The organism is Sphingobacterium sp. xlx-96 (assembly GCF_011007365.1).
Taxonomy (GTDB): Bacteria; Bacteroidota; Bacteroidia; order Sphingobacteriales; family Sphingobacteriaceae; genus Sphingobacterium; species Sphingobacterium luzhongxinii.
The window spans coordinates 1-57,671 of record NZ_WFKM01000011.1 but is presented as its reverse complement, the minus strand read 5'-3'; the positions used below and the strand labels follow the sequence as shown (position 1 = coordinate 57,671).

The window sequence follows — 57,671 nt, the reverse complement described above, 5'->3', positions numbered from 1 at the left end:
GGACTGCAGATTGCAAACGATAAATTAGCTAAACAGCGTATACTACAACCAATAAAAAAAGTGAATTAAATTTCACTTAGTGTTATTAATACACTATATTTGTGACATCATAATTTAGGTTTATAATTGGTTATTAAAGGTTTTCATTCTCCCCGTTTGAAAACCTTTATTTTAACAACTACATCTAGAATAATTTGGATTGATTTAGATTTTTAAAATTATACTGTTTAATACAATTTGTGGTATTCATAGCGTTGGGACACTACAAAATAAAGACGAGGGCGATTCTCCGCTTTCGTCTTTTTCGTATGTTAATAGGTTGTTTTTACTTTCGTCTCAACAATGCCCGATTGTATTCGTAATTCATCCGCGCTATATTTAACACCGATACCCCCTGTGGGCATTCAACTTCACAAGCTTCGGTATTCGAACAATGTCCAAACTCTTCTCTATCCATCTGTTTGACCATCCGAAGGACACGCTCCTGTCGCTCTTCCTTACCTTGCGGCAACAGAGCCAAATGGTTTATTTTAGCGGAGGTAAACAATGCGGCACTTCCGTTCTTACAAGTTGCCACGCAGGCTCCGCAACCGATGCAAGCTGCTGCATCAAAAGCTTCCTCGGTGACTTGATGCGTTACCGGTAGCGCGTGCGCATCGGGCGCTTGTCCTGTATTTATAGAAACAAACCCTCCACTTGAAATAATGCGATCAAACGAAGTTCGATCCACCCTTAAGTCTCTTTTTACAGGAAAGGCGGCTGATCTGAAAGGTTCTATAACGATAGTGTCATTCTCTTTAAATGAGCGGAGATGTAATTGGCAAGTTGTTGTATTCTTCAATGGACCGTGCGCGATACCATTGATCATCACTCCACACTGTCCACATATTCCCTCTCTACAATCGTGATCAAATTCAACCGGGTCTTCCCCTCTCAAAACCAGCTCTTCATTAAGTGTATCCAGCATTTCTAAAAATGACATGTGCGGATTTAAATTTTTCAAAACATAATCCACCAATCGTCCTGTAGATTCCCGATCCTTTTGTCGCCAAACTTTAAGATTTAATATCATATGTATCTATTTTTTTAAACAACCATTAGAAACTTATCTCCGATCAATCGTAAGGTTCTATAAACTATCCTTCTCCTATTTGTAACTACGGACTATAGGTTTTACCACTTCAAAACTAAGTTCCTCCTTGTGCAGTACGGGGTCTCTATCCGCTCCAGTCCATTCCCATGCCGATATAAATTGAAATTCCTGATCATTACGCATAGCTTCCCCCTCGGGCGTCTGATATTCTTCGCGAAAATGGGCGCCACATGATTCATTCCGGGTCAATGCATCAAAACACATCAATTCTCCTATTTCCAGATAATCGGCTACACGACCGGCTTTTTCCAATTCACTGTTCATTGTTTCTGCCGTTCCAGACACTTTTACATTTCTATAAAAGTCCTCGCGCAACTTGCGAATTTCCGTGATTGCCCAGTTCAAGCCCTCTGCATTACGCGCTAAACCGCAATAATCATACAGGATCTTTCCCAACGTTTTATGATAATAATCAACCGTTTTATTGCCATTAATAGCTACAAGACGCTTAAGATTACGCTCTACGTCGGATTGAATCCTTTCAAATTCTGGATGATATACGTCAATCTTCCCAGTATGTATATCTCCCGAAAGATAATTAGCTATGGTATAAGGCGCAATAAAATAGCCATCCACCGAAGCCTGAAGTAACGAATTGGCCCCCAACCTGTTAGCGCCATGATCAGCAAAATTAGCCTCACCAAGAGCAAAAAGCCCCGGTATAGTGGTCATCAACTCATAGTCAACCCACAATCCACCCATCGAGAAATGGGCAGATGGAGAAATCATCATAGGCTCTTCATAAGCGTCAAAGCCTGTTATTTTAAGGTACATGTCAAATAGATTACCATACTTCTCCTCGATCTTCTCTCGTCCCTGTTCGCGAATAGCCTTTGCAAAGTCCAGGTACACGGCATTTTTCAAGGGTCCGATCCCAAATCCAGCGTCAATACGTTCCTTTGCTGCCCGCGAAGAAATATCGCGAGGGGCAAGATTTCCGAATGCGGGATATCTTCTTTCCAAATAGTAATCTCTTTCTTCCTCGGGAATATCATTCGGGCTCCTGGTTTCATCCTCTTTCGTAGGAACCCAAATCCGGCCATCGTTACGTAACGATTCGGACATCAACGTCAATTTCGATTGATAATCGCCCGATTGGGGCAGCGATGTAGGATGTATCTGTATCCAACTGGGGCTCGCCATGAGCGCGCCCTTTTTGTGGGCACGCCAGATAGCCGAACCATTACAGCCCATAGCCAGTGTAGATAGATAATATATCTTTCCATACCCTCCGGTAGCCAGTACCACGGTATGAGCCGCGTGCCTTTCCAGCTCACCTGTATCCAGATTTCGTACAATAATACCCCTAGCCTTTCCATCAATTAGAACCAGATCCAACATTTCATGCCGTGAATAGAGCTTCACAGCTCCCTTTCCAACTTGCCGCATTAATGCTTGATACGCCCCTAACAACAACTGCTGCCCCGTCTGTCCCCGGGCATAAAACGTACGGCTCACCTGCACACCTCCGAAAGATCTATTATTCAAATAACCACCATATTCCCTACCAAAGGGTACTCCCTGGGCTACCGCTTGATCAATCAAATTTAGCGAACACTCGGCCATACGATATACATTAGCTTCCCGCGCTCTAAAGTCTCCCCCCTTTAAAGTATCGACAAACATCCGATATACGCTGTCACCATCATTTTTATAGTTTTTAGCAGCATTTACGCCTCCTTGCGCGGCCACAGAATGTGCCCGCCTTGGGCTATCCTGAAAGCAGAAAGCTTTGACCTGGTAACCCATCTCAGCCAATGAAGCAGCTATCGAACTTCCTGCCAAGCCGGTTCCCACGACAATCACATCTAATTTCTTGCGATTCGCTGGATTGACCAGCTTTGCCTTCTTCTTAAAATTATCCCATTTATGTTCCAATGCCCCCTCGGGAATTTTTGCATCTAAGTTCATAAGCTTTGATCTTAAGTTTAACTCTTAGTGATATATATATAAATGGGCATCATCGCAAAACCCACACAAATTAAAACGGCATAGATCTCCCCCGCTATCTTGAGCCATCGCATGTATTTTGGATGAAACAATCCCAGTGTTCTAAAAGCGCTATGTAAGCCGTGAATAAGATGATAGCAAAGTGCAATCATCGACAGCACATAGATAACCACATACCACCACTCCTGAAAGGTAGTCACTACCAACAGGTAAAGATCCCGATGACCATTGCTATCTAAGGGTAGTTCCCCAAACTTATATACATACCAGAAATTTTTGAAGTGAATAACGAGAAAAATTAATACAATCGAACCGAGTATCCCCATATTACGGCTATACCACTTGCTTGCTCGACCTCTCTCATCTTTTTGATATCGTTTTGATGATTTATTGTTCTTCATCGTCACGATCAAAGCATCGGCAACATGCAGGATAATACTCAGATATAAGACATAGGAAACAATTTTTATCAATGCATTACCCGACAAAAAATTAGAATACCAGTTGAACTGAAGGCGTGCCTCCTCTTCGGGCATAAATAACTGTAAATTACCCAACAGGTGTATTGTTAAAAAGAAAGCTAAAAATAGTCCAGTCAGGCACAGCAGCATTTTACGAGATAGTGTTGTCAACATCGCAGTATAATTTTAATAATAACCAATTACTTTCATCCATAACCCACCCACAACCATGTAGATAATCAAAAGTAGAATACCTATCTCTAATCCTCTTAACCACCAAGCCTTGAGCTCTACGTAACCACTACCAAAATACACAGGAGCAGGTCCATGCCCGTAGTGTGTCAAGACACCGTAGATAGAGCCCATAAAACCAAGCATCATAGCCAATAGCATCGGCGGGATTCCTAGAGAAATACCCACACCCAGCAAGGCAGCATACATAGCGGCTACGTGTGCGGTCGCACTCGCAAATATGTAATGGCTGAAAAAATAAACCAGAATAATCACCGGAAATGCTACCATCCAATTCAAGCCACCTATCTGTACTTTAACGATATCACTGAACCATGCAATAAATCCTAACTCATTGAGCGAGCTCGCCATCATTACCAGTACCGCAAACCACACTATCGTATCCCAGGCCCCTTTCTCTGCTTTCACATCTTCCCATGTCAATACAGAGGTCAAAAGTAGTAACGTCAGGCCGATAAACGCCGTAGTTGTCGCATCAATAGATAATGACGCTCCAAAAATCCACAAAGCCAATAAAATAAAAAATGCTAACAACATCAACCATTCGTTAACTTTAATAGGTCCCATTTCATTCAGCTTCTCTGTCGCCATTTTTGCTGCGCCACCCGTTTTTTTTAACTCTGGTGGATAGAGTTTATAAAGTACCAGCGGAACAATAAAAAAAGCTGCTAGCCCAGGGATAAATCCAGCGATTGCCCATGACATCCAGGAAATATCAACGCCCAGATTCGCAGCAAATTTCTGACACATCGGATTGCTCGCAGTCCCGGTTAAAAACATAGATGAGGTAATGAGGTTCATGTAATAGCTATTGAGCGTCAAAAAAGAACCTAACTTCCTGTGGGTAGTCGGATCCTCCGGTACAGAGCCAAAACTCATAGCCATGGATTTCATGATCGGATAGATGATACCTCCTCCACGAGCCGTATTGCTGGGGATAGCTGGGGCCAGACACATATCTGCCAATCCCAGCCCATAGGCTAGCCCCAAAGAGCTCTTACCAAAAATCTTGATAAAAAGAAAAGCGATGCGGTTACCTAGTCCCGTTTTAATAAAACCCCTAGCGATAAAAAAAGAAATACCAATCAGCCAAATCACCTTATCACCAAAGCCACTCAACGACTTGACGATAGAGCCACTGGCATCGCCAGGAGCAAGAACCTGTGTCAACGCCGTAAAGCCAATCGCCATCATACACATCGTTCCCATCGGTGCGGCTTTTAATATAATACCGAGGATAGTAGCCGCGAATATGGCAAATAAGTGCCACGCCTCAGGACTCACACCGTCTGGCGTGGGTATAAACCATAGTGCTAAAGCAATTAAAAAAGTAATACCTATCTTTTTAATACTAATTTCTTTCATATGCGTATGATTATTTCACAATCCGCCAGCTGGCGTATCCCTTTGATTTTCAATTAAAGTCTACTCTGTACCTGTACAATAAATAAGTTGCCGTTATAGGTCGTTGTATTTGATAGCTGTGTCTTATATCGATCCATTTGCATCCCTATCTGTATGCGTGCACCATAATCTTTTAAGAACTCCAATCCCAACATCGGTGTGATGGTCTGTCTCGGGTTCGAATTTTGGCTAAAATTTCGGTCCAGGTATTCATAACGGCACGAAGCTTCGATAGACGATAGATTCTTATGCTTGATTTCATAACGAAGGTTAGGTAGGAAATAAACGCCACGCACTAAAAATTCATTAATGCTCATAGGCCTCTCTCCATCAGGTAAAGCTGTATACATTGCATGATTGGACGCTTGTTTGCCCTCCAGTTGCAAATCAAGAGACCACTTTGGCGCCAAGGCTACGTTGGCCACGATATCTGCTCCCCAAGCGTATACATTCTTTCTAGCCACCTCTCCTACACCACCGTTGAGCCCAATATTCAATGCGTACTTCTTGGATAACCCAAATACCATCCTAGTCATATACTGTTTGCCGTTATCATTGTCGGAAACTTGATTTTTACCGTTCCCATTGACTGCAGATATCGCGTACTGAAAGGGTAACTTTCCGAGATGAAACGTCCCTCCAATTGATGCACCAATCTGGAAGCTAGTCCACCCCAGCTTGCCGAATTCGAAGTACTGATTAGACCAATCCAAGGACTTTATGATATCTACGGGATATGTTTCCTCAATTCCAAACCAGGGTCTGAACTGCCCCACTGTAACAGCAATTTGAGGACTAAATGTATATTTCAAATAAGCATTTTCCAATACACGAGCCTTAGGATCATTTTTAAAGTCTGCCAGATTAACAAGTGCGATGACTTCAGTTCGCTTACTTATTTTAGCTTGTACCTGTGCACGCATATATTTGAGTAAAAATGAATTGCTTGTTCCGGAATGATCCTCATGGTGCAGACCAGAAACATCAACATCATCATTTGCACTGACAACATATCTCGCTTGGAATAAGCCTTTAAACTTAAATGAAGGGTATTTTTCGGACGTTTTTCCCCAAGTGCTATCTGGCACCTGACTATAGTTTAAACCAGGCATAGCGCAGAAAACCACAAACAGAAAAGCAAGGTAAATGTATGTTCTTTTCATAAGGTAATACACGATTACATTTGTCTAATATCAGTTGGCTATAGTCTATACAAATTGTAGTGCCCATTTGTTTTGAATTAAAACATTAACGAAAAAACCATCGCAAAATGCAATGGTTTTAAACGATAAGTTATACGATTTTTACCTTCCGAAGGCAAAAAGCCGTTCTAAAGGGTGGATTCTATTCTTCAACCAGAGAGATAACATTTCCATGCCGACAATTGAAAACGTGATCCCATTCCCCCCAAAACCCAATACGAAGTAAGTGTCTTTAAAATCCTTATGTGTCCCAATATAGGGCAACCCATCCTTGGTCTCTCCAAATGTTCCGGTCCAGGAAAAATCTGTGTAAAATGTACGCTCAGGGAACAATTGGCCGAAGCTCCTATGTAGCCGATCGGCTTTTTTATTCAACAACGCGTCCCGTCGAACCGGGTCTTGAAACTCCTCATCCCCGCCACCAATCAACATTCGGCCATCATCTGTACAGCGCATATAGAGATAGGGCTCATCCGTAGTCCATATCAATAGATCTTTCACCTTCTTACAGGCAGCCTCATCTATTTCAGATACTATAGCATAGGTGCTTAATAAATCAACAAATTTTTCTTTAATCAAGCCTTGACTTTCATAACCGGTACAGTACACCACTTTTTCCGTCCTAATCATAGCACCTGTATTTAATTTACATCTACTTTGCTTTTTACCAGAAGACACCGCTAAAAGTTGGGTCTTATCGAATATACGTAACCCACGATTTTGATTGTAAACCAACAGTTCATGCAGGAGGCAAAATGCGTCAACACTAGCTCCCTGGGCAGAAAGAATACCACCATACCCCATTTTTAAACCGAAGCGCTGCGTTATTGCTTCCATATCTAACCACGAAACCTCAAAGCCTGCTTCGGCTCTTGCATCCAGCTCTTTTCTTAATCGAACAACATCCTTTTTCCTTGTCGCTAGGTAGAGTGATTCCTTCTTAACAAAGCCCGCTTTTGATTTAATCTCAACAGCAATTTCGCCTAATCTATCGATGGCAGACGAGCAGGCTTTATAACTCGCTTCGGCTTTTTCTCTACCAATCATCTCGCTGAGCCGATGCAAAGGCACATCGATCTCGTATTGAAGCATTGAGGTAGTCGCCGACGAACTTCCGTTGCCGATCTCGCGCTTGTCAATTAACACCGTATTGTATCCGTCGGAAATACATTGGTGAGCTATCAATGCACCCGTAATCCCCCCACCCACGATAAGCACATCGCATTCAATATCTTCTCTTAGCGAGGGGTAAGAATACATCAAACCGTTCTTTACTAGCCAGAAAGGTTCCGAAGATTTTAAATCCATACAGTAAGAAGCTTAAACCCTAGGATCTTTTTTAAAAAACACAAAATAGATAATGGCCAACACGACTACAGCAATTACAATCGCCCAGATGATCCCCTGCCCCGCTGGCTTGTCATCGGGTTCATTTTTGACTACTTCCGGTATTCCATTCTCGTGCTCTGGTATAACGTTTTTTTCCATGACTAAAACATTTTTTAGTTGTGATATTACTTGTTGAACAGCTTTAAGCTATTTTAGTTTGCATTTAGTCCCTTCTTTTTTTATCTAGTAACTGCAACATACTTATTGCGGTTTTTCTTGTTTACACCCTAGTGTTTATACCCTATTTTGAATATCTTCCCAACTATATTTCCATACGACTGTCCTCTAGAGTAAAAAATATAAAGACATGAAAAACGTACATCAAGAAACAGCAGGTTTGCTAAATCAGTTGATAGAGATCAACAACGATCGTATTGAAGGCTATGAAAAAGCCATTTCATTACTTCCTACGGACGGCAACTACGGTTTGCAAGCTACATTCGAAAAATACAGAGATCAATCGATCCAATTTAAAAATGACTTAATTCCTCTTGTATTTCGGGAAGGCGATAAACCAACAGATGAAACTAAAACCAGCGGTAAATTATTCAGGACTTGGATGGAAATAAAATCCGCAATAGCCCCTTATACAGCAAAAGCAATATTAGAAAGCTGTGAGCGTGGCGAAGATGAATTTAAGAAAGTTTATCGTGACGTTATTGAACAATCGCAGCTAGCTCCGTTAAATATGCTATCCATCATTCAGAGTCAAGCCAACCTACAATTACAAGCCCATGACCATATTCGAGATTTGCGCGACAATATGAATTCGTAGATTGAAAGAGGAATGCCATCTCGATGTGATGGCATTCCTCTTTCAATCTACGAGCCTATTTATAACTGCATATTTTATTAATGAAGCGGAATTTTTAACCCCTGCTTTTTCAATGAGATTCTGCCGATGCCCTTCAACCGTTCGTTTACTTAAAAATAGCTTGTCCGCTATTTCTACGTTTGTGTATCCTTCACTAATCAGTTGCAATACCTCTAGTTCTCTTTCGCTCAATTCCACATCAGTCGTGGAGGTATCTTTTTCATAACTCGCAAAACCAGACTCCTGTGCCATCACCCGTTCGAGTAAAAGCATAGCCAGCTCTTCACAAAGGTAACGCCCGCCATTAGAAATATGGTTAATAGCAAATAAGAGTTCATCATAACTTACATTCTTGACCAAATAACCCTTTGCACCCTTTTCAAACGCCTGCGATACGTTCTGCGTATTGTTCAACATGGATAATACGATAACTTTCACGTTTGGATACTGTTCGACCAATTTTTCAATAAGCTGAATACCATCCATTCCCGGCATATTGATATCCGTAATAATAATATCCGGAATAACATTCTGCTCCAAATAAGCAATCGCTTCTTGGCCGTTATTGGCTTCGGCGATCACTTGTACATTCTCTTGTGTGTCTAATAATAACTTAATTCCATTACGTACCACCAGGTGGTCCTCTACTAAAATTATCTTAATCATATAATGACGTTAATTATACATGGTTATTTTTAACTGACTGTTTTCTAAAACTCGATTTACCTCCATAGCACCATCGTATAGTGCAATACGGTTACGGACATTATGTAACAGGGCTTCCGGATAGTGATGGACACTACTATTCAATGCGCTTCTGGATTCACTCAAATTAATATTTATTTTATTTCCCTTTACAGCGATTGTAAGCGAAGCTTCATAGGGCAATACATTTTCTTTCCAACTCTGCAATAAAGACTGCACTACCCGATAGCAGCAAAACTGAAACTCCGGAGACTTATCTTTAATACGGGGATCGATCTTATAACGAAGGTCATATCCTAATCGCTTTACAGCAAATACCATATCTTCCATAGCGGGTAAAAATCCCATATTTACAAATACATTGGGCAATAGATCGTTCGAAAGTTCAGTGATCTTACGTATGGTATCGTTTAGCCGCTTTTTTAAAACCGTTATTTCACTTTCATAACCGTGCGTGAGTATAAAATTCTGCATGCTTACCCGCAATGCATAGAGCTCTTGCGCGATATCGTCTCGTAGAGTCAAGCCGATCTGCGCTAACTCTGCTTCGTACATGTCAAAAAAGGAACGATACAGCGTATCAAAGTTGTCCGTGGTGAGCGTCGCAAAACTATCTACCTCATCCAAAAGAACCACACTATACCCGACCTCTTCCTTACTTATATTTACTTTTTTAGAGTACAGGCTTACCCAGCCCTTTCCCTTCCCACCTTTAGAAAGTTGCATGTAAGATAGCACGGAAAGATAGTCTGGACTGGAATTCTTAAAAAAATGGCTTAGCCGTACTTTCTCCTTAGTACTAAAAAACTTAAAAAGGGAAAAGCCAGTCATGTCATGCCCATCTGCATGTCCTACCCTGTCTGCTAGCTGTCTATCTGCTTCAATAATCTCGTACGCATTATTCAGCAGCATCCTTCCCCAAGCGCCGTGTGGAAATACCTCTTTTATGACAAAAACCTCATTCGGCGAATGATTGAGCATTAATTTCGACCGTTCGAAAAGTTCCTGTTCTTCTTGCTTTTTATTTATTGCCATCCAATTATTAAAATTACACGATTCGTAATAAAATGATAAAAATGTTGAGGTATCACCGTTTTGAAGCAAAAATCAAACCCATTCTCTCCTGTTTAATACCCATTATACACTTTTTTTTTGCGGTTTATACGTGCTCGAAATTATTTCCACCTAAACTGCTGTGTACAAATACGGTTTTTATATGCCGCTCACCTGTAAAAATATAGCGCACTAAACATAGGCTCCTTAAAATCATAAAAACAAACAAGGAGTTAATAAACAGCAACTTATAACAAATTGAGGTTCTTTAAAAAGTCTACAGGTATTTCTACCCGATAGCCTCAGTACCCTACCACCGGTCCAATTAAAGACCATAATTCTGCACCATATTTGATGTAATCCAATAAACAAGACAACAAGTACAACTTAAAAGATATCGATATGAGAACAGCAGAATTAAACTTAACAATTTTAGAGAACAGTCCTATCCTTAATAGCATCGCTCAGAAGTTTACCAGCGATCCATACGAAAAAGAAGAACTTGTTCAGGAAACATTTATCCGTTCGCTGAATTCATTAGAGAAATTCATTCACAATCCTAAATTGGTAGCTTGGCTATATACGATAATGAAAAATATCTATATTAATAAATACCGTAGACAAGTCAAATTTAGAGCTATAGAATCCGATCTTCAAAGCGTTCCTCACTTTGAAAGCAAGTCATTTAATAGAGGGGAGTCAAAATTCGTGATGGAAGATATCCAAGGTGCACTCTCCAAATTACCGGAGTCCAATTACAAGGCATTTACGATGTTTGTGGAAGGCTACAAATACAATGAGATAGCTGATTATCTACAGGTTCCCGAGGGTACCGTGAAGACAAGGATACATATTGCACGCAAAATGCTCAAAGAAGATTTAAAAGGTTACACCGCTTAATAAACGCTTTCTGTTGAATATTAAGAGTGCCTCTCTCCAGGTTGAAGAGAGGCACTCTTATATTATATAGTGACCCTTCCCCCTGTTACAGGTACCGTAGCGCCCGAAACATAGGAAGCTGCCTCCGAAGCCAAAAACACATATACCGGCGCTATTTCTACCGGTTGCCCAGGTCTGCCTATAGGTGTATTGTCTCCAAACTTTTCGTGATCCGGGATCGTACTGGGTATCAACGGCGTCCAGACCGGGCCGGGAGCCACTGCATTGACACGTATCCCTGAGCCATCTTCTAAAAATAGTTGTGCCAAACTCGCTGTAAAATTTTGGATAGCTCCTTTTGTAGCCGCATAGGGCAATAAGCTGGGGTTGGGATCATAAGCATTTACAGAAGTTGTGTTTATAATGCAACTTCCAGGGCGCATATGTTTTTTAGCGGCTTTGACCAGATAAAACATAGCACTCATATTCGTTTCAAAAGTTTTATTCCACTCTGCGGCGGTAATCTCTTCCACCGTTTTATAGGTCATTTGATAGGCTGCGTTGTTTATCAACACATCGATTTTACCAAAGCGATCCACACAGGAATTAATAATAGTATTACAATGCTCTTCCGATCGGATGTCTCCACGTATCAAGGTACAGGATCTTCCCGCTTGTTCCACCCATTTTTTTGTGTCGTTTGCATCTTCATCCTCTATTTCATCCTTATAGGATATCACAATGTCTGCTCCCTCCCGAGCCATAGCTATAGCGACGGCCTTTCCTATACCCGAGTCACCACCTGTAATAATTACCGTCCTATCGGCCAATAAATCCTTGCCCTGATATTGCTCTTCCCCATGATCAGGCCTGGGGTGCATCTTTGAAGTGATACCAGGTACAGGCTGAGGCTGCCTTTCAAAAGGAGGTTTAGCAAATTTATCGATCGGGTTATTCTGTTCTGTGTTCATAATTAAATGTGTTTAATCTATTCCAAAAAAGTTATCTATGAACAAAACACGCCCCAAATAGTTACACCCAAATATACGTATGGGTATTTACCCCCAGTAGCTGCCCGTAGTAAATACCTCTTTCGAGGTTAATTGGCCTACACGGTAAACTTTAGCATTCTTTATGACGTTTTTATAATAACACAACATATTAAACATCTAAAATTTATGCTCATGAAAACATTAGACACTTCCTTATTTCAACAACTTATCGATGAAGAAGCCTCCAGCTGCCTTACGATATACATTCCTGTAGGCAGAGAAGTAGCCGATGTTAATAGCAATATTCTTAAGCTTAAAAATCTAATCAAAGAGATAAAATCCGTAAACAGCGAAAATGCTGAAGTATCTTCACTCTTGGCCACTGTAGAAAAGAAAACGGAGGATACCGAGCTCTTCAAAGGACACGAAGGCTGTATCGGCTTTTTCCTATCTTCAAGCGGTCTTTTCGAGATTGTTTATCTACCTGCGTGTAGCGATGCTTTTTATCAGGTCGATGAGGTTTTTTACATAGTGCCTTTGATAGATCTTATTCCAAAACTTACGCCTTACCATGTGCTGGCGTTAGGCAAAAATTCGGTCCGGATGTATCAAGGCGATTATTATGGCCTAGAGGAGATTGTACTCGCTCCAGAGATTCCACGTACGATGCAAGAAGCGCTGGGCTATGACCTTACAGACAATCACCTGCACGCCGCTGCCGGAGGTTCGGCCACCTTACATGGGTATATGGAGATAACCGATGAAAAAGAAATCGATAACGAGCGTTTTTTCAGAATGGTAGATACTGCTGTATACGAATATTACAGTAAACCCTACGATCTCCCCTTATATCTGGCTACGATCTCGGAAAATCTACATCTTTTCAAAAAGATATCCAAAAATCCGAAGTTGCAACAGGAACATATCGAACTATCCGCCACTACTGCTTCAAATTCCGAATTGCTTCAATCCGTAAGACGGATTATAGAAGATCAACAATCTCACGAATCAGCGCATATTATTCAACTGTTCAAAAGGGCCAAAGCTGAGAATCTAGCAACAGATCAGCTAAGACAAGTGGCTAAGCAGGTAATGGACGCTCGGGTGGAGCACCTACTATTGGGCAAGAGCAGAAAAATATACGGTGATATATTCTTGGATGAACGCGCCGTCAAACCTGATCCACAAAGTAATATAGACATCTTAAACCGGTTAGCCATATTGGCTCATAAAACCAGCGCTAAGACACACATTATACATCCTGGAGAATTCCTATTGACAGAAGGAGCTGCTAGTGTAGCACGCTACTAATACCTGATCATAGCTATTCTTACACTCATATAGGTCAACGACCTATTACCTTACCTTTTATGCAAAAAAAAAGAACTATAATTATTTCCAATCGATTACCTGTACGTATTGAAAAACGTGCCGATGAATTACACTTTATCCCGAGCGAAGGCGGCTTAGCTACCGGCTTAGGGTCTTACTACAAGACTGGTAGTAATGTATGGGTGGGCTGGCCAGGCTACATCCCTGAAAATGAAAACGAAGAACAATTGATTCGCATGGAGCTTGCCAAAATGAATCTTATTCCCGTTTTTCTTACTGCGGAAGATCTCGAAGGATACTACGAGGGCTTTTCCAATGAGATACTATGGCCTATCTGTCACTACCGTTTATCCTATGCCGTCTTTGACAAATCCTATTGGTTAGCGTATCAGAAAGTAAATCAGCACTTCTGTAATATCGTATTAAAGCAAAATATTACTTCCAAGGACGAATTGTGGGTACACGATTATCAGCTCATGCTCCTGCCACAGTTACTCCGGCAGCAACGGAGTGATTTGACGATAGGTTATTTCCAGCACATCCCCTTTCCGGCAGATGAGATCTTTCGTTGTATCCCTTGGCGCAATGAACTTTTAAAAGGTCTGTTAGGTGCAGATCTAATAGCCTTCCATACCTATCATGATGCCCAGCACTTTCTCAACTCCTGCTTGAATATCTTAGGCCTTTCGCCCAAAAACAATAGTGTCCGCTGTCGCGATCGCCGTGTACACGTCGAAGTGTTCCCGATGGGTATAGATTTCGATAAATTTGAAGCATTGTCCCGCTCCGAGGTTGTTTTGGCCAAAGCTGAGGTGCTTAAAGAGCAATACCAAAAGCGTAAATTAATATTATCTATCGACCGTTTAGATTATAGTAAAGGTATTTTAGAGCGCTTATCTGCCTACGAAAGTCTGCTACAGCAATACCCCGAGCTGCGCAATAAGGTCGTCTTATATATGCTCGTCGTTCCTTCCCGGGACAATGTAACACAGTATAAACTCCTTCGGGACGAGATAGACCGCATGGTCGGGCACATCAACGCGGTGTATGGTTCGGACGACTGGACGCCTATTACCTACTTCTACAATTCATTGCCTGTCGAAGATCTCTCGGCACTCTATGTGGCGGCAGACATCTGCTTGGTGACCTCTCTTCGGGACGGCATGAATCTGGTGTGTAAAGAATACATTGCCAGCAAAGCACAGGATTACAACGGTGTACTTATTTTAAGTGAATTTGCGGGTGCCGCCAAAGAACTGCCCGAGACCATACAGATCAACCCTAATGCCATAGAGGACATTATGCAAGCGATGCACCTTGCTATTTACATGCCCAAGTTGGAGCGGCAGCAACGTATGCGAAGCAATGTATCTATGGTCAAAAAATTCAACATTTCGCATTGGGTAAAATTGTTTTTCGCCAGATTGCACGAAGTGAAAAGCGAACAAGAAGCATCGGCTAGCCGCAAGATGCAGGGGGCTACACTCCAGAAGTTGACCGATAAGTTTCAACAAGCCCAACGGCGTCTATTTTTTCTAGACTATGATGGTACGCTGGTCGGATTTAAGAACGATGCCAGTGCTGCTAAGCCCACGGCGCAGGTGATGGAGTTACTAGCAAGCCTTCAGAGCGATGAGGCCAACCAGATCACCATAATTAGCGGTCGGCCGCATACCGATCTCAAGAAATGGTTTGGAGATACCAGTTACTACCTGATCGCTGAACACGGGGCGTGGAGTAATGTACCGGATGGTCTATGGCGTGACAAACCCAGTATGCCTACCACTTGGAAGACTCCGGTAAGACGTATCATGGCCAAATTTACAGACCGGACCCCGGGCTCTACTATTGAGGAAAAAAACTACTCTTTGGCATGGCATTACCGTAAGGTACACACCGGATTGGGTATGATGCGTGCCCAGGAACTTGCGGATGCGCTCCGACACCTTCTACCGCAATATGACCTGCAGCTGCTCATGGGAGACAAGGTAATTGAAGTCAAAATAAATAGTTTGAACAAAGGAAAATCCGCTTTAGAAGTAGTAGCTCATTATAGGCCCGATTTCATCTTTGCTATTGGCGACGATTCTACCGACGAGGATATGTTTTACGAACTGCCCGATTCGGCAGTGACCGTCAAAGTAGGTAATAAACAGACCTTAGCGCGTTACTACGTCGAAAACCAGGAAGAAGTGATCAAGCTATTGCAGCAATTGACGCCACAGCCGACAGAAGTATTAAATAACCAATAAATGACACCAATGACAAGACAAAAACATCTTTATAATAGTGGAATAATTGGAAACTGTGCCTATATCGCCCATGTGGGCAAAGACAGCAATATCAATTGGCTTTGCTGGCCTTCTTTCGAAGATTCCTTTGTGTTCGGTACGTTGCTGGACGAACACCAGGGAGGGCGATTTAGCATCACACCACCCAGCGGCATTATCCATTCCAGTCAATACTATGTAGAAAATACCAATATACTCTGTACCACCATCGAGAGCGCCGAGGGAAGTTATCGGATTACCGACTATGCACCACGGTTCGAGCAGTACGAGCGCTATTACAAACCACTCATGCTGATCCGCAAGATAGAGCCTATCTCCGGGCATCCCAAGGTACGTGTAGTCTGCGATCCCAAATATCATTACGGAAAATCGTCATTTCAGAAAAACAGAGGTAGCAATCACATCCAGTTTGAATGTGGCGATGTCAAGATGCGTCTGGTTACAAATATGCCGACCAGCCATTTCTTCGACGATGTGGCCTATTTGATCAACAAACCGGTGTATCTTATCCTCACGTTTGGCAATCCTTTTGAAGCACCTATAGAACGCACGGCCGAAGAGTTTTTGAGCCGTACACGTCAGTACTGGCACCGCTGGGTAAAGAATGCATCCATTCCGTCCTTTTATCAAAAGGAAGTGATACGATCGGCTCTGGCTTTAAAGCTACATCAGTATGAAGACACCGGAGCTATCATTGCAGCCAGTACCACCAGCCTTCCCGAACATCCCGGTGCAGGGCGCAATTGGGACTACCGCTTCTGCTGGGTGCGCGACAGTTATTACGTACTGACTGCGTTAAGTCATATCGGTCATTTCGAAGAAATGGAAAAATACGCTTCTTACATTGCCAATATCACCCAGTCGGATGCAGGACGATTGCAACCCTTGTACGGCATCCTGGGTCAATCCAACTTAGAGGAAAAAACGCTAGACTTTCTTAACGGCTATATGGGCAATAAGCCGATCCGTATCGGCAATCAAGCCTCCGAACATATACAGAACGATGTCTATGGACAGGCTATGATCGCTTTACTTCCACTTTTTACCGATTACCGTTTTCGCCATCAAAACACGGGCTTTGCTGCCCAGTGGACGCGCTTCGTCCTCCAGAAAATGGAACTTACCATCGATGAAAAAGATGCCGGTATCTGGGAGTTCCGTAACATGGAAAAAAGGCATTGTTATTCCAATCTATTTCAATGGGCCGGTGCTACTGCGGCGTTAAAAATAGCCCGCCAGTACGGCCTCGAGGATATATCTATTCAAGCCAATAGTATACGTGAGCGTGCCATCGAGCATATAGAGAGCTGCTACGATGATCAACGGAAGGTATATACCAATGCACAGGACAACACAGATCTGGATGCCTCTACCCTACAGTTGATCATGATGGGGTACTTAGACCCTAACTCGCCCAAAGCGAAAGACCACCTGCTCCAACTGGAAAAAGTACTGAAGGGAGAGCATGGTCTATTTTACCGCTACCTGCATAAGGACGATTTTGGTCGTCCCAAATCTACATTTTTGGTATGTGCCTTTTGGTATGTAGAGGCATTGGCTTGTGTAGGTCGATTGGAGGAGGCTCAAGAAGTCTTTAAGCAGCTCCTCTCCTTTGGCAATCACCTCATGCTGTTCAGCGAAGATGTAGACGACCAGGACGGGAGCCAGTGGGGCAATTTCCCACAGGCTTATAGTCATGTTGGTCTTGTCAATGCAGCCTACCGCATCGCCATCAAATTAGATAATCCGACATTCTTTGACAGCCTATACGAATAATACGTTTTGTACGGATCAACTGGGGTAAATACCTGTTGCAAATCCGTAGATTCCGGTAGCAAATAGGTAGTCTACACCGCATTTTCGGTCTGTTTTTTGAAGTAGTATACCCAAACAACTCAACATACTATCATGAATATACAAGATTTGAAAATTACAGCAGGCCAAATGAGAAGCTTGATTATTGCGATGATCAATGTGGATAGTCACGATTCAAAAACAAAATCGAAAAGTATGGCAAAGGATCATGGAAAACAGATAAAAGACGACGCCAAGTATGAGGCATTACGTCGAGATGGAGCTAGCAAGGAAAAAGCGGCCCGTATAGCCAATTCGCCCAATGCCAGTAAAAAGGGCGGAAAAAGCAGTCCTATGGACGAACGTACAAAAGTGCAACTGTTGGACGAAGCGAAAAAAATCGGAATAACAGGCCGGCATGATATGACCAAAAGCGAATTGATTAACGCTATTCGCAACCACTAATCATGCCAGCAACAGATCGTATAATACCGGATTCAGAAGCCTTGCTTGAAGCAGGGCTTCGTTATGTTTCGTGCAAAGGAAAAGGCTATCAACGGGTTCGTCATGGAAAGCATTTTAAATACCTCGATCAAAACGGTAACCCCATCCAGAATCCCCAAACCTTAGCCCGTATACAGGCACTGGTGATACCTCCAGCATGGGAGCAGGTATGGATATGCGCTACTGCCAATGGGCATATTCAAGCTACGGGGATCGACGCACGCCTTCGCAAGCAGTATCTGTACCATCCCGCTTGGAGCCAACTGCGTAAAAAGGACAAATTCAGCGCGCTTTATATATTTGGCCAGCGGCTGTCCCGATTGCAAAAGCATATCCTGAACGATCTTTCCTCACGACAACTTTCCAAAGAGCGCATTTGCGCATTGGCGCTAGCCGTGATGAGTAAGACCTACTTCAGAATTGGCAACGCAGCCTACGAAAAGGAGAACAAATCCTACGGTCTCACCACACTGCGCAACCGGCATGTAGACATCAGCACCACCAAAGTCTTTTTTAAATTTATCGGTAAAAAAGGGATACCCCAACAAAGCTACCTGACCGAGAAGTCTTTGGTGCGTTTGCTTGCGAAAGTTAAGGAAATCCCGGGACAACGTCTTTTTCAATACTATGATCAAGACGGGCAGGCCACCCCTTTGGATTCAGGGACGCTAAATGCCTATCTCAAAGCGGCTACCCACGCCGACATCACCTGCAAGACATTCCGTACCTGGTACGGATGTATCCTTACACTTCATTACTTGGGCAAATCAGAGATCCCTACGAGCGCTACGGCACGTAAACAGCAGCTGTTGGCCGTTATCGATCAGGTGGCACAGCAATTAGGCAATACCCGATCGATCACGCGCAGCCATTACATCCATCCCTATATCCAGGAAAGTTACCTACAGGGAGACTTGGATAATTGGATAAAGCGGGTTTCGGCCACCCCCGAACGCCCTTCCACGGATGCGTTATACAAAAGAAAACTTATGCAACTTATCCGATCCGCCAGTTACAACGGATAGTCTTCTACGCCAACCGCCGTATCTCCTTTTATACTATCCTTACTGACTGTATCGGGAGTACCATACCTTACCTCATCATTCGGGTTGAGATTGTACCTCGTTTTATCCGATTCCGTTACGGGACCCGGACCTCCTGTTTTTTCCTTTTTAGATGGCCCACAGGCCGTGAGCAAAATTGCGGTAATACCCACTCCAAAAAAATAAATCGCTTTCATACGCTTTGCTGTTTTTGTTTTCTTTAGTTGAACAGGCCAATTGCTTATTTGTTAAAATTACACCTCAATTAACGTAATAATACCCGATTAGATCGTTTAAATACGTATATCATTACAAAAAATCAATTCATGCCTGATTTTTGAGATATTCTGGAAAAGATTGAGATATGTTTGTTATACTTTTTACTTCCGTATTTTTATTTACCGTTTTTGTCCTCATGTATAGCGCCAAACCTCTACAGAATAGAAGGAACAAATAACATCAAGCCTATTAATATAATATTTATCAACAGAATACGTTAACTTTAGTAAGGTTCTAAGAATAAACTATAGGGATTCTACTTTATGAAAAATACCAACGGACAGATTGTAGAGGCTTCCTTACAGAGCTTTGGCAATTTGATCATAACCGATGCCAGTTTAACTATTATTGCCGTCAGTGAATCCGTAAGTTTATTCACCAAATCCAACCTGCGCCATCTTCTGGGGCAACCTTTGGAAGATTTCTTTAAATCCCTCTGGAATGGCGATTGCCTTAAATTTCTACACACGGTACAGGCCGTGCTGGAAAAAAGAAAGCCAAGTCAGGTATTCTCTAAACGGATAAACTACAACCGCTATTATTTCAAACTCAGTCTTAGTAAAGGCAGGGTCTATATCGAATGGGAAGAGCAGTACCGCAAGAATATTTCAGTCTCCCGTATGAATGAGCTGGGCTTTCTTTTTGACGAGATCTATACCAACAATTGGAATTTTCTATGCAAGGCGTTGCAAAAGCTCATCAAATTCGAACGGGTATTTGTTCTTCAGGTTCAAGAGACCGGTCATAGTAAGGTTATTGCAGAGCATCAAAAGACTTCCAAAGCAAGTTTTATCGGTAAAGAGTTTGCCGAAACTTTTCTACCAGAGGAAACCCTCCCCTATTACAAAAGCCTGTCCTACCGCTACGTACCGCATTTAGAGGAGGCTCATCAAAAACTATACAGTCTCGATCCCGAGATAAACTTATTATGTAGCAAGCTTGCTCCTCCTCCCCGATTACATCAAATTTATCTTAAGACATTAGGTGTATCATCGGCCCTGTTTTTTCCACTTTATCTGGAGGATGAATTCTGGGGCTTAGTCATCGTACAGCACTCAAAGCCCAAGAAAGTGGATTTGCAGCAACACAAACGCTGTACTTTTATCGTAGAAAGCGCCATGAATAAATTTGAAAATCTCTTCAAACAAGATCTGATCGAACACAATCAACAGCTTATAACCGCCGACAATATCCTAAAACAATCCTTAGCCAGCAACAAGACGATCAATTGTGCCTTGGTGCAACATATGGATCTCCTGTGCGAGATGCCGATTACCGCTCCTTTTCCACCCTCCATGTTATATTACTTACACTCCTTTTAAACCAAATACGTTTTTATGTGTTCGTTGATCGTTAGCTATTTGTTTTTTAAACGATAAATCACAAGATCATGAAAGAGAAAATGCAAGAATGTATCGAGAAATGCTTAGCCTGTGCGAGCGCCTGTATGCAATGTGCCTCTGCCTGCCTTAATGAGTCCGAAATCGAAATGTTGCGCGAGTGTATTCTATTGGACTTCGAGTGTGCCACCGTCTGTAAAGCGACTGCGGAGTTGATGCAACTGGACAGCAATAACAGTCATGCATTGTGCGAATTATGTGCAAATATCTGCACCGCCTGTGCCGAAGAATGTGAGCAGCATGCGGCTCATGGTATGGAACATTGCCGTGAATGCGCCCGCCTATGTCGCGAATGCGCGGAGATCTGCATGTCGATGAGTGCAGTGGCGTAGCACCTGCTTAGCGACCGCACCGAAAGGGAAGTATTTATACGGATAGTGCAGATTTAATACGGCATTTTATATTTTCGCGGTTTTTCCAACAACATAGTCGCGCATTTCCTGTTCTTTATAGTAGAAACGAAAAACAACGTCACTATGAATATCGCCATTATCGGAACATACCCACCTAGGCAGTGCGGTATCGCTACTTTTACCCAGGATTTATTCAAATCCTTACACCAAGACCCTACTTTAGCCCCGGCTATTATAGCCATCTCGGATGGTAGCGAAGATTTCTTTCCTTCCGAAGTATACATCAGCATTGAAAAAAACAAAATAGCCAGCTATCTACAGGCGGCCAAACAGATCAATGCGGCTTTTGATGCAGTGATCATCCAACACGAATACGGCATATTCGGTGGTGAGCGTGGAGACTATATATTGGATTTCGTACGTGCCCTATCGTTGCCTGTAGTTACCAATTTTCATACGGTACTCCAACGCCCTAGCGATGCGGAGCTCCGTGTGCTTCAACAGCTTTCAGCCTACAGCCATAGTGTTACCGTTATGACCGATACGGCCGTAGAGATGCTCCAGCAGATCTACAGTATTCCTGCACGAAAAATAGAACTCATCCCTCATGGTGTACCTCATTTTCCCTACCGTCAAAGCGAGGCCAAACAAGAACTTGGTCTCACGGGCAAGAAAGTCATGCTCAGCTTTGGCTTTTTGGGTCCCAGTAAGGGGTTCGAGACCGCTATTGAAGCCGTAGCCGCTGTACCTCACGATGATTTTGTTTATATTATTTTAGGTAGTACACATCCCAATATATTGCGAGAAGCGGGCGAATCCTACCGCGAATACTTACAGGCAAAAGCACGGGAATTGGGTATTGCCGATAGGGTGCACTTTATAAACGAGTTTGCTTCCGAAAAGCTCCTTACTCAGTACCTTAGCGCGTGCGACATTTATGTCACCCCCTACCCGAACGAGAATCAGATCAGCAGCGGTACGCTTTCCTTCGCGATCGGTGCAGGTGCCGCCGTGGTATCTACGCCATACTGGTATGCCAAGGATCTCTTAAAAGACGACCGAGGGCTATTGTTCGACTTTAAAGACAGCAATGCCCTTAGCTTGATTATCCGTGCTCTTTTAGAGGAGCCACAACTATTGGCAAAGTACCGGTACAATGCTGCGCGTTACGGCGCATCCATGAGCTGGAGCAACGTAGGCAAGCTACAGTCCAAACTTCTCCAACGTATAGTTACAAAAGATGCACCAGTATCGATGACATTACCCCGCAGCAGTGCACAGCACACTATCAACAATCTGTTACGTACCTCTACTCATAAATTGTCCTCTTAAGTAATAAGCGATGAAACAAGAAGTAAATACAGTCGACTCACTTTTCGAATTTGGGGTCTTACAAGAGATTATCCCGGAGCTTCCAGCTTTTGATCTCGCTCATATCCGACGGATGACCAATCAGGTATCTATCGTGCAGCATGCAACCTACAGCATACCTAATTACAGACACGGTTATTGCCTAGATGACACCGCTCGGGCCTTATTATTGACCACCTTGTCCACTCAGGCGCATCCGTCCGGCGAATTTAAAGATCTGGCTTATACCTATCTTGCTTACATCCACTATATGCAGAGAGACTGCGGCAGATTCCGCAATCTCCTTTCCTTTGATCATCAATTTTTAGATGAGTATGGGACAGAAGATAGCTACGGGCGTACCTTATGGGCCTTAGGCCACTTTCTCCGCTATACCCAGGATCCTGAACTGGTCTTCCTGGCTGAAGAGATACTGCACAAGGCCCTGCCCCACTGTGTTGCCCTAAAATCCGTGAGGGCGGTTAGTTACACGCTTTTAGGGTTACAGCACTACCATGCTTCCAATCGCTCGGACGATAAGATCTTACTCTATATAAAACAACTCAACTATTATTTATTGGACGAATACAAGGGCAGTCACAGCCCCGATTGGAATTGGTACGAACAGATACTTGCCTACGATAATGCGGTCATTCCGCTAGCGGTGTTACGTAGCGGCATACTCCTGAAGCAAGAGTCCATGATTACGATAGGTCGAGAGACAGCTTCATTCCTCGACAGCCTGCTATTCGAAAAAGGCTATCTTTCCACCATTGGTAATGAAAGCTGGTATGTACGGGGCAGTAAACGTAGCATATTTGCACAACAACCGATAGAGGTGCCGTCCAGCATACTCCTGTACAAAGAACTTTTCGGATTATCCGGCGACAGCACTTACAAACAGCGTATGATCCAATGTCTACAATGGTTTTTCGGTAAAAATGAGCTCGGGATACCCTTGTACGACGCTGTCACCAAAGGATGTTGCGATGGCTTAGAACGGTTCGGGCTAAATCTCAATCAAGGTGCTGAGAGTAGCATTAGCTTTTGGCAGGCCTATCTGTATGTTTGTTATGGTCTAGACGATTAGCGGTTAACAATCCGTAAGTGCATCCAACAAGTCGTCTAGACAGATCGTAGCATAGGTCGAAGCATGATCGGACATGGCGTACGGAATCACCAGATGACCGTTGTGTATGAGTTGCCCACAGGAATATACCACATTAGGGACGTACCCTTCGCGTTCGTCCGTATTGGGATAGAGCAAAGGCTCATTGAGTTTTCCTACTATTTTGGTCGGATCCTCCAGGTCCAAAAGAATTGCTCCTAAGGTATATTCCCGCATAGGGCCTACGCTGTGGGTCAGTACCAACCAGCCTTTGGATGTCTCTATGGGCGACCCGCAATTGCCTAACTGTACATACTCCCAAGGGAATTCGGGCTCCTTGAGCAATGTTACTTCCTGATGCCAGTTGATCAGATCTTCCGAAAAAGCGATATAATTGCTTTCACCATCCACCCTACAGAGCATCGCGTATTTCCCTTGTATTTTTCGTGGGAATAGTGCCGCTCCCTTATTGGCGATCTTACCATTGATGGGCTGCACCTTAAAATTCACAAAATCCTTTGTGGAGAGCAACTTTGGCAATATAGTCAGTCCATCATAGGCCGTATATGTTGCGTAATATACCGGCTTACCTCCTTCGCTGACAAATCGTACAAAACGCGCATCTTCGATACCGTTTTTTTCCGTATCCGAAATCGGAAAAATAACCCGTTCGGATAATGAAGTATCCAAGGAATATGTCATTTCATAATGCGAAGAGGCTAACCACAGAATATGTGTCATTAGGGTCTGTCCTTCGATATCCAGCTTATTTTCCTGTTGGATTTCTGTCACATACTGGCGTAGCTCTTCATAGGTAAAACTGGCGGCCATCTTATCCGTAATTCTATCCAGCATTTCCTTTTCCGGATCATGGATCTGCAACAGCTTCTCCAAAAAGTCAGCTTTCTGATAACGGTGACTCTTTACCTGCTTGGGTTTCTCCAATAACTTGCCGACTTCATCCACGTGAATGTTTAAATGACGATCGATTATGGCCGATCTGAATACGATAGAAGATACATGGCCTTCACCAGTAGCCCTAAAGCTCAGGATAATGCGTTTTTCTCCATCTCTCAACTGGGTCTGATCTGGAGATTCTACAATAGAAGGGTTGAAAAATGCCGCTGCCTCTACCGAATATTCCATCGTAAAATAGGCTCCGATCAATAAACGCTCCTGCTGCGAATACTCGCGATCACGCAGTTCCTGATCCAGTAGTCTCGCTTCGGTACGTTTAAAGTTACGCTCCCAGATGTCAAGGACGCTGCGATGCCTTTTAGAAAAATTACGCAGGAGCTGGTTGAGCATATCCGTCTTTTGCTCTCTGGAACTCTTAAGAATACGGTATACAATTTTGGTGGTACGCTCCACGCTGAGGTTGAAATAACGCGCAAGCACCCTTTTCGAATCGGGTTTGAAGAATATATTTTTACGGACTACCTGTAAGGACATGATATAAGATTTTTAAACTATAACCATCCTTTACCGTATTTAGTTTTCACTTTTTTCTTTTGCCTGTACCGTCAGCCATTTGGACAGATCAGAGAGTATACCGTTACAGGTTTTTACAATTATCTCAGCGGCGTTTCCGTTATATTTTCTTTTATAAATGACAGTATTGTCTTCCAGACCAAAAGCATAGTATACGGTACCTATCGGACGCTTCTGTTTAGGATTCTCCGTCTCATAAGCAAGTCCCGTTACGCTGACATACACCTGCGCCTGTGGAAATTGTGCCCGCAGTCCATCTAGGATCCTCAAAGTAGCGACAGCCGATTCTGCACAGTACTTTTCCAACTTTGCTGCAGGCACCGCCAGCAAGCTCTTTTTTACGGTATCCTCGTAACATACGATCGATCCTAAAAAATAGTCGCCACTGTGTACCTCCATCGCGTAGACACTGCTTAAAAAGCCCGCTGTCATACTTTCTACACATGCCAGCTTCCATTTATAGGCGGTCAATAGCTTTCCGCATGCGTGTAAAGCCTGTTCATCAATAACTATATTCATAGAAGTATTCATTTAATACGTATAACAGCCGAGATACCTAAAGAGTTGTATCGCAAAGGAGGTCTATCCATCGATAGGTACATTTGCTTAACTCGCGCTTCATATTCAGGTATTTTGCCTCCTCTTTTCAGTATTTAATCCAGCAACCAAAGCATTCTCCGAGCGTTCATACAGCAAACATTTAATACTAGAAAACATGAAAGAGCAAGCAAATGAAGTTACCATGCGACCAGGTCTCATCGTAGCGATTAGTTTAGTGGGCAATAATCCAGGCATGCCAGGCGAGGATAATGATGCGCCTTATTCTTCTCAAAAAACAGAAGAATCTACGGGACTCTCTCCAGACCGGGAAGGTGTGGAGAACCTCCCTCCTGAGCAACCCGATGTAGATCCATTAGAACGGGAAACCCCGGAGATCGATGAGATGGAGGAAAATGAACCGAGCGAACAGCCCGAAATGGATCCTATGGAAGCACCCGTGCCCGATATTGATGAGATAGAACCCGACACCGACCGTGAGATCGATACCGATTATCTGGATCCGGACCAAGATCGGGACAATATCGATCGGGATCCTACGATACAGCCTGGTACCGATCCGATGAAAGAAGACAACTCTCAGATTATCTAAATGTAAGAGACCATCGAGCAGCAGCTTGATGGTCTAATTATAAACATCGAAGTCGACAACACTTCCATTTCAAAAAGCCTTTATGCTTATGCTCCTCCTACCAATTAAGCGCGTTACCAAACGAATAAATCATCTGGTAACCACGCTAAACAACAAATAAACTTAACACTGTCTATATATTTGATGGTTTATTGGCCCGACTCATTGCTAATTCGGTCAATAACATATCCGTTTCTTTTTCTTCTGCCAAAGTTTGCCCCAGAAGCTCCTTCGCCTCCTCATGTTGCATAAGATCTGCGAAGGTCGCCAGACTACCGTAGCTCGCTATCTCATAATGTTCCACTTTTTGCGCAGCAACGATCAATGCTGCATCGATCACTTCGGGACTATCCTGAAAATCTTCGATGATCTCTTCTGCTTCCGCAAGCAAGCCTTCCATCGCCTTACATTTTTTTCCGCGCGGTGCTAGCCCAAGCGTCGAAAAAATACTTTTTAAACGTTCGATCTGTCCTTCTGTCTGTCCATAATGCGTTTCAAATGCACCTCTCAGTTTTTCGCTGTTGGCGGCGTTTGCCATTTTCTTTAATCCCGTGAGCAATTGGCGCTCGGCTCCAAGAATGTCTTTCAACTCATCGACAAACAATTCGTGCAAATGCGCATTGGGCATATTAGATTCTTTCATTTGTGCCATAATATCTCTTTTTTGTTGATTAATACGATTAAAACATTCCAATACTGGCTTGGTTGACAATATCTTTAATTTGGGTATTTATTCTTATGGCCCCCGTAAATACACCCTAAAAGTCGCTGTTTCCAAACGCTTTTGGTTGCGGCTTGTTCCCCAAGCAGTACAACTCTTAAATCCTTAGCTATGGAAATACTAATCGGCATCGCTGCAGGCATACTGACCTCCATATCGATGTTGCCCCAGTTGATCAAAGTCCTAAAAGAAAAAGACACACAGACCTTGTCACCTGTTATGATCGTTGTATTATTACTAGGCGTCTCCTTATGGGTGGTGTACGGGCTTATGAAAACCGAATGGCCGATTATATTATCCAATGCATTCTCTGTATTGGTCAATGCAACGCTGCTGGTTTATTATTTTATTTTTAGAGAATAGCTTAAAGCGGCTTTGGAAAACGGATCAATTCAATTAGTGTTCTAGCCGCTGGCGCAGCAGACAAGGGATTCTGTCCCGTAATCAGGTTTTCGTCCAATACCACATGGGGCATAAAAGGTACGACCGCATGACTAAAGTCTGCTCCATTTTCCACAAGCCTGGTTTCGAGTTCATACGGGATATTATCTTTGCGCATCACGATCGACTCTTCCATATTGGTAAATGAGGTAAGGCGCCGTGCATTGAGATATCCAGGCCTACACGCCTCCATGGCAAATAAAGCTGCAGGTCCATGACATATCGCAGCTATCGGCTTTTCCTGATCGACAAATTCGCATAGTATGCGCCCCACATGTGGGTGCCGGGCGAGATCCCATAGCGGGCCATGCCCACCAGCGATAAAGACAGCATCAAAGGCAGAAGCCTTTACATTTTCCATCGGGAGGGTATTCTCAAAGGATTGTTGAGCGGTTTCGTCCGCTAAGAACCGCCTATTGGAGGCTGTAATATGTTCGGTAAGCTTACTCATGGGGTCCACAGGAGGCGCTCCGCCCAGTGGACTGCACATCGTCACTTCAAAGCCCGCATCCAACAGTTCGTAATAAGGGTCGGTCATCTCCCCTAACCACACTCCTGTCTTATCCGTGGTGCTATCCATCCGATCGTGTGAGGTTAGCATCATTAACACCTTATTTCGCTGTTCCATTTTAAGAAAATTAATTATTGTTCCAACAAAGAAGGCGAAGCTTTGTTTTAGACAATCACTCCGCCATCTCCTATAAAAGGATAAACTACATCATCGGCACGATAGGTGTCGGTGGCAGACTATCGATGCTGTCTTTTCGCGTAGTATCTATGGGCGTATCGTAGTTATTATCCGGCATACGCTCATGCTGATCTGCTCCATCTGTGTTATTTCTATTGCCGCATGCTGCTGTTCCTAAAACAACAAGCATTATTGTACTAAATAAGATCTGCTTCATATCTATTGTGTTTAAAGTTTGCTATTTAAATCAAGCAGTGCCCGAACGGTGTAAAAGTGGGCACTGCTAATTGTGCACAGCTATGTGTCACTTCCCCAAGAGAACGTGTTTAGGGATTTCTTTTATTTTTGGTGGGTTCCAATGGTCTATCCGTCGGGTCATTCGGCATATCGTTGATCTGCTCTTCCTGCGGATCTACACCTGCCTCTGCATCGCCATCGTGCTTCACATCCACATCCTCTAGCACCTTTCCTTTACTACTTAACCTGACCTTTTTCTTCTTTTCCATTTCATTCCCCACCAGCTTATTCTCGTCTTTTGTCGCCATAGTGATTAGCTTTTATTTTTATTTACAGGAGGTACCATAGGAGGAATTGCATTTTCCACAGGTTTCACAGGTTTGGACATATCTGTCTTCAATTCCTGTGCTTGTCCCAGATGAGCCTTTAAAGAAGGCAAGGTGTCTGCTATCCAGGTTTTCAAGCTCTCGTCCGTGATCGTACTACTACCGTGTGTTTCTTCATACATAGCGATCGCCTCCTCGTGCGATGCTATTGCAGCATCTTTAAAAGCTTGGTCATAGGCAATGCTGTCCGTACCTTCTAAGGTACCCAATAGTCCTTTGTGTGTGGTACCCAGCTCCGTAGATACGGTCCAGCCTTTTGATTCGGCATACTTTTGCAAATCGCTGGCTACTTTTTGGTGATCTTCGACCAACATCTGCGAATAAGCCTTGATCGATTCATTCGAGGAGCGTTCTGCCGCTTGTTGCGCCAGCGCTGTTTCATATTGGTTGGCCATGATAGCTTTGTTTACAAAATCTTGCTCGGCATTCTGTTGTCCGAAGGACATAAAGGTTATAATTCCTAGAATTACAACAGTCCAATTTAAATACTTTTTCATTGTCTATAAATCATGAGTGTTTGAAAATCATGTTGTTATTACATGTTCCGAACACCTCTGCCAAACAATAGTTGTCTTTTATTTTCTTTTCAGTATTTATACGCCTCGCTTATTAATTAATACGTAGCCCTACTTTTTAATACGGGTTTATGTAGACGTTCGAACCAAGCCCCTACTCGACTGTTCTTAAGCCACGAAACAGTTGTATATCTACTATGGCTAACCTTTCTATTGCAGCGCAATTAAGTAAATCGCATTTAGTGAACGGCGAATATAATCGACTCTATCAGGACGATCTGGATGGTTACGATTACACACTCTATCAGACACCTTCTGAAATTTTATTGGAAGTAAATCTTGGGAATGGCAGATTGCTCTTAGCTCGGCTGTTAGAACTTTCTGATCCCTCGAGTATAGTCCACTGCAAAGGTCTAGAACCCCACAGGCTTGATCTGGAGATTGAATCAAGCTTAGGCCTATACCGTATTAATGTGCAGCTACACGGTGGTGAATCCGTTTTTATTCACTACACGACGCATTTGGAACCCAAAAATCATTTAACAAAGTTGCCTAACAATCCTGAAGTCCTGATCTTGGAGGATCAAAACTATAAGATACCTGCCGAAGGAACAATCTACCATTTACAAAAACAGCTGAGATCGGGCGTGTGCTTCACCGATTTCGGATCGAAAAGCAGCGGCACCCTACTGTATTTCCAAGATCTCAGTGCACTAAACAAATATGCCGAGCATACCCAGCAGAGCTTAAGCGACGTCGTAAGCATGCAATGGCCAGAACTCGGCCTTTCACTCCCACAATCTGACGAACGTGCTATCCAAAAAGGAGAGCGATATACACTTTGCCGCGCCTATCTGCTATTCGAGCCCACGCAACCCAAAGATAGTATAGCGATGTCCCGTCGTTACATACAGGGAATAGCTTATATATACGCACAGTTGGACCGTCCAGCCATCCGCACGCTTCCCTTGCCCAGATATGCTCATTATGCATTGCAAGGGCTCGTCCGCACGCATGGCTGTTGGCAGCAGGTTGAAGAAAACGCCTATTTGAATGCCTACCTCAACGACTATGACACGCCACCCGAGAGTATGGTTCAGCTCGCTGTATTGACACCTTTGGTATTGCATAGTCCGCTGGAGCGTTCCAACCATGCCCAACAGGTCATTGGGAGCCTTACAGCAGGTTTAACTAATTTCTTCGATCCTATTCTGAAAGCCTTTGTTCGCTGGATACCAAACAAGGAGCATCATCTCGATCATTCGGAGGAACAGAAGAAACCCCGTGTCATGGATTCATGGTACCTCCACCATCCATTGATACAACTCGCTTCACTTCTTGAAGCCAAACATCTGGATGAGGACTTGGAAAATAAATTTTATCAATCCCTTCGATTCTGTATTAAAGTCGCTCAACATTTTGAGTATGATTGGCCTATCTTTTACGATCTGGATACCTTAGAAGTCATTAAGGCAGAAGCACAGCCCGGTCAAGGTGGAGAGAAGGATGTCGCTGGCTTGTACGCCTATTTAATGTTAAAGGCTTATGCGCTCAGCGGCAAGAAGGTTTATCTGACAGAAGCCAAGCGGGCTGCAAAAACCCTATTTCGATTTGGATTTGACCTTATCTACCAGTCCAATAATACCGCGTATGCTGCCGAAGCACTTTTGCAACTATGGGTATTGACCAAAGAAAAGAAGTATCTGGATTACAGCGAGCTATGCTTGGGCAACTTGTTACGCAATACCGGTATCTGGCAAAGAGGTTATGGTAATTCGAAAGAGTATCCTACTTTTTTTTGTCTCTATCCATTGACTGGCGCCTCCTATTCTGCTGTTTTTGAAGAACAGGAAACCCTAGCTAGCTTTCACCGTTACCTGCGGATGGCACACGCAAAAAAAGCTCCTGTATCCCAGGACCTGCAAGCCTTGATAGCCGAATATATCCATTACGCGTCTTGTCGATTGGCCTATTATCTGCCCCCACTATTACCCAAAGACATCTTGGCAACCCAAGTAAAAACGGGATATCTCGATAAGGAGCTGTGGATGCCGGTAGAAGATCTGGGGGACGGCTGGGAAGCTGTCGGGCAGGTAGGTCAGGTAGGTCAGGTAGGTCAAGAAGTGTACGGCGCCGGCTTCCTATTTCAATTAATAAAATACCACTATCTACTGCTAGATGATGATGCTAGCTGCTGCTACATGGGGTACCCCTATCTAGAGATCGACCGCAAAGATCAACAGGTAAAGATACAAGTGCTCGGCAGCTCGGAATACAGCTGTCTAGTGCAACTGTACGGAATGAAAAGCAATGCTTATACCGTTACTTTAAAAGATGGATCACACTACGATCTAACAAAAGATAACAATAGCCTGAAAATAAAAGGCGCACAAGAAATCACTATAAAATGGAAATCATGAACAGACAAACGACAAAAAGGGTATTCCTGACGGGCGGCACTGCCGGCATAGGCCGCGCCACCGCATTACAATTGGCCGCCAAAGGCTACTATGTATTTATAATCGGCCGTAGCGCCGACAAGCTGGAAGATTTTCTGAAGGATGTAGCAGCTCAGGACCTACGCCACAATATTGGCTATCTCCTACAGGATCTCACTGACCAAGAGGCTTTAGAGCGCTTGCTTCCCGAGATCTGGTCAACGTATGGGCCTTTTGATGTACTGATCAATAACGCTGCATTGGGATTTGCAGGAGTATACGGTGTCGAAATCAATCAACTGTCATATATGACAAAAACGAACATTGACGCTTATCTCCTTCTATCGGGATTTTTTGCTCAGCAGATGGCAGAATCCAGCATTGCAGGAGATATTATCAATATCGGTTCGATGAGTGCAGATAGTCGCGAAGGAAAAAGCAGCGGCTATGTAGCGACCAAAGCAGGCATACAAGGATTTACCGAAGCACTACGAAAAGAACTCAACCCTAAAAATATTCGCGTCTCTCTTATTGAACCAGGTGCCGTGGGAACCGATATGCAGCCCTCCTCTCCTGAAGAACAGCGCGAACTGGAAGAAAAATTGGAAATGCTGAAAGCAGAAGATATTGCCGAGGCAATAGGCTTTGTACTGGGTCAGGACCGACGTGTCTCGATCGTATCCATGCAAATAAAAGCCCTGCGGCAATTTATTTAATGGACCCAATAACGATGTACCATGAAACATACTTTTTTATACCGTAACAGTCTATCCATCGTCTTCTTGACACTATTTGCTTTTGCACTTTTAGCGCAGGCTTACTTTGGATGGAAAGAGCAACAGCAGAGCTATCAAGAACATGGCGAATATCTTGCACTGAGCGCTTACCTGTGCAGTGGGCATTTCGTAGCAGCTACTTTTGAAAATTTTCAAAGTGAGTTTCTGCAGATGGCGCTGTATGTGGTACTGACTATTTTCTTACGGCAGATCGGTTCGGCCGAATCCAAGAGCCTTGATGAAAAAGAAGAAGTGGACAGAGAACCTGTAAATCGTCCCAATGCGCCCTCTCCTGTAAAGAAAGGCGGATGGCGCCTCGCTGTCTATAAACACTCGCTATCACTCGCTTTTTTGATTTTATTTATCGCTTCGTGGATCGGTCACCTGTACGGTAGCTATCACAGTTTGTTAGAAGAGAACCGATTGGAAGGAAAAGCCCCCATCTCTATGACTAAGTTTTTAATGGAGCCCCAATTTTGGTTCGAGACTTTTCAGAATTGGCAAAGTGAATTTCTTTCCGTAGCTTCCATTGTTATTTTATCCATTTACTTACGACAAAAAGGTTCTCCAGAATCAAAACCGGTAGATAGTCCGCATATGGAAACCGGAAAATAAAACAAACCACTATGAACATAGCAATTTATTATAGCATCGGGTTATTGACCAGCGCCAGCGTGATCGTGCAGTCCAACATCGACCGGTTACGTCAGAATTATCCACTGGCCATAAAAGATAAAGAAGTTTGTAAGGCCGAGATCGATCGGCTCGCAGATACGAAAGCTACTGATCCTTTGGAGATCGCCTACCAAGGCGCTTATCAGATGGTATGGGCAGATCATCTCACCACGCCGATATCCAAACTCAACAGCTTCAAAGCGGGAAAGAAACTGATCGATGCAGCGCTCAAAAAACGTTACGGCGATCCCGAGATTCATTTTCTTAGGCTTACTATCCAACAAAATGCACCTGCTATACTCAAATACAACAAAGATATTCCCGAAGATACCCAGCAGATCGTAAAACATTGGGATTCCATAGGATCCAGTAAGCTGAAAAAACAAATAAAGGATTTTCTTGTTGCAAACGAGCTAGTGGATAGTAAAGTCCTCTCGGGTCTAAAAACCTGATGTACTATTCGATGTGAGCCAATACCGATCTCAGTATCACAGGAAATTCTAGGCATTTCATTCGTTGGAGGCAACGAAAGAGGTTTCCAGCTGTTCATCCTTTAAAAATAAGATATTGCATGACAGAGAGCGAAAGACTAGAAGCAACATCATTTTATAAAGATGTACTGTTATTACTCCATGAGAGCGAATACGATTATATGCTTGGCGGCGCATTTGCCATGTACCACTATGCAGGGATCTACCGGGACACAAAAGATCTTGATATTTTTTGCAAAAGTAGTGAGTACCCCAAAATCCTCAAACTATTTGAACAGGCAGGCTATCAGATAGAACTGACAGATGTTCGTTGGCTAGCAAAAGTATTTAAAGACGATTACTTTATAGACATTATATTCGATAGCGTAAATCATATATGCACGGTTGAAGATAGTTGGTATGAGCGCGCCGTGGAAGGAACGTTTTCAAATATCCCTGTACGCTTCATCCCCGTAGAGGAGTTGATCTGGTGCAAAATGTATGTTCAAAACCGAGAGCGCTATGATAACGCCGATATCAATCATATCTTGTTGAGATACGGTAGGCAACTCGATTGGGATCATCTCCTCTATCGATTGGACGCACACTGGCACCTGTTGCTGGCGGCTCTGCTGATTTTTCAGTTTGTATACCCGTCTGATTACCGGGATATCATTCCGAAAAGGATATTTGATGAATTGTTGAGCCGTGCTCAGGAACAATATGACCTTCCTCCGCCTTTAGAAAAGGTATGTCGAGGACCACTTATCGATCAGACCCAGTATCAAGTGGATATCAAAGAATGGGATTATAAGTCCTATACCATTACTACAATCTAGATTTAATTATGGAAAGAGCGAAGAAAAGAGTGGCAGCTATGGCCGATATTCATGTCAAAAGTACGGATCGCGGTCTCTGGAAAGATACCTTTGAACAAGTAAATACCGAGGCTGATGTACTGATCATCTGTGGCGACCTTACCGACACAGGCGATGAGGATGAAGCCAAGGTGTTGGGCGAAGCTTTACACAGTTTGCATATCCCCGTAATAGGCGTATTAGGCAACCATGATTTCGAAAAAGGTCGACAGAAAATTATTAAGCAGATTCTTACCGAACATAAGATGACGCTCCTCGACGGCGAATTTACGGTTGCCTGCGGAATAGGCTTTGCCGGTACCAAGGGTTTTGGCGGAGGATTCGATCAATTTATGCTGTCGATATTTGGAGAAGATATGATGAAAGAGTTTGTCCATGAAGCCGTCAATGAATCCTTACAACTTGACCGTGCGCTCACAAGATTAGAACAAGAACATCCCAATGTCCCCAAAGTAGCTCTGTTACATTATGCGCCCATAAAAGGTACAGTCGAAGGAGAACCCGAACAGCTCTATCCGTTTTTAGGCTCCTCCCATCTTGCTGAGGCACTTAACAGACGACAGGTTGCTGTAGCCTTTCACGGTCACGCCCACGGCGGTACCATCTTTGGTCAGACATCCAGTAATATCCCGGTTTATAATGTGGCTCTTCCTTTACTTAAAACCCAACATCCTGGCACTTCATATATGATTGTGGAAGTGTAAAAGGAAGAAAAATATACCTGAATTTTTAAAAATAAAATAAGAAAAATTATGGCACAATTAACAGACAAAAAAATAGCGATCCTAGTTGCAGATGGCTTTGAAGAAGTAGAATTGACAAGTCCCCAAGAAGCCTTGGTACAAGCTGGGGCCAAAGTAGAAATTGTATCCCTAAAACCTGGGAGCGTACGGGCCAAGGAAGGCCCAGAATGGACGAATGATTATAAGGTAGATGTTTCTATAGAGAGTGCCTCGGTCGACGCATACGACGGTCTCGTACTTCCCGGTGGCGTCATTAACCCAGATACCCTACGTACCAATGCACAAGCCTTAGCTTTCGTAAAGTCTTTTTTCAGTAGCCACAAACCTGTTGCTGCGATATGCCATGGGCCGCAGGTCTTAATCAATGCGGAAGTGGTAAAAGGCAGGAAAATGACATCCGTTGAAGCGATAAAACTCGATCTTATCAATGCTGGCGCACAGTGGGAAGACGCCGAAGTAATCGTAGACCAAGGGCTAGTAAGTAGCCGCACCCCAAAAGATCTTCCTGCCTTTAATAGAAAAATGATCGAAGAGTTTGCAGAAGGCAAACACAAGGGGCAGCATGCTTAAAAATTATATCAAATCCTTAAAAGAGACCTTATAGATAATCAAAACATGACTAAATCACTTTCCAAAGAATTACAGATCGGTTTATTGATTGTATTAGCCCTGGTTGTTTTATACTTCGGCAAAGACATTCTTGCTCCATTGGTTATATCGGGAATCTTGGCTATGCTTTTTGTGAATCCAGCACGCAAATTAGAATCTAAAGGATTGCCCAGATGGGCCAGTGCACTTATCGCTGTATTTCTCATTTTGCTATTGTTTGCTGGATTAGGCTTCCTTTTGAACTGGCAATTGCAGAGCTTTTCAGAGCAACTCGGAGATATGAAGAATAATCTAAACCAGACCGTGTCCAAGATTCAGTCCTGGATACAGGATAAAGTGAACTTGGATCGTGCACAACAGAAAGCTATAGTCAATGAACAGATGAAAAGTGGTACCGGCGATACAGGCCTATCCTTAGCGTCTACATTTTTTGGGATATTAATCAATTTTATATTGGTAATAGTTTATACCTACTTGATCCTCTTCCACCGAACACGACTGAAGAATTATTTAATCCGAATAACAAAAAATGAACACCGGGATCGTACCCGAGACATCGTGGATTCCGCAAGTTCGGTTGCGGCGAGTTATGTGACCGGGTTAGCGAAAATGATACTCACCTTATGGATGCTGTATGGCATAGGTTTTACAGCATTAGGAGTTGAAAATGCACTTTTCTTCGCTATCATATGCGGATTATTGGAGTTGGTGCCATTTATAGGAAATCTTACGGGTACGGCTCTTACACTTCTTGGAGTAATGGCTCAAGGCGGGAGCATAAACATGATAATAGGTGTAATAGCCGTATATGCCTTAGTGCAATTCGTCCAAACCTATCTATTGGAACCACTTATAGTGGGCAATCAAGTAAATATCAATCCCCTATTTACGATATTTTCTTTAGTCCTAGCGGAGTTTCTTTGGGGTATCCCGGGCATGATCGTAGCCATACCTGTTGCCGGTATGATTAAGATTTTGTGTGACCGTATCCCTAGCTTACAAGCTTTTGGCTATCTTATAGGGAGTGATAAATAAAAACAGTATTTTTATATAGTAAATACGCCCTAGGTTATATGAACTACTTAAAATCTCAATTTATCCTTTTTATTAGCTTATGTATAAGTGTCCATACGCTTTATGCCCAACAAAACCCCTTGTTTCCTGGAAACTATGCGGATCCTGAAGGCATAATTTATAATAACACCTATTGGATATACCCGACTTTTTCTGCGCCATATGAGCAGCAGACATTCTTTGATGCTTTTTCCTCCAAGGATCTGATAACCTGGAAAAAGCATCCTCGAATCCTTGACAATAAAGCTATAAGTTGGGCACACAAGGCGATGTGGGCTCCAGCTGTACTGGAGAAAGATGGTAAGTATTACTTTTTCTTCGCGGCCAACGACATGCATCCAGAAGAAATAGGTGGCATAGGAGTCGCTGTAGCAGACACCCCAGAAGGCCCCTATCGAGATCTTCTGGGAAAACCACTCATAGACACCGTAGTGAACGGTGCCCAACCTATCGACCAATTTGTTTTCAAAGATAAGGAAGGTAGCTATTATATGTATTACGGAGGCTGGAAACACTGCAATATCGTTAAACTGAAGCCAGACTTTACAGGCTTACTGCCTTTTGATGATGGTACATTCTATAAAGAGGTGACCCCTGAAAATTATGTAGAAGGTCCCTTTATGTTTTTAAAGAATGACAAGTACTACTTTATGTGGTCCGAGGGTGGTTGGACCGGTCCAGACTACAAGGTTGCCTATGCTATTGCGGATTCACCTCTCGGGCCATTCAAGAGGATCAATACGATATTGGAACAGGATCCCGAAATTGCAACGGGCGCAGGACATCACTCCATCGTAAAGGTGCCCAATGCGGAAAAATACTTTATCGTATATCATCGTCGACCGATCGGTAAAACAAGCGCCCATGACCGGGTGACCTGTATGGAAGAATTGAAATTTGATAAAGATGGATTTATACGCCCTATCAAAATGACATTCGATGGTGTTTCGCATCAGTTGAAATAATCAAAACATATATAGGACGGTCTTGAAATAACAATACAGCGCCCAAACATATAGGGCGCTGTTCTGAATTTGGCTCAAGCCTATTTTTATTTTCCTTCCCTCCTCTGCAGCAGCCGCGACATTCCATAGCTCACCAGCGTACCCAATGCTGCCATAATCACGGTCTGCAACATATCCCCCAGTGTAATAGATGCCCAGACACTACATAAAGTGCCACCTAAGGTACCTGCTCTTATTTCGTTTAATTTCATGCCTTTTGATGTTATCAAGTTATCGTGTGACCATGTTATCGAGTTATCGAGTTATCGTGCTTGTCCCGATTTTTCATCGGGATTATCACACTCGTTCCTACGTTACTGATCACTCCATTACTCGTCACTCCCTTCCTGCTCATCCCTCTTCTCGCTCGTGATTGCCTCCAGCACCCCCAACCCTACAGCGACGTATTTAATAATATTCAATGCCTTGCCCGGCAATTTGATCGGAGACAGCAGCAACACCTGTACTGCTTGGCTTATTTTTTTGATGATTTTGTGCATTTTTTTGTTGTTATCCTGCCTGTCCCGATTTTTTATCGGGATTATCCGGTGATCTAGTTAACTAGATAACTCGTTCACTCGATAACTACTTTAACTCCCTCACTTTATAACCAAATAAACCTCTCCTCCCATATCCCAAAGTCCATACACCAGTGCTTTGAGCTCTCCTAGCGCCTTACGGCTTTCTGTGCCCGTGCCTTCTCCTGTCAGCTTGGTTACTGGAGCTATACAACCCAATAAATCTCGCTGCGCATTATTGGCAGCATGTATCAGGACAGCTTCGCGTCCCAGTACATTCGGGATACCGATCTGCTCGCCGTGCTTGGTATAGGTACGCTTTACCAGCTTATATCGTCCTGTTGGTATGCAACTTAGACGCGGTGTGTTATTGCGCCAAGGCAGCTCTATCGTGTGGCAGATTTTCTCTCCTTGATAGGTAATCGTTCCGTTTGTTCCTTGCTCTCCGTATATCCGTCGGAGATGCAGGGTATGTTGATTTTTCATTTTTTAATTTCAGGTTATGGAGGTTATAGAAGTTATAGGATTATATAACCGTATAACGACATAACCTCCCTCCCCATTAACTATTAACCATTAACCCATAATTTATGGCACATCCACCGCTGCAAAAGTCAGCGCATTATACAAGCCGTTGGCCAGCGGATAGTAGGCACCATTTACCTCCTGATAGTAGCTGATCCCTACCAATACAATGACCGCTTTGGCGGGGTCGGCTACCAGTGCTGCCGTAAGATCTACCTGTTCCAGTGCAATGGTAGTCACATCGATATAAGGCGACTCTTCAATCACTGCCGGAAGATCTTCCGAGTCGGCGCTAAACTCCAATACGGCCAATGTAAAACGAGCATGCGTCGCCCCTTCCAACTTAGCGATCTTATTTCGCGGCTCGAAGCTCCCCGTGCTCAGCGTCCCCTCGCCTGTAGCCCTATCGTAGGCATAGGTCAGCTTGCCGTAGTACACCATTGCTAGCGTCGCAGCAGCGTTGCATTCTACCCCTACCAGCATAGGTAGGTTCTCGGCCAACACCATGCGCTCGCCACGCAGATTGGCCGCATCCGCCTTGATGATCTTGGATAGTCTAGAGGACAGTCTATGCCAAATTTTCGAATCCACATTCTGATCGAAAAGCTCGCGCAGCTGCTCACGCATTTTCTTAGTCGCCATATTGGCCCTGCCGAATTCCATTCCATTCTCACGCGTACGTTGGAATCGTGGATCCGTAGCAATACGTTCGGCCGATACCCCGCCTTTCATACGCACCTGGTACGAACCATCTTTTGTTTTGAAGAAAGTCAGATCCCCGATCTGCCCTTTCATCTTTAGTAATCCTTCTAATCTTGCCATTTCATTTATCTGATGTTGACAGGTCAAATTTGGTAAGCTTTTTTTTAAAGCCTGTTTCATATGGAAGTTAATGCATCATTTGAGCACAAATAGCTCAAAATGCTCGAAATGAGTATAAATAGCACTTGCCCAGAAAAGTGATATTGGCTAATTTAGCGAAGCATCGATTTGGAAAACACCGCTCAGGAGAGAGCCCATAGTACGATCATAGAGCGTTATGTCTGCGTATGTCAAGTAGTCTCGAAGCGTTAACAGTGCGTTATGACAGTAGTCTAAGACATCGAATTATACATACAGCCGTATAGTCAGAGATCGGAATATGTAAAGCTTCGGAACAGGAGCTTTTGAGCAACAGATTTCAGATAGTTGAAGCGTAATCAAATTTATAAACCTAAAAAGAGAGCACTATGAAGCGACAAAGACTATGCATCTACCCGCAGGACATCAGCAATATCTTAGGCAAGAGCCTATCACAATCCAGGCGTATCCTAGCCTGCATACGCGACAGCTATGGCCGCAAGGAAAATCAGTATATCAGCATACGTGAATTTGCCGAATACACCGGTCTGGCTGAAGAAGACATCCGGCAGCAGCTAACCTAAAGCGTCTCTCGCTGCTACCTGTCTTGAATAGTTGGAGAGAGCTATTCAAGTAGGCTATTCTTTCGTTCGGTTCATCATCTCCTGTATTACGCTATCCCTATTTCTTTTCAAATACTGGCCCGAGATTTCTACCTCGGTATCAAGATGCTCTACCGAGATCTGCATATTTTGCTTTTCATCGATCTCGTAGTCTACTATACTGTGCAACATCACCGCATAATTGCGCGACAGCCGTTTCATCTTTGAGAATACTTTTTGTTGGAGCTGGTTTAGCGAAGACATATTCGGAAAATACACTTTCCCTTTTCGGCACACTACCCTTAGCACGAAGATCTGCCCCTCTTTTCGGCCTTCGGCATAGCTCACCTCATATTCCGACAGCAGGATTTTTCCCGTAGCAGTTTCAATTTCAAGATATTCCACGTTATCTTCTTCGATTGCTTTCGGGCTTCTAGCTAAAGTTTTCTTGATCAGCTTCTTCATCTTATGAGCCTCTTTTTCGAGCAATTGGTGCGCCGCTCTTAGTTTTCCATAATCCAGATCTTTTTGTATAATATGCTCCTTAAGTACTTTCTCTTCACCTTGCAAAACCTCATTTTGGGAGGATAGCGAAGCGATCAGCGTATCCTTTTCTAGGGCTTTGAAGCGCATTTCAGCCATTTCTGCACGTGCTAATCTCAGCTCGTCACGAACAGCGGTTTTGGAAGATACCTCTATCCGTATCCGCATCCAAAAATTCAATAGCACAAGCAGACATACGACGAATATCAAATCATATTGATAGCCATGATGATCTACAATACCCTCGCCATATAAGAGATCTATCATCCAGACAACAAAGTAAAAGACAACACCTATGCCCAGAAAGCCATGCACGGCTATCGCACCAAGCACATTTTGGTCCCATAGATTGCATACATGTATCGGATAGGCTACCAGTCCCACCATCAGGATCGCGAGCCCGGCAATAAGCACCGTATTGCGCATCACCCGCAAGACCTGCGGACGCATTATATAATCAAAGGAGATATCTTCGAAGGGGAATAAAGGTACCGCTATAGCTGTCAGCCCCACTACCACGGCAAACCAGCCCCAGTTCAAGAATCTAAAAAAGGATTTAAAAAAGTCGAGAATCATATCTGTTAATTACGGTTTACACTCCTGTAAGTTACAAAAAAAAACTATAAGATAATAGCTCATTGCTATTGCTTTTACCATTTAGCTATCCTGTTCGTTTGACAAACGAGGGGGTTCGTTTTACGAAAACAGGCCTTTGTTTCATTTTCCAGACAAAAACATGGATTCTAAGCAAATAGCCTGTATTATTGTGTCTACACCAAACAACACTAGATAATATGGAAAATCAAAAATTCCCCTTCAGCAGTCCCGGCGTTCAGGACTGGAAGAACCAACTTTATGCATCGTCTGATGAAGAGATCGAGCGCGAGCAAGAGCTGATCTATGAAGATACCCCCGGTTGGCTCGTCAGCAGGTTTGAACTGGACAAAATGCAATTGGCTTTCATGGACAGCCTCGGCGAAAATAGTCTGGAATGCATTGGCTTCGATATCAACGAAGCCATCAAGAACCGGGCTGATATCACTATGTCGCGTGGAGAGCCACAACCGGGCAGAGACAACAGCAAAGTAGCGAACTCTAATAAAAGCTACAATCCGAAGACAGCCAAGCGCTACGAGCCCAACAGCAGCATCCTTGCATTAGATATACGGTTTTACTATACAGACAATCCCCTATGATCATGGCCCAGAAAGTAGATCATGAAAAGATCCTATATGATTATCTACACGATATAGCTCCAGTGCCTCCGGAGCTATATCGTGATATCATAGATAATGTAGAGATCAAGAGCTGTAGCAAAAACCGTAATCTGACGGGACAGCTATTCGATATGCATATTGTACTTGAAGGCATGGTATTGAAGCGTCGAGAAGAAAAAGACATAGATAGCAGCGGAGACGTACTCGACTTTATCAATCCAGGGCAATGCATATTTCATATGGAGCGCATAGACAATTGCTATTTCGAGACAGACTCCAAGAGTACTGTTGTTCTCTTTGATCGTGACCTGCAGGAAAGACTACTCAACCAGTATCCTATATTCAATCGACACCTGCGGCATTTCTTTGTTAATGTCCTCAAATGTCGCTCCTTTCGCTCCAAGCTAATCAATCTACCTGGCATCGACAAAAAAGTACTTTTCAAAAAGGAATATCCAGAAGCCTACCGGGACTGCGCTGTAAAAGACAAAAGTTCCTTCTTAGGGATGACTCCCTCTCATTACAGCAAGCTTGACATCTAGCGCATCCATTACAACAGTCTAATAACTTTATTAGACTGTTTTCGATTATCCCCTAATTCATGCGAGATATATCCCATCGACATGTGTTATATCTCGCCTCATAACCTAAAGTACATCGTATCAAAATGTGAGATAGATCGGGTCAAACACCCTCGAATAGCCCCTAAATTTACCTTATCAATTTGTACAGATACGCGCTATGATACTCTCTCCCATAGCCCGTAACAGGACACAATAGATAGAGAGGTTAAATAACAAGGTAAAAAAAAGAAATGACAGCAGTAGTCCCATATCATCCATCGGGTATAGCAAAAGCAGGCAGATACCGAGCATTGCGGATAGACTCCGCAGCTATAGGCCATCCCTCCTGGGGGCAGACCTACCCTATGCTATATCTAGGTGGCGGAAATAGAAACTATTGCTACCGGCCGCTATTCAAACGGATACGGCGTAGATTTGCGGTATTCCCCGCAAGGCGGTATACGGGGAAAACAAAAGTGGTACGGCCGAACAAGGAGTCCCGACGCCAGGTACCACATGTCTGCTACGAACAGACTAAACCAAGGGGCCAATGTGACTGCAGCATATTGTGATCAGTTAAAACAAATTATGATAGTTAGGTAATTTAAAACATACAATTATGGCATGGTTTAATTTTACAGGTTCGGATCCAGCAAATCCGAATCACTATACATTAGCGACTTCAACTCCAAATTGTGGCAGTACAGAGGAAAAACTTTGTGCGATCAATGCTACAAACAACGGAAGCGACAAACCAATTTTGGATATTCCTATTTTATCCGAAATGGCTAGAGCTCTACAGAACGAGGTGAACGAACCTAATGTACAGTTGAAGGCGCGTTAATCCCCAGTGGATTACGTTCAAAAAGTTGATTCCTAGGGCAGATCAACTAAAATAAGCATTGCTAGACTTTAGAAAGGGCATGGAGGGTATCCATGCCCTTGTAGTTTGATAGTTAGCCCTTTTCTTCCGAAAGCTCCTCGATTACGAGTACTTCTACATCCGCCGTACCATATTCGGCTTTGATTCCGTAAGCAGCCAATTGTGCATTTAGCTCTTTCAGTGTTTTGTAAGGATGAATCTCCATCTTTGCATCCGATTTAACATTATCGACAACAGGTGGAAAAACCTCACTCAGATCCGTAAACCCCGCAAATACGGCAGATCCCATATAAGTCATAGCTTCCTGCTTCTTAGATGCATTATAAGCCTTGACAGCAGCGGGTTTAAGCTCAAGTACACGCATGCGCTTCGTCCCTTTGTAGACTCTGACACCCAAGAAGGCCTCAAAATCCTTTAATACTACCTGTGCCTGCAACGAGTCTGAGCGAGCTATACTATCGTAACGTTCGTAGCAGATTTTATACGTTATGTCCCAATAGGGGTCGTTGGCAAAGTTATAATAACGGATGGAGTCCCTCACCTTCCATACTACCCGATCCATACGAGGGATATACAGCGATTGTTGGAGTTTTGCTTTTGAAGCTAGCGCTTTCAATCCCGCAAACATAGACGCGTTATACAGCGAGCTTTTGATCAGACCGGATAAGCTATCCTGTTCAAATCTCCAGCCCTGATATGGGACGCCATCCTGATAACCTACAATCTTAATTCCAAGATTCTTTTTACTATCTGATAGTTCCCGCGAACCGAAGTCATCCTTCAGAGGTAATACGATACTTTCCTCTTTATACAGTCTTTCGATATTTGCAGCAGTGACAAAGTTGGTAGTTGTAATCACCTCTACTTTACCCCGATAAAGGAGTACAGCATGTGGTACTGAGCGATGCGGAAATAAACTTTTCAGGTAACTGTCCGCATAGATTACGGGAAGGTTGACTTTGTTTTCCTTAAGATACGTATTCGATGAAAACAACTTTTCTAAAGTAGCCCTATCCTGCCAACCGACCAAAAGAACCTCAAACTTATCCGGATACTGATCCCGCAACTTCTGGAGCTTAGGCATCGCCTCGATGCAACTACCACAGGAAGTATCAAAAAACTCCAATAATACGACTTTATTTTCCAGCGCCTTCCAATCTACTCTTGTCAATCCTCCTCGCATTAGCTGTACGGTAGATGGTGCTATAAATGTATCTCCCACGTATAGTCGTTTACTCAAATCTGGCACCCATTTGGCCTGAGCCTGTACAATTCCAGTTCCTAGAACCAGACCTATAATCATCAATAATAAACCTCTCATTTGCTATCTTTTATTTTGTGGTATACTGCCTACTCTAACCAGTGCCTCCGATAGGCGAAACGCATACCGTAGATCACCTGCTGGCAAATCGTACTGCTCTGCTCCCAGTTGACGGAAGACAGTCTTCTTAAACCGATCATCTAGATTCAGTCGCTTTAGATCAGTCCATCTACGTGCTCTAAAAACCAACTCTTTACGTCTTTCTTCCAAAACCAAACCTAACAGACGCTCTGGATCGGATTCCGAAATTACTGGATAGGTCACATCCTTGCTCCACCGCGACTTACGCAACGTATTAATTGCCGACAGCGCCTCCGAAATCTTTCCAGTACGACAAGCGGCCTCAGCCTTCACGAGGTAGATTTCACTGGTGGTGATTCCCATGAACAGTTCAAAATTATTCTCATTATAGCTTCCCTTAAAGTTGTAAGCGCCCATTTGATTGGGGTTTGGTCTGAAGAAAAGTCTTTTACGTAGGTCATCAGGAGCATACAAATTGTAGAGTTCTGGTTCTATGATGGCGTTCATACTTGACATAGGTCCGGCTGACACACTGGATATGGGGATGAGCACTTCAACATTAAATTGCTTGATGGGCAGATCGTCTGTTGCTTTCAGGAAATTAAAATCCATCAGCTCTGCTCGTAACTGTAGGCAGGAATCAGCGTACTGATAGGCATTGTTGAAATCACCCATATTCAGGTATGCCCGTGCCAATCCGGCGTAGGCAGACGCTTTGGATGGTCTACCTCGCACCGATTCCGCTATAGGAAGGTACTGCACGGCGCCTTTAAAATCTTTTAATATCTGCTCATAGGTCTGCTGCAGGGTAGCACGAGTGGATTTATCATCCATTCCGGGCGTTAAGCGCAGTGGAATACCTAATTCCGCAGTGGCTGTATTCGTCTGATAAGCGGGGCAATGTACCTCCGTCAGCACCTGAAAAGCAAAAGCCCGAAAGAAATGTGCCGCGCCTAAGTTTCTATTAAAACCGATGCGATCCTGCTGTGGATCGACTTTGCTTAATACATCCATTGTCTGATTGGCATAATACACCGCTTTATAGGGACGCTGCCATTGTGCCACATCCGTATAAGGTCTATCTGCCCAGTTATAGGCGTTGCGATAGTCTTCCATGCTCGACTCCCAAACTTCCTTGGTCACGTAGTAATCATCAATTCCTAGCTCTCCCCATATCGGATAGCCCATATTCATCGTCCCATAATCATTCAGCAAATGGGTCGCATCCTCTATGGACTGTGGCACCACCATCTTGATATCCTGCTTCTTGTCCAAGAACTCATTACAGGCCGAGAGACTCAGTAAACAAACAATTGTACCTATATATAGTAACTCTTTCATTTTCATTAATATTAAAAGTTAAAACTGACACCTAATGAAGTCGACAGGGGATCTGGAATACTCGCGCCATACTCATTGTCTATGCCTTTCTTATTGGCTTGCCATAGGGTGGCTATATGCTGCACATAGGCATATACCCTAAAATTCTTAAACCCGTATCGCGATAGCGTGGGGATAGCAAGGCTGCCCTGCGCGTCCCGTAGCTTAATCTGATCGCCCCGCTCGATCAAAGCTGACGAGCTACCGTATACCTGATTGGCTGCTGTATTTATTGGATAGGCAAATGCCGGTACATCCGTCCAAGCCTCATCGCCTGGCTTCTGCCAGCGTAAAGCATAATCGGGATGACCTATACCATCGTTAAAGATGTAGTCTGCACGAAATGTCTCCCGAATAAATTTATGCCCCAGTTGGTACGAGACATTCCAAGAGAGCTCCAGATTTTTATAGCGTACACTATTGCGCCACGAACCGAAGTATCGTGGCCGCTGTGTACCAAACTCTTTCAGTGAGGCTGTATTCCCATACAGTAAGGCATTATAATCTCTGGTCATCTCACCGTTCAAATAAGCTCGCGGCATACCATCGGCAGGGTCTAACCCTGCCCAATCGAAAGCCAATAAGCTATAGAGATCCCTTCCCTCGAAAGGGGTCATCAAGACCGATGATGCTCTGCTCACATTGGACATTGCAATATCATTTGCCATATAAGCTTTACCTACTTTAGTACGACCGTTAGAGAAAACTAGGTTCGAGTTCCATTCCCAAGTCTTACTGCGAACAGGTCTTACATTGATCGTGATATCCCAACCTTTGGTCACTAGATCTGCAGTATTCACCGTCAGGTGTGTAAAGCCTACAGATGGGTCTACCTCGGCCTGTGCTATGAGGTCCTTGGCTCGTTTCTGATAGTACTCTATCGATCCAGAAAACATCCCATCTCTTGTCCCGAAATCTAGACCGAAATTGAGATTTGCTACACGCTCCCAGCGCAGCTTGGGATTGGGCGGTCTATTGATAAACCCATACGGCTGTCCTGTTATATAATGCTGTTGACTTTCAATGGTCATTATAGGCAATGGCGAGGTATTATTATTCACGTTGCCATTGTAACCATAAGTAGTACGCAGCTTCAGGTAATTAAAATAACTATCCGCCATAAAGTCTTCTTTCGAGAGCAACCAAGCTATGCCCATAGACCAGAAAGGCTGTCCACGATCGTTTGCTTTTACACCAAAAAGATTGGAAGCATCCCTTCGTAAACTACCGCTCCATATATACCGCTGTCTGAACGTATAGGAGCCATTCATATAAAATGCTACAAATCGATTGGTAAGCGATTCCATACGATTACGATCTATTATCCTATTGACTCCACCTTTTCCATTGAAAGTTCTAAACTCCCTCCCGAACTGCACCTGTTGGAAAGTCCCCTTATCTGGCTCATAGCCATAATATTGAAAGGTCTTTAAATCCTTCTGAAGCTCACGGATATCAAATCCTCCGAGAAAACTAATTGTATGTTGATCACCAAACGAACGATCAAAAGATAGATTGAACCTACCTTGGTGGGCATAATGGCTCCAGTCCGAGCCTACCAGATTATCTCCAAGGGGATAATTCCATATGATATTATTATCATCCCACTGTGCAAAGGCATTGGCGTAATCTCTTGCTAATGCAGACTCCCCACTCCGCCAATTGCTGATGGGATTGTGATTCCGCTGATAAGCGTACAATGCATGTATTGCAAGTCCAAAATCAAACCTGTAGCTTGCATCGAGTTGCATCAACATCTCCCGGGTCTTTTGTACCTGATCTGTTAACAAGAGTTCATCCAGCGGAACATACGTAAATGGCCGTAATCTCCCCCCTGCAACAGTGTCCCTGTAAACTGGGCTGAGCCCTGAGATATCTACGGGCAGATGATTTCCGTTTGCGTCGGCCAATTGCATATACGGAGGGTTTGACAAACCTTTGGCGAGTCCATTGTAATGGACGTAATCCCAACTCTCCTTTTTCTTGGACTCGGTGTAGGTGGTGGTAAGATCCAGGTTTAGGTTTTTGACGGGACGCGCCTGTACTGTACCTTTCACATTGACACGTTGGTAATCTTCGGTAATGAGTGTAGCCAAATTTTTATCATACCCTAGTCCCAGTGAAAAATTAACATTCTCACCTCCTTGCGATAATCGAAGACTATGCTGTTGTTTAATTTGCGGGCGATAGATATATTTCATAAAGTCATCACGCTGATCAATCTGTCGTAAGCGGTCGAGCTCTGCCTCCAGTTCTTCTTCAGTTATTTTCTTGTCCGTAGCTTCTTTGAGCAGCCAGACCAATGGCTCCACATTCCTATTCCATTGGTTCAGTCGTGACCTGTACTTGCCCTTATCATAAAATAATCGTGTGATATCAATATAATCCGAAGTAGACAATACTTTGTATTTATAGAGATCGGGCTTTTGAATGACCGTCAAGTTACTATTGAAACTAAGCTGTGCCTTCTGATCAAACTTCCCCCTTTTGGTGGTGATCACAATGACGCCATTACCGGCCTGTGCCCCCCATATAGATGCAGCTGCAGCGTCTTTGAGAACCGTGATATTCTCCACGTCATTAGGATTAATGTTATTAAAGGCCGCCAAACCAAAGTCTGCTATTCTATTTTCATAAGGCACACCATCTATTACTACCAGAGGCCATAGATTAGATCCTATGGTACTTACACCTCTTACATTCATATTCAGCACATTCCCTCTGTTATCTGCGTTAGTCTTATTAAAAGACAAGCCCGGCACGACATCTTCCAGTCTACTGATGATATCCGTAGACACCTTTCTGTTAAATAATGCGGAGTCTATAAACTCAAAGCTCCCCGTAGCTCTTTCTTTAGGTATCTTCTGGTATCCGGTAGATACGACTTCGACTTCTTCGATCTGTTTTTCACCGGTATGTAGGGCGATATTCAATAATGTCGCCGTATTCTCATAGGCAACCCGTTGCTCCTTGTATCCGATATGTTTTATAGTTAATACCCCTGTAGGCTTATCTACGCCTATCGTAAACCTTCCCTCCTTGTCTGTTCGGGTCTGCTTCTTATCCGCAACAACCGAAGCCCCTTCGATAGGCTTTCCATCTTGAAGAGATGATACCACACCTCTGACTACCGTCTGAGTTAGGCCTTTGGTCCCGAGTTCACCTCGGGATCCTTGGGCCACCGCTTGTTTAAACACAAGCGAACTAAACAACACACAGAAAATCATCAACAGCACGTCACTGCGATACCGCCCAAGCGGGAGAAGCAGTCTATATCTTTTACTTTGCATTATCGAGCAGACATAGCCCTGCCCTTGGGACAGTCCTCTCCCGCTCCTAAAAAAATCTCTCATTTTTCGGTTCATTATGCAATGGCAAGACACCATTACAGATTCAAAAATCTAGTGTGATTTCTGAATGGATTTAATTGGTTTTTCTTGGCTTATAATCGGTTTTATACCATCCATTCTAGAAATAAATAAAAACACCGACCTCCAAATTATCGCAACGCGATAAAATAAAACACACAACATTTGCTTGTATTTAAAATCTATACTATCTTTAAGGTGCGAATTTAAATAGATAGTAACCGATTTCTAACCTGTGCAAGCAATTCTGTTTTCATATACAGAGGTCGGTTTACAGAAAAGGGCTTTGACGTTTTTAAAACGTCATTACTCTCCCCTATGGTCATCCCGAAATCGGGACAAGTAATCGACCGTAGCGGAGATCCCCGAAGGGCTCAACGGAGTTAAATCTAAAGATATAGGTATAAAAATATTAATCTTTAATCCCCTTTTCTATTTATAGAGTTGAAATTACTCTGGCGAGGCCGGTACGTTCTTTATGTGTAAAAATTGGGAATACCATGACGACCGATGGGATATCGGTGCTGGATGGCTTTTGTTGGTGTTAAAATTCGTTCTCATAATTTATAAAGTTTATGTGAACGAGTCTATAAATATTAATGGGGCACCCCCTATCTTCACTTTTATCGAGGCACGGCAAAGAGCCTTTGACGAAGTTCCGATAGGATAGCGACCCCATATTATTGCAAAGATACAAAATTATGAGGTAGCAACTATCCTATGGCCTTGCGTCGTTGAAAATTTGCCGTTTTCGATAACAAGACTCGTTTTAATCAAGTTGCAAACCAATATGTCATTAGTTCAAAACAAAGATACAAATAAAAAACAAAACATGCAATATATAGCATGATTTACATTATGGAAAAACTTGTTTCAAAAAAGAAAATTACAGAACTAGAGTTTCGAATCATTGAAAAGGTGAAAGAAGTTAGAACGAAAAAAGGTGTTTCGAGGATGCAATTAAGTGACGATATTGGAGTCGATAAGGGCTTTGTCGGTAAGGTAGAAAGCTATGCTCATCCTGATAAATACAATTTCAGTCATCTTTTTAGAATTGCTAAAATTCTAAAAATAAAATCTATCCGAGATCTTGTCCCAAATGATATGCCTAAGTACGAAGATATTGAAATTGTCTACGAAATGGTTCCTAAAATCAATAAAGATGGTTCTCAATCAAAACAGCTTGAAAGCAGTGTACTAGAAATCAGACCTAGAACTGACACATAATTACCGCTAGTGCAAACTTTAGCTTTATAAGTTTGAAGATATCAAAGACATTAATCTTTATACCGAACTTAAAGCCTATCTGCAAGAAAAAGAATTCGAGGTAGTGAAATAAAAAACAAGGTCAATTTTTAATTGATGAGGGCTATGAAAGAATTTGTTCAAGAAATAAAGCTTCTACTGGATAAGGCAAGAGAAAAAGTCTATGCCACGACTTCCTACACAATGATAGAATGCTATTGGGAGATAGGGAAACGTATCGTAGAAAAAGAACAGCGGGGACAGGATCGAGCTATTTATGGTACGGAAATATTGCAGAATCTATCAAATGCTCTAGGAAGTGGATTCAGTACCCGGACATTGAGAGATATCCGTAAATGTTATCTGACTTTTCCTATTTGGGAAGATTTGGCACACGCGTGTGCCAAATTGGAATGGTCTCATATTCGGACTATTACAAGGGTCACTGATACTAATGCACGAAAGTATTATCTGAAAGAAGCCGCTGAACAAAACTGGGGTGTACGGCAATTGGAACGTAATATAAATACGCTCTACTACCAACGTTTATTATCTTCACCAAATAAACAGCCTGTCGTTGATGAAATGGTTGAAAACACAAAGGACATAAAGCCGGATAACCGAGACTTTATACGTAATCCCACAGTACTGGAGTTCCTAAACATTCCTAGTAATCGTGCCTATACGGAGAGACAACTTGAACAATCACTAATAGATAATCTCCAGCAGTTTCTATTAGAACTAGGTAAGGGGTTTGCTTTTATAGCACGTCAAAAACACATCCGTACCGAGACATCAGACTTTTTTATCGATCTAGTGTTCTACAATTATATATTGAAGTGTTTTGTGATCGTTGAGTTAAAAACAGAGAAAATCACACATCAGGATATCGGACAGTTGGATATGTATGTCCGTATGTTTGACGATCTGGAGAGAAAAGAAGACGACAATCCGACCATAGGTCTCCTGCTCTGCACGGAAACAGATCGTACTATTGCTAAATATTCTGTATTGAACGAGAATAAGCAACTATTTGCAAGCAAATATCTAGCCTATCTCCCATCAGAGGAAGAACTAGCGGCCGAAATAGAACGGGAGAAAAATGTACTACGAGAACAGGGTGTAGTTTATGGATGGGAAGAATAATTAGAAAATAGACAACAAAAAAAGGCCGCTCCAAAGTAAATACAGAACGGCTTTCCATATTCTAAACCTCGCAGTTTGATACTTGTCTAAAAACTCCGCAATCCGCTTATGGTCGGAAGGTCTAGGAGCATCTGCAGATATTATATTAAATAAACTATTTTACACAATAAAATATGGTTGTCAAAGTGGGAATTAAATCATTTATCAAAATCTTCAGTTCCATGAACTGTCCAACAATTAGTATTCTTTCAATTATCGTTTTCTGCTTTTGCACATCGCTTTCAATTGCTCAAGAAAAACAAAAAGTCAATTATAAACACCTAACCTATCTACCTAAAGGTTACGACAAGGATACCTCCAAATATCCCCTCGTGATCTATCTACACGGCGGCTCACAGAAAGGAAATGATCTGGAAAAACTAAAGGTATATGGTCTCCCCTATTTAGTGGATCAAGGTAGAGAATTCGACTTTATCATGGTGGCTCCGCAATGCCCTGATGGAAAATATTGGTCTACAGAAAATTGGTTTGATCCGCTGTACAATGAAGTAATATCAAAATACCGTGTCGATAAAAGCCGGGTATATGTGACTGGAATAAGTATGGGGGGCTACGGAACATATATTGCCGCACTGGACCATCCCGAGAAGATTGCTGCTATCGTGCCATTATGTGGTGGGGTAAATGACAGTGACACCTCTCGAATTTGTGCCCTCAAAGATATTCCTATCCTGACATATCACGGAACTGCTGATAAAGATATATCTATACAGGAAACGGAAAGAATAGCTAAGGCACTAAAAAGATGCAGTGGGAATATTATATTTAATCGACTCAAGGATGAAGGCCATGGTATACAATACCTCTACGAGACTAATCCTGAGATCTATCAGTGGCTGCTGAAGCAGAGTAAACCGAATACTTATACTCCATAACAAAAAGTATATTTTTTTAACCCCTCTATGGAAGGCACTGAACAAAAATAGAGCTAGGAAAAAAAACAGGCATAAAAACTTGCCAACTAGTATGACGTAGTGGTATTCTTGATATCTTGAGGTTGAAAGTCTAATTGTGTCCCCACTAGTGACGCAATTATATCGTACCCGTTATTGATTCTATTCCGCTATCTTAGACTGCAGCAATTCGTTAGGATTTACCACAGGTAGAATCACCCCATTCAAATTAGTTTCCGCCAATCGGCTATACAAAATTCCTCTCAGGGTAGAATAAGATAACCAAATAAATGCACTACGGAGGTATTCAACAGCTGGCGCCACAATACTTGTGGTGCCCTAGCAAATGCTTCTTCTATCAATTAGCATCCCAAAACTCGAGAGCTTTTTGTGTAAGCATAATTTAAAGTATTGGAATAGTATATTATGCTTCAGAAATATTATCAGAAAACAACTCATGTAATTTCTGTTGCAATAATCTTTTATCAGGTAATTGCATTTGATATTCGGCAACCATTGTCGGAGAAAGACTTCTGCTCAACGCATATTCTACTACTTCACTGTCTTTATCTTTACACAACAAAATCCCAATACTTGGATTTTCGTTCGCTTTTTTCACATCGCGATCTAAGGCTTCCAAGTAGAAGTTTAATTGCCCTAAGTGTTCGGGTTTAAATTTATCGGCTTTCAATTCAAAGGCTACCAAACATTGTAAACCTCGATGATAAAACAACAAATCTACATAGAAATCGCTATTGCCAACCTGTATTTTGTATTCTTTGCCAATGAACAAGAAGTCTTTACCTAACTCTAAAATGAAATTTTTCATTTGATGGATTAAGCCTTTTTGTAAATCGCTTTCGCTATGTGGTTCGGGAAGGTTTAGAAAATCGAAAACATAGCTATCTTTAAATGCATTAGTTATATCCGAATTAAATTCTCTCAACGCTGTTGAGAGTTTTGTTTAACAGGCAATACCATACGATAATCTGGTAGCTTCAACAGCTCCTCTATCCGAGACCGTTGCAGATCGATGCCCACCAGTAGATCGATCGACACCTGAAAATACCACGATATACGCTGCAGCAGCTCTATCGGTGGCTCGGAAGCCCCTTCTTCGTACTTGGCATACCTCGACCGGGTGATGATGAGATCATCAGCGACCCGCTGCTGGGAAAGGCCCCGACGCCCCCGCAGAAAACGCATATTATCAGCTAGTAATGACATAATCCTCCTATATTGCTACAAATATTAGCAACAAATATACAATTCTAAAGCATAGTTTATACTAATTTTGTTAGCAAAATTAAATAACTAGTGATGGAGAGGCATATCGTACATTGTGACCTGGATACTTTCTTTGTATCGGTAGAGCGGTTGATAAATTCGGATCTCACGGGCAAGCCTGTGCTGATCGGTGGCAATGGGGATCGTGGCGTGGTGGCTTCCTGCTCGTACGAGGCCCGCAAATATGGGGTGCACTCGGCGATGCCGATGAAGCTGGCACTACGGATGTGCCCCGAAGCGGTGGTGGTGCGGGGTGACCATGACCTGTATTCGAAGTATTCGGGCACGGTGACCGAGATTATCGAGGAGATAACGCCTATCGTAGAGAAGGCTTCGATCGATGAGCACTACCTCGATATCACGGGAATGGACAAGTTCTTTGGCTGCTGGAAATGGACGCAGGAGCTGCGCGGAAAGATTATCAAGGAGACGGGGCTACCGATTTCTTTCGGCCTATCGGTCAATAAAACGGTCTCCAAAATAGCTACGGGAGAGGCAAAACCCTGCGGCGAGAAACAGGTGGTAGGCGGTATGGAAAAGATGTTCCTAGCACCGCTCTCGATCCGTAAGATCCCGATGGTGGGCGAAAAGTCGTACCTCACGCTACGCAATATGGGGATATCGCAGATCGAAACCCTACAGCAGATGGAGGTATTTACGATGCGCAGGGTGCTGGGTGAAAACGGGGTCTCAATATGGAACAAGGCCAACGGGGTGGATCACAGTGCGGTAGTGCCATTCCGCGAGCAGAAGAGTATGAGCAAGGAGAATACGTTTCTGGCGGATACGATAAATATGGATATCTTGCGCAAGACGCTGGTTGCGATGGTGGATGAACTGGCCTATGACCTGAGGCATCAGCAGAAACTAACGGGCTGTATAACACTGAAGATCCGCTATTCGAACTTTGATACGCATACGCAGCAGCTCGCTATTCCCTACACGAATTCGGACCGGGTGATAACGGAGAAGATTTTAGAACTATTCAAAAAGCTGTATACGCGCCGGATGCTGATACGCCTGATCGGTGTGAAATTCAGCAAACTGATACATGGCTCGTATCAGGTGGATCTATTCAATGATACGTTGGAGGAAATACGTCTGATGCAGGCTATCGACAAGATCAGGAACCGCTATGGCGTGGAGCTGATCAAGAAGGGGATCTGTCTGTTGGATAAAAAAGGAGGTGCGAATGATGCTCAACCTGCATAGTTATTTTAGCCTGCGCTATGGCACGCTGCGTCTGGAGGATCTGGTGGAGGGTCTGTTGGCTACGGGACATGATACGGCGGTACTGACGGACATCAACAATTCGTCGGGTTCGTTGGATTTGCTGCGTCTGGGGATGAAAGCGGGGTTGAATATTCTCGCCGGCATGGAGTTCAGGAATAAGGACGAGCTGCTGTACATAGGTATCGCACGTAATAATGAGGGATTCAGGCAGCTGAATGAGCTGATGACGACGCACAACAGGGAGGCTTCGCGGTTGCCGGACTCGCCTCCTTTTCTGGATCAGGTGTACATGATCTACCCCTACGGCAGCAGGTCGATAAAGGATCTACGGGAGAATGAGTATATCGGTATTAAGCCAAACGAGCGTAATCTGATCCGCCTGGAAACTGCTGCAAACTGGGAACGCTATGTGATCCTGACACCGGTCTCTTTCATCCCGGAGGATTATAAACTGCACTGCCAGCTGCGGGCGATAGACCATAATATTCTCTTCTCGCAATTGGACAAACGGATGGTGGCGGATAAGGATGAGGTGCTGATACCGAAGGTGCAGCTCCTGGAAATGTACCGGGACTTCCCAATCCTGATACGTAATACGAACCGCCTGCTTGGCTCCTGCTCTTTTGATCTGGATTTTAAGAAAATGAAGAATAAGGAGTCCTTTACGGGCAATCCTGTCAATGATAAGCAGCTGTTGCATAAATATACGATGGAGGGACTCGTGCGCAGGTATGGCACGATGGACAAGGTCGCGCAGGAGCGTATCAAGAGGGAACTGGAGATTATCGAGAATCTGCGCTTCTCGAGTTATTTCCTGATCACGGATGATATATGCCGCTATGCACGCAGCCGGGACTTCCACTACGTGGGGCGTGGCTCGGGAGCCAACTCGGCGGTAGCGTACTGCCTGGGAATTACGGATGTGGATCCGATCGAACTGAAACTGCCCTTTGAGCGTTTTCTGAACCCGAAAAGGCAGTCGCCGCCGGACTTTGATATCGACTTTAGCTGGAATGAGCGTGACGATATCTATGATTATATTTTCAACCGCTACCAGACGGGGCATACTGCCCTGATGGGTGCGATGAGTACGTTCCGCTCGCGGAGTATACTGCGTGAACTGGGTAAGGTGTACGGCCTGCCCAAAGCGGAGATAGACCGACTGGTGCATGAACCTGAAAATATGCTGAATAAGAATGAGGTGACCAACACGATCCTCTCGGTGTATAACAGGATGGCGGATTTTCCGAACCAGCGGACGATACACGCCAGTGGGGTGCTGATCTCTGAACAGCCCCTCACCTACTATTCGGCACTGGACTATCCGCCCAAAGGGCTGCCTACCATGCAGTTTGACATGTATGTATCGGAGGATATCGGCTTTGAGAAGTTTGATATCCTATCGCAGCGGGGTATCGGCCATATCAAGGACTGTCGGGAGATCGTAAAACAGAACAGGGGTATCAGCATCGATACGGGCAACCCGAAACGCTTTTTTGAGGATCCGAAGATTGCGGATCAGCTCCGGTCGGCCAATACGATCGGTTGCTTTTATGTGGAGTCGCCGGCGATGCGGCAGCTGATCACCAAACTCCGCTGTGATGATTACCTGACACTGGTCGCTGCTTCGTCGATTATCCGCCCGGGGGTGGCTTCGTCGGGGATGATGGCGGAATTTATCCGTCGCCACCATAATCCCGAAGCTGTGGTGTACCCGCATCCTGTATTCAAGGAGCAGCTGGAAGAGACCTACGGTGTGATGGTGTACCAGGAGGATGTGATGAAGATCGGCCATGCCTACGGGGGGCTGGATATGTCGGATGCAGATGTGCTGCGCAGGATGATGTCGGGCAAGTACCGCAGCAAGGAGCATCTGCTGGAAATCGAAAGTAAATTTTTCGAACATTGCCGCAAGCAGGGCTACCCCGAAAGTGCGAGCAGGGAGATATGGCGGCAGATGGAGAGCTTTGCAGGGTACTCTTT

Annotated in this window: 60 protein-coding genes (1 of these 60 running past the window's edge); 33 read left to right on the top strand and 27 right to left on the bottom strand. The window is 43.5% G+C overall.

Features of this window, described 5'->3' with window-relative positions:
- Positions 1-23: the final stretch of a hypothetical protein gene (locus G7B20_RS14385; RefSeq protein WP_164112117.1), read on the top strand. The gene continues 367 nt to the left of window position 1, outside the view; the window shows 23 of its 390 coding nt (coding positions 368-390); its start codon lies beyond the left edge, outside the window; its stop codon occupies positions 21-23.
- A 302-nt stretch (positions 24-325) separates the two neighbouring features.
- On the opposite strand, the gene G7B20_RS14380 is transcribed toward G7B20_RS14385, so the two are convergent.
- The 7 genes from G7B20_RS14380 to G7B20_RS14350 all read right to left on the bottom strand — a co-directional run bounded on the left by G7B20_RS14380 (position 326) and on the right by G7B20_RS14350 (position 7,910).
- Positions 326-1,072 carry a succinate dehydrogenase/fumarate reductase iron-sulfur subunit gene (locus tag G7B20_RS14380; protein WP_164112116.1) on the bottom strand — a complete coding sequence of 249 codons (747 nt, stop codon included), beginning with the start codon at positions 1,070-1,072 and terminating at the stop codon, positions 326-328.
- 75 nt (positions 1,073-1,147) lie between these two features.
- Positions 1,148-3,064, bottom strand: coding sequence for a fumarate reductase/succinate dehydrogenase flavoprotein subunit (locus G7B20_RS14375; protein ID WP_164112115.1), 1,917 nt, complete (start codon positions 3,062-3,064; stop codon positions 1,148-1,150).
- Between the two features lie 17 nt (positions 3,065-3,081).
- Positions 3,082-3,738, bottom strand: a complete 657-nt coding sequence (locus G7B20_RS14370; RefSeq protein ID WP_164112114.1) for a succinate dehydrogenase cytochrome b subunit — start codon at positions 3,736-3,738, stop codon at positions 3,082-3,084.
- Positions 3,739-3,750: 12 nt separating this feature from the next.
- On the bottom strand, positions 3,751-5,181 hold the full coding sequence (locus tag G7B20_RS14365; RefSeq protein ID WP_164112113.1) for an anion permease: 1,431 nt from the start codon (positions 5,179-5,181) through the stop codon (positions 3,751-3,753).
- Positions 5,182-5,234: 53 nt separating this feature from the next.
- Positions 5,235-6,383 (bottom strand): porin, encoded by a 1,149-nt coding sequence (locus G7B20_RS14360; protein ID WP_164112112.1) that lies wholly within the window; start codon positions 6,381-6,383, stop codon positions 5,235-5,237.
- A gap of 141 nt (positions 6,384-6,524) precedes the next feature.
- A complete protein-coding gene (locus G7B20_RS14355; RefSeq protein ID WP_164112111.1) occupies positions 6,525-7,730 on the bottom strand; it encodes an NAD(P)/FAD-dependent oxidoreductase in 1,206 nt (401 codons plus the stop codon).
- 12 nt (positions 7,731-7,742) lie between these two features.
- Positions 7,743-7,910 carry a hypothetical protein gene (locus G7B20_RS14350; protein ID WP_164112110.1) on the bottom strand — a complete coding sequence of 56 codons (168 nt, stop codon included), beginning with the start codon at positions 7,908-7,910 and terminating at the stop codon, positions 7,743-7,745.
- 208 nt (positions 7,911-8,118) lie between these two features.
- On the opposite strand from G7B20_RS14350, the gene G7B20_RS14345 reads away from it, so the two are divergent.
- Positions 8,119-8,586 (top strand): PA2169 family four-helix-bundle protein, encoded by a 468-nt coding sequence (locus G7B20_RS14345; RefSeq protein ID WP_164112109.1) that lies wholly within the window; start codon positions 8,119-8,121, stop codon positions 8,584-8,586.
- A 42-nt stretch (positions 8,587-8,628) separates the two neighbouring features.
- Here the strand turns inward: G7B20_RS14345 and G7B20_RS14340 are convergent, their stop codons facing one another.
- The gene (locus G7B20_RS14340) at positions 8,629-9,291 is read right to left on the bottom strand and encodes a response regulator transcription factor (RefSeq protein WP_164112108.1); all 663 of its coding nucleotides are present in this window, start codon (positions 9,289-9,291) and stop codon (positions 8,629-8,631) included.
- 9 nt (positions 9,292-9,300) lie between these two features.
- Positions 9,301-10,365 carry a hypothetical protein gene (locus G7B20_RS14335; RefSeq protein ID WP_164112107.1) on the bottom strand — a complete coding sequence of 355 codons (1,065 nt, stop codon included), beginning with the start codon at positions 10,363-10,365 and terminating at the stop codon, positions 9,301-9,303.
- A gap of 420 nt (positions 10,366-10,785) precedes the next feature.
- Between G7B20_RS14335 and G7B20_RS14330 the strand changes: the two genes are divergently transcribed.
- Positions 10,786-11,283, top strand: a complete 498-nt coding sequence (locus tag G7B20_RS14330; protein WP_164112106.1) for an RNA polymerase sigma factor — start codon at positions 10,786-10,788, stop codon at positions 11,281-11,283.
- A gap of 62 nt (positions 11,284-11,345) precedes the next feature.
- Here the strand turns inward: G7B20_RS14330 and G7B20_RS14325 are convergent, their stop codons facing one another.
- On the bottom strand, positions 11,346-12,233 hold the full coding sequence (locus tag G7B20_RS14325; RefSeq protein ID WP_164112105.1) for an SDR family oxidoreductase: 888 nt from the start codon (positions 12,231-12,233) through the stop codon (positions 11,346-11,348).
- A gap of 213 nt (positions 12,234-12,446) precedes the next feature.
- Here G7B20_RS14325 and G7B20_RS14320 point away from each other — a divergent pair, with 213 nt between their 5' ends.
- From G7B20_RS14320 to G7B20_RS14300, 5 genes are all read left to right on the top strand, one after another.
- Positions 12,447-13,565 carry a hypothetical protein gene (locus G7B20_RS14320; RefSeq protein ID WP_164112104.1) on the top strand — a complete coding sequence of 373 codons (1,119 nt, stop codon included), beginning with the start codon at positions 12,447-12,449 and terminating at the stop codon, positions 13,563-13,565.
- Between the two features lie 59 nt (positions 13,566-13,624).
- Positions 13,625-15,838 (top strand): bifunctional alpha,alpha-trehalose-phosphate synthase (UDP-forming)/trehalose-phosphatase, encoded by a 2,214-nt coding sequence (locus G7B20_RS14315; RefSeq protein ID WP_164112103.1) that lies wholly within the window; start codon positions 13,625-13,627, stop codon positions 15,836-15,838.
- A 9-nt stretch (positions 15,839-15,847) separates the two neighbouring features.
- Positions 15,848-17,653 (top strand): glycoside hydrolase family 15 protein, encoded by a 1,806-nt coding sequence (locus G7B20_RS14310; protein ID WP_164112102.1) that lies wholly within the window; start codon positions 15,848-15,850, stop codon positions 17,651-17,653.
- A gap of 132 nt (positions 17,654-17,785) precedes the next feature.
- Positions 17,786-18,136, top strand: coding sequence for a Rho termination factor N-terminal domain-containing protein (locus tag G7B20_RS14305; protein ID WP_240466015.1), 351 nt, complete (start codon positions 17,786-17,788; stop codon positions 18,134-18,136).
- A gap of 2 nt (positions 18,137-18,138) precedes the next feature.
- Positions 18,139-19,200, top strand: coding sequence for a DNA topoisomerase IB (locus tag G7B20_RS14300; protein ID WP_164112101.1), 1,062 nt, complete (start codon positions 18,139-18,141; stop codon positions 19,198-19,200).
- Here the strand turns inward: G7B20_RS14300 and G7B20_RS14295 are convergent.
- Positions 19,188-19,415, bottom strand: a complete 228-nt coding sequence (locus G7B20_RS14295; RefSeq protein WP_164112100.1) for a hypothetical protein — start codon at positions 19,413-19,415, stop codon at positions 19,188-19,190. The two genes, G7B20_RS14300 and G7B20_RS14295, sit on opposite strands and share 13 nt — an antisense overlap.
- A gap of 345 nt (positions 19,416-19,760) precedes the next feature.
- On the opposite strand from G7B20_RS14295, the gene G7B20_RS14290 reads away from it, so the two are divergent.
- From G7B20_RS14290 to G7B20_RS14275, 4 genes are all read left to right on the top strand, one after another.
- Positions 19,761-20,819 carry a hypothetical protein gene (locus G7B20_RS14290; protein ID WP_164112099.1) on the top strand — a complete coding sequence of 353 codons (1,059 nt, stop codon included), beginning with the start codon at positions 19,761-19,763 and terminating at the stop codon, positions 20,817-20,819.
- A gap of 68 nt (positions 20,820-20,887) precedes the next feature.
- Positions 20,888-21,229: a four-helix bundle copper-binding protein gene (locus G7B20_RS19690; RefSeq protein WP_164112098.1), complete on the top strand. Its 342-nt coding sequence runs from the start codon at positions 20,888-20,890 to the stop codon at positions 21,227-21,229.
- A 144-nt stretch (positions 21,230-21,373) separates the two neighbouring features.
- The gene (locus tag G7B20_RS14280; protein ID WP_164112097.1) at positions 21,374-22,582 is read left to right on the top strand and encodes a glycosyltransferase family 4 protein; all 1,209 of its coding nucleotides are present in this window, start codon (positions 21,374-21,376) and stop codon (positions 22,580-22,582) included.
- A gap of 10 nt (positions 22,583-22,592) precedes the next feature.
- Positions 22,593-23,690 carry a hypothetical protein gene (locus tag G7B20_RS14275; RefSeq protein WP_164112096.1) on the top strand — a complete coding sequence of 366 codons (1,098 nt, stop codon included), beginning with the start codon at positions 22,593-22,595 and terminating at the stop codon, positions 23,688-23,690.
- Between the two features lie 3 nt (positions 23,691-23,693).
- On the opposite strand, the gene G7B20_RS14270 is transcribed toward G7B20_RS14275, so the two are convergent.
- Together G7B20_RS14270 and G7B20_RS14265 are read right to left on the bottom strand one after the other, a co-directional pair.
- The gene (locus G7B20_RS14270; RefSeq protein WP_164112095.1) at positions 23,694-25,160 is read right to left on the bottom strand and encodes a glycoside hydrolase family 130 protein; all 1,467 of its coding nucleotides are present in this window, start codon (positions 25,158-25,160) and stop codon (positions 23,694-23,696) included.
- A gap of 39 nt (positions 25,161-25,199) precedes the next feature.
- Complete coding sequence (locus tag G7B20_RS14265) at positions 25,200-25,718, bottom strand: CinA family protein (protein ID WP_164112094.1); 519 nt, start codon at positions 25,716-25,718, stop codon at positions 25,200-25,202.
- A 196-nt stretch (positions 25,719-25,914) separates the two neighbouring features.
- On the opposite strand from G7B20_RS14265, the gene G7B20_RS14260 reads away from it, so the two are divergent.
- Entirely contained in the window at positions 25,915-26,349 is a 435-nt protein-coding gene (locus G7B20_RS14260) for a hypothetical protein (protein WP_164112093.1), read from the top strand.
- 172 nt (positions 26,350-26,521) lie between these two features.
- Here G7B20_RS14260 and G7B20_RS14255 read toward each other — a convergent pair whose 3' ends face one another.
- The gene (locus G7B20_RS14255; RefSeq protein ID WP_240466014.1) at positions 26,522-27,082 is read right to left on the bottom strand and encodes a ferritin-like domain-containing protein; all 561 of its coding nucleotides are present in this window, start codon (positions 27,080-27,082) and stop codon (positions 26,522-26,524) included.
- A gap of 138 nt (positions 27,083-27,220) precedes the next feature.
- On the opposite strand from G7B20_RS14255, the gene G7B20_RS14250 reads away from it, so the two are divergent.
- Entirely contained in the window at positions 27,221-27,472 is a 252-nt protein-coding gene (locus G7B20_RS14250; RefSeq protein ID WP_164112092.1) for a SemiSWEET transporter, read from the top strand.
- Between the two features lies 1 nt (position 27,473).
- On the opposite strand, the gene G7B20_RS14245 is transcribed toward G7B20_RS14250, so the two are convergent.
- The 4 genes from G7B20_RS14245 to G7B20_RS14230 all read right to left on the bottom strand — a co-directional run bounded on the left by G7B20_RS14245 (position 27,474) and on the right by G7B20_RS14230 (position 29,358).
- Positions 27,474-28,178: a type 1 glutamine amidotransferase domain-containing protein gene (locus G7B20_RS14245; RefSeq protein ID WP_164112091.1), complete on the bottom strand. Its 705-nt coding sequence runs from the start codon at positions 28,176-28,178 to the stop codon at positions 27,474-27,476.
- Between the two features lie 85 nt (positions 28,179-28,263).
- Entirely contained in the window at positions 28,264-28,455 is a 192-nt protein-coding gene (locus G7B20_RS14240; protein ID WP_164112090.1) for a hypothetical protein, read from the bottom strand.
- Between the two features lie 109 nt (positions 28,456-28,564).
- On the bottom strand, positions 28,565-28,783 hold the full coding sequence (locus G7B20_RS14235; RefSeq protein ID WP_164112089.1) for a hypothetical protein: 219 nt from the start codon (positions 28,781-28,783) through the stop codon (positions 28,565-28,567).
- Between the two features lie 5 nt (positions 28,784-28,788).
- Complete coding sequence (locus G7B20_RS14230) at positions 28,789-29,358, bottom strand: DUF4142 domain-containing protein (protein WP_164112088.1); 570 nt, start codon at positions 29,356-29,358, stop codon at positions 28,789-28,791.
- 215 nt (positions 29,359-29,573) lie between these two features.
- Here G7B20_RS14230 and G7B20_RS14225 point away from each other — a divergent pair, with 215 nt between their 5' ends.
- The 9 genes from G7B20_RS14225 to G7B20_RS14185 all read left to right on the top strand — a co-directional run bounded on the left by G7B20_RS14225 (position 29,574) and on the right by G7B20_RS14185 (position 38,004).
- Positions 29,574-31,796, top strand: a complete 2,223-nt coding sequence (locus tag G7B20_RS14225; RefSeq protein ID WP_164112087.1) for a hypothetical protein — start codon at positions 29,574-29,576, stop codon at positions 31,794-31,796.
- A complete protein-coding gene (locus G7B20_RS14220; RefSeq protein WP_164112086.1) occupies positions 31,793-32,530 on the top strand; it encodes an SDR family oxidoreductase in 738 nt (245 codons plus the stop codon). Before G7B20_RS14225 ends, G7B20_RS14220 begins: the two co-directional genes overlap by 4 nt.
- A 21-nt stretch (positions 32,531-32,551) precedes the next feature.
- A complete protein-coding gene (locus G7B20_RS14215; protein WP_164112085.1) occupies positions 32,552-33,205 on the top strand; it encodes a DUF6766 family protein in 654 nt (217 codons plus the stop codon).
- An 11-nt stretch (positions 33,206-33,216) separates the two neighbouring features.
- Complete coding sequence (locus tag G7B20_RS14210) at positions 33,217-33,717, top strand: hypothetical protein (protein WP_164112084.1); 501 nt, start codon at positions 33,217-33,219, stop codon at positions 33,715-33,717.
- A 119-nt stretch (positions 33,718-33,836) separates the two neighbouring features.
- A complete protein-coding gene (locus G7B20_RS14205; RefSeq protein WP_164112083.1) occupies positions 33,837-34,574 on the top strand; it encodes a DUF6036 family nucleotidyltransferase in 738 nt (245 codons plus the stop codon).
- Positions 34,575-34,582: 8 nt separating this feature from the next.
- Positions 34,583-35,317, top strand: a complete 735-nt coding sequence (locus G7B20_RS14200) for a metallophosphoesterase (RefSeq protein WP_164112082.1) — start codon at positions 34,583-34,585, stop codon at positions 35,315-35,317.
- Positions 35,318-35,365: 48 nt separating this feature from the next.
- Complete coding sequence (locus G7B20_RS14195; RefSeq protein ID WP_164112081.1) at positions 35,366-35,926, top strand: type 1 glutamine amidotransferase domain-containing protein; 561 nt, start codon at positions 35,366-35,368, stop codon at positions 35,924-35,926.
- Positions 35,927-35,971: 45 nt separating this feature from the next.
- Entirely contained in the window at positions 35,972-37,000 is a 1,029-nt protein-coding gene (locus G7B20_RS14190) for an AI-2E family transporter (RefSeq protein WP_164112080.1), read from the top strand.
- A 38-nt stretch (positions 37,001-37,038) separates the two neighbouring features.
- A complete protein-coding gene (locus tag G7B20_RS14185; protein WP_164112079.1) occupies positions 37,039-38,004 on the top strand; it encodes a glycoside hydrolase family 43 protein in 966 nt (321 codons plus the stop codon).
- Positions 38,005-38,372: 368 nt separating this feature from the next.
- On the opposite strand, the gene G7B20_RS14180 is transcribed toward G7B20_RS14185, so the two are convergent.
- From G7B20_RS14180 to G7B20_RS14170, 3 genes are all read right to left on the bottom strand, one after another.
- Positions 38,373-38,543, bottom strand: coding sequence for a hypothetical protein (locus G7B20_RS14180; RefSeq protein ID WP_164112078.1), 171 nt, complete (start codon positions 38,541-38,543; stop codon positions 38,373-38,375).
- A 99-nt stretch (positions 38,544-38,642) separates the two neighbouring features.
- The gene (locus G7B20_RS14175) at positions 38,643-39,047 is read right to left on the bottom strand and encodes a DUF5675 family protein (RefSeq protein ID WP_164112077.1); all 405 of its coding nucleotides are present in this window, start codon (positions 39,045-39,047) and stop codon (positions 38,643-38,645) included.
- Between the two features lie 102 nt (positions 39,048-39,149).
- Positions 39,150-39,908, bottom strand: a complete 759-nt coding sequence (locus G7B20_RS14170; protein ID WP_164112076.1) for a hypothetical protein — start codon at positions 39,906-39,908, stop codon at positions 39,150-39,152.
- Positions 39,909-40,315: 407 nt separating this feature from the next.
- On the opposite strand from G7B20_RS14170, the gene G7B20_RS14165 reads away from it, so the two are divergent.
- Entirely contained in the window at positions 40,316-40,510 is a 195-nt protein-coding gene (locus G7B20_RS14165; protein WP_164112075.1) for a hypothetical protein, read from the top strand.
- A 54-nt stretch (positions 40,511-40,564) separates the two neighbouring features.
- Here G7B20_RS14165 and G7B20_RS14160 read toward each other — a convergent pair whose 3' ends face one another.
- Positions 40,565-41,611 carry a LytTR family transcriptional regulator DNA-binding domain-containing protein gene (locus tag G7B20_RS14160; RefSeq protein WP_164112074.1) on the bottom strand — a complete coding sequence of 349 codons (1,047 nt, stop codon included), beginning with the start codon at positions 41,609-41,611 and terminating at the stop codon, positions 40,565-40,567.
- A gap of 224 nt (positions 41,612-41,835) precedes the next feature.
- Between G7B20_RS14160 and G7B20_RS14155 the strand changes: the two genes are divergently transcribed.
- From G7B20_RS14155 to G7B20_RS14140, 4 genes are all read left to right on the top strand, one after another.
- A complete protein-coding gene (locus tag G7B20_RS14155; RefSeq protein ID WP_164112073.1) occupies positions 41,836-42,267 on the top strand; it encodes a hypothetical protein in 432 nt (143 codons plus the stop codon).
- 2 nt (positions 42,268-42,269) lie between these two features.
- The gene (locus G7B20_RS14150) at positions 42,270-42,830 is read left to right on the top strand and encodes a hypothetical protein (protein ID WP_164112072.1); all 561 of its coding nucleotides are present in this window, start codon (positions 42,270-42,272) and stop codon (positions 42,828-42,830) included.
- Positions 42,831-43,102: 272 nt separating this feature from the next.
- Positions 43,103-43,423 carry a hypothetical protein gene (locus G7B20_RS14145; RefSeq protein ID WP_164112071.1) on the top strand — a complete coding sequence of 107 codons (321 nt, stop codon included), beginning with the start codon at positions 43,103-43,105 and terminating at the stop codon, positions 43,421-43,423.
- Positions 43,424-43,470: 47 nt separating this feature from the next.
- Complete coding sequence (locus G7B20_RS14140) at positions 43,471-43,695, top strand: hypothetical protein (RefSeq protein ID WP_164112070.1); 225 nt, start codon at positions 43,471-43,473, stop codon at positions 43,693-43,695.
- 112 nt (positions 43,696-43,807) lie between these two features.
- On the opposite strand, the gene G7B20_RS14135 is transcribed toward G7B20_RS14140, so the two are convergent.
- From G7B20_RS14135 to G7B20_RS14125, 3 genes are read right to left on the bottom strand one after another with little or no spacing between them, the layout of a single operon-like run.
- A complete protein-coding gene (locus G7B20_RS14135) occupies positions 43,808-45,055 on the bottom strand; it encodes a TlpA family protein disulfide reductase (RefSeq protein WP_164112069.1) in 1,248 nt (415 codons plus the stop codon).
- Positions 45,056-45,058: 3 nt separating this feature from the next.
- Positions 45,059-46,417 carry a RagB/SusD family nutrient uptake outer membrane protein gene (locus G7B20_RS14130; protein ID WP_164112068.1) on the bottom strand — a complete coding sequence of 453 codons (1,359 nt, stop codon included), beginning with the start codon at positions 46,415-46,417 and terminating at the stop codon, positions 45,059-45,061.
- Positions 46,418-46,428: 11 nt separating this feature from the next.
- Positions 46,429-49,809: a SusC/RagA family TonB-linked outer membrane protein gene (locus tag G7B20_RS14125; protein WP_164112067.1), complete on the bottom strand. Its 3,381-nt coding sequence runs from the start codon at positions 49,807-49,809 to the stop codon at positions 46,429-46,431.
- A gap of 873 nt (positions 49,810-50,682) precedes the next feature.
- Here G7B20_RS14125 and G7B20_RS14120 point away from each other — a divergent pair.
- From G7B20_RS14120 to G7B20_RS14110, 3 genes are all read left to right on the top strand, one after another.
- Positions 50,683-51,051, top strand: coding sequence for a helix-turn-helix domain-containing protein (locus tag G7B20_RS14120; protein ID WP_164112066.1), 369 nt, complete (start codon positions 50,683-50,685; stop codon positions 51,049-51,051).
- Between the two features lie 144 nt (positions 51,052-51,195).
- A complete protein-coding gene (locus G7B20_RS14115) occupies positions 51,196-52,215 on the top strand; it encodes a YhcG family protein (protein WP_164112065.1) in 1,020 nt (339 codons plus the stop codon).
- Positions 52,216-52,436: 221 nt separating this feature from the next.
- Positions 52,437-53,150: a prolyl oligopeptidase family serine peptidase gene (locus G7B20_RS14110; protein WP_164112064.1), complete on the top strand. Its 714-nt coding sequence runs from the start codon at positions 52,437-52,439 to the stop codon at positions 53,148-53,150.
- A gap of 442 nt (positions 53,151-53,592) precedes the next feature.
- Here the strand turns inward: G7B20_RS14110 and G7B20_RS14105 are convergent, their stop codons facing one another.
- Positions 53,593-54,114 (bottom strand): DUF1016 domain-containing protein, encoded by a 522-nt coding sequence (locus G7B20_RS14105; RefSeq protein WP_164112063.1) that lies wholly within the window; start codon positions 54,112-54,114, stop codon positions 53,593-53,595.
- Positions 54,111-54,395: a helix-turn-helix domain-containing protein gene (locus G7B20_RS14100; protein WP_164112062.1), complete on the bottom strand. Its 285-nt coding sequence runs from the start codon at positions 54,393-54,395 to the stop codon at positions 54,111-54,113. The genes G7B20_RS14105 and G7B20_RS14100 overlap by 4 nt, the downstream gene beginning before the upstream one ends.
- 93 nt (positions 54,396-54,488) lie before the next feature.
- Here G7B20_RS14100 and dinB point away from each other — a divergent pair, with 93 nt between their 5' ends.
- Positions 54,489-55,667 (top strand): DNA polymerase IV, encoded by a 1,179-nt coding sequence (dinB, locus tag G7B20_RS14095; protein WP_164112061.1) that lies wholly within the window; start codon positions 54,489-54,491, stop codon positions 55,665-55,667.
- A partial coding sequence (locus G7B20_RS14090; RefSeq protein ID WP_164112060.1) for a PHP domain-containing protein occupies positions 55,648-57,671 on the top strand: 2,024 nt, incomplete at its 3' end. The genes dinB and G7B20_RS14090, both read left to right, overlap by 20 nt.

Excerpts from the sequence above, each read along its gene's own strand:
- G7B20_RS14380 (WP_164112116.1), bottom strand. The coding sequence starts at position 1,072 with ATGATATTAAATCTTAAAGTTTGGCGACAAAAGGATCGGGAATCTACA.
- G7B20_RS14375 (WP_164112115.1), bottom strand. The coding sequence starts at position 3,064 with ATGAACTTAGATGCAAAAATTCCCGAGGGGGCATTGGAACATAAATGG.
- G7B20_RS14370 (WP_164112114.1), bottom strand. The coding sequence starts at position 3,738 with ATGTTGACAACACTATCTCGTAAAATGCTGCTGTGCCTGACTGGACTA.
- G7B20_RS14365 (WP_164112113.1), bottom strand. The coding sequence starts at position 5,181 with ATGAAAGAAATTAGTATTAAAAAGATAGGTATTACTTTTTTAATTGCT.
- G7B20_RS14360 (WP_164112112.1), bottom strand. The coding sequence starts at position 6,383 with ATGAAAAGAACATACATTTACCTTGCTTTTCTGTTTGTGGTTTTCTGC.
- G7B20_RS14355 (WP_164112111.1), bottom strand. The coding sequence starts at position 7,730 with ATGGATTTAAAATCTTCGGAACCTTTCTGGCTAGTAAAGAACGGTTTG.
- G7B20_RS14350 (WP_164112110.1), bottom strand. The coding sequence starts at position 7,910 with ATGGAAAAAAACGTTATACCAGAGCACGAGAATGGAATACCGGAAGTA.
- G7B20_RS14345 (WP_164112109.1), top strand. The coding sequence starts at position 8,119 with ATGAAAAACGTACATCAAGAAACAGCAGGTTTGCTAAATCAGTTGATA.
- G7B20_RS14340 (WP_164112108.1), bottom strand. The coding sequence starts at position 9,291 with ATGATTAAGATAATTTTAGTAGAGGACCACCTGGTGGTACGTAATGGA.
- G7B20_RS14335 (WP_164112107.1), bottom strand. The coding sequence starts at position 10,365 with ATGGCAATAAATAAAAAGCAAGAAGAACAGGAACTTTTCGAACGGTCG.
- G7B20_RS14330 (WP_164112106.1), top strand. The coding sequence starts at position 10,786 with ATGAGAACAGCAGAATTAAACTTAACAATTTTAGAGAACAGTCCTATC.
- G7B20_RS14325 (WP_164112105.1), bottom strand. The coding sequence starts at position 12,233 with ATGAACACAGAACAGAATAACCCGATCGATAAATTTGCTAAACCTCCT.
- G7B20_RS14320 (WP_164112104.1), top strand. The coding sequence starts at position 12,447 with ATGAAAACATTAGACACTTCCTTATTTCAACAACTTATCGATGAAGAA.
- G7B20_RS14315 (WP_164112103.1), top strand. The coding sequence starts at position 13,625 with ATGCAAAAAAAAAGAACTATAATTATTTCCAATCGATTACCTGTACGT.
- G7B20_RS14310 (WP_164112102.1), top strand. The coding sequence starts at position 15,848 with ATGACAAGACAAAAACATCTTTATAATAGTGGAATAATTGGAAACTGT.
- G7B20_RS14305 (WP_240466015.1), top strand. The coding sequence starts at position 17,786 with ATGAATATACAAGATTTGAAAATTACAGCAGGCCAAATGAGAAGCTTG.
- G7B20_RS14300 (WP_164112101.1), top strand. The coding sequence starts at position 18,139 with ATGCCAGCAACAGATCGTATAATACCGGATTCAGAAGCCTTGCTTGAA.
- G7B20_RS14295 (WP_164112100.1), bottom strand. The coding sequence starts at position 19,415 with ATGAAAGCGATTTATTTTTTTGGAGTGGGTATTACCGCAATTTTGCTC.
- G7B20_RS14290 (WP_164112099.1), top strand. The coding sequence starts at position 19,761 with ATGAAAAATACCAACGGACAGATTGTAGAGGCTTCCTTACAGAGCTTT.
- G7B20_RS19690 (WP_164112098.1), top strand. The coding sequence starts at position 20,888 with ATGAAAGAGAAAATGCAAGAATGTATCGAGAAATGCTTAGCCTGTGCG.
- G7B20_RS14280 (WP_164112097.1), top strand. The coding sequence starts at position 21,374 with ATGAATATCGCCATTATCGGAACATACCCACCTAGGCAGTGCGGTATC.
- G7B20_RS14275 (WP_164112096.1), top strand. The coding sequence starts at position 22,593 with ATGAAACAAGAAGTAAATACAGTCGACTCACTTTTCGAATTTGGGGTC.
- G7B20_RS14270 (WP_164112095.1), bottom strand. The coding sequence starts at position 25,160 with ATGTCCTTACAGGTAGTCCGTAAAAATATATTCTTCAAACCCGATTCG.
- G7B20_RS14265 (WP_164112094.1), bottom strand. The coding sequence starts at position 25,718 with ATGAATATAGTTATTGATGAACAGGCTTTACACGCATGCGGAAAGCTA.
- G7B20_RS14260 (WP_164112093.1), top strand. The coding sequence starts at position 25,915 with ATGAAAGAGCAAGCAAATGAAGTTACCATGCGACCAGGTCTCATCGTA.
- G7B20_RS14250 (WP_164112092.1), top strand. The coding sequence starts at position 27,221 with ATGGAAATACTAATCGGCATCGCTGCAGGCATACTGACCTCCATATCG.
- G7B20_RS14245 (WP_164112091.1), bottom strand. The coding sequence starts at position 28,178 with ATGGAACAGCGAAATAAGGTGTTAATGATGCTAACCTCACACGATCGG.
- G7B20_RS14240 (WP_164112090.1), bottom strand. The coding sequence starts at position 28,455 with ATGAAGCAGATCTTATTTAGTACAATAATGCTTGTTGTTTTAGGAACA.
- G7B20_RS14235 (WP_164112089.1), bottom strand. The coding sequence starts at position 28,783 with ATGGCGACAAAAGACGAGAATAAGCTGGTGGGGAATGAAATGGAAAAG.
- G7B20_RS14230 (WP_164112088.1), bottom strand. The coding sequence starts at position 29,358 with ATGAAAAAGTATTTAAATTGGACTGTTGTAATTCTAGGAATTATAACC.
- G7B20_RS14225 (WP_164112087.1), top strand. The coding sequence starts at position 29,574 with ATGGCTAACCTTTCTATTGCAGCGCAATTAAGTAAATCGCATTTAGTG.
- G7B20_RS14220 (WP_164112086.1), top strand. The coding sequence starts at position 31,793 with ATGAACAGACAAACGACAAAAAGGGTATTCCTGACGGGCGGCACTGCC.
- G7B20_RS14215 (WP_164112085.1), top strand. The coding sequence starts at position 32,552 with ATGAAACATACTTTTTTATACCGTAACAGTCTATCCATCGTCTTCTTG.
- G7B20_RS14210 (WP_164112084.1), top strand. The coding sequence starts at position 33,217 with ATGAACATAGCAATTTATTATAGCATCGGGTTATTGACCAGCGCCAGC.
- G7B20_RS14205 (WP_164112083.1), top strand. The coding sequence starts at position 33,837 with ATGACAGAGAGCGAAAGACTAGAAGCAACATCATTTTATAAAGATGTA.
- G7B20_RS14200 (WP_164112082.1), top strand. The coding sequence starts at position 34,583 with ATGGAAAGAGCGAAGAAAAGAGTGGCAGCTATGGCCGATATTCATGTC.
- G7B20_RS14195 (WP_164112081.1), top strand. The coding sequence starts at position 35,366 with ATGGCACAATTAACAGACAAAAAAATAGCGATCCTAGTTGCAGATGGC.
- G7B20_RS14190 (WP_164112080.1), top strand. The coding sequence starts at position 35,972 with ATGACTAAATCACTTTCCAAAGAATTACAGATCGGTTTATTGATTGTA.
- G7B20_RS14185 (WP_164112079.1), top strand. The coding sequence starts at position 37,039 with ATGAACTACTTAAAATCTCAATTTATCCTTTTTATTAGCTTATGTATA.
- G7B20_RS14180 (WP_164112078.1), bottom strand. The coding sequence starts at position 38,543 with ATGCACAAAATCATCAAAAAAATAAGCCAAGCAGTACAGGTGTTGCTG.
- G7B20_RS14175 (WP_164112077.1), bottom strand. The coding sequence starts at position 39,047 with ATGAAAAATCAACATACCCTGCATCTCCGACGGATATACGGAGAGCAA.
- G7B20_RS14170 (WP_164112076.1), bottom strand. The coding sequence starts at position 39,908 with ATGGCAAGATTAGAAGGATTACTAAAGATGAAAGGGCAGATCGGGGAT.
- G7B20_RS14165 (WP_164112075.1), top strand. The coding sequence starts at position 40,316 with ATGAAGCGACAAAGACTATGCATCTACCCGCAGGACATCAGCAATATC.
- G7B20_RS14150 (WP_164112072.1), top strand. The coding sequence starts at position 42,270 with ATGGCCCAGAAAGTAGATCATGAAAAGATCCTATATGATTATCTACAC.
- G7B20_RS14145 (WP_164112071.1), top strand. The coding sequence starts at position 43,103 with ATGACAGCAGTAGTCCCATATCATCCATCGGGTATAGCAAAAGCAGGC.
- G7B20_RS14140 (WP_164112070.1), top strand. The coding sequence starts at position 43,471 with ATGGCATGGTTTAATTTTACAGGTTCGGATCCAGCAAATCCGAATCAC.
- G7B20_RS14135 (WP_164112069.1), bottom strand. The coding sequence starts at position 45,055 with ATGAGAGGTTTATTATTGATGATTATAGGTCTGGTTCTAGGAACTGGA.
- G7B20_RS14130 (WP_164112068.1), bottom strand. The coding sequence starts at position 46,417 with ATGAAAGAGTTACTATATATAGGTACAATTGTTTGTTTACTGAGTCTC.
- G7B20_RS14125 (WP_164112067.1), bottom strand. The coding sequence starts at position 49,809 with ATGAGAGATTTTTTTAGGAGCGGGAGAGGACTGTCCCAAGGGCAGGGC.
- G7B20_RS14120 (WP_164112066.1), top strand. The coding sequence starts at position 50,683 with ATGGAAAAACTTGTTTCAAAAAAGAAAATTACAGAACTAGAGTTTCGA.
- G7B20_RS14115 (WP_164112065.1), top strand. The coding sequence starts at position 51,196 with ATGAAAGAATTTGTTCAAGAAATAAAGCTTCTACTGGATAAGGCAAGA.
- G7B20_RS14110 (WP_164112064.1), top strand. The coding sequence starts at position 52,437 with ATGAACTGTCCAACAATTAGTATTCTTTCAATTATCGTTTTCTGCTTT.
- G7B20_RS14100 (WP_164112062.1), bottom strand. The coding sequence starts at position 54,395 with ATGTCATTACTAGCTGATAATATGCGTTTTCTGCGGGGGCGTCGGGGC.
- dinB (WP_164112061.1), top strand. The coding sequence starts at position 54,489 with ATGGAGAGGCATATCGTACATTGTGACCTGGATACTTTCTTTGTATCG.